The organism is Mucilaginibacter tolerans, assembly GCF_030519375.1.
Taxonomy (GTDB): Bacteria; Bacteroidota; Bacteroidia; order Sphingobacteriales; family Sphingobacteriaceae; genus Mucilaginibacter.
On record NZ_JAUMKB010000005.1, the window covers coordinates 1 to 57,671 of the forward strand.

Consider the following 57,671-nt stretch of genomic DNA (forward strand, 5'->3'; position numbering starts at 1 on the left):
CTGAATTGCTCCATCATCTTTTCTTTCATCTGGAATATAATTATTCCAAAAGTGTCAACCTATACCTGTATAAGACCCACTGTCCTGTTTGATCATTACCGGGTCATGAACAGAAATGTCTGTTCGCAGTTCTTGCGCAACTACAAGCCTGGAAGCAATAGTCAGCAATAAATACAATACTGCTCTTTTCATTTTTCGATTCGATACAGTGTTATTTTGCTATACTGACGCGAATAATGTTAAACGAATAAGGCTTCATCGTTAATTTTATTCGATTGTCCTTAATAACTAATGTATTTTTCTTTGGGCATATGGCAAGTGGTTCGTTTATTGAATTGACGCTATTCAGATCATCACTCTGGAGGACTGTAAGCGTGCCTTCTGATGACATTGTCGTTCCTTTCACTGAGAAGTCAGCTGTTTTTTCTACTTTTCCCGTATTGACGATCTTAATGATCAGTTCGTGTGTATTATTATTATCTAATGTTGCCGAAGCGAAACAACCGTCCTGTCCGGTTACCGCTTCATTATTTAAAGTGAGCGGCACTACGTCTGTTCCTTTGTTCAGTGAATACAATTGTTGTACATAGTAGTTGGGGGTACCAAAGGATTGTAAATTATCGAACCATATAAGGTCCGGCGTCCATTGCCATCCTTGAACATGGGCAAACAGGGGTGCGTAAGACGCCATAGTTACCACGTCGGCATTCCTCTCCAGTCCGGTCATAAAAGCTGCTTCAGACATAGCGCATTGCCAGTTATTTTTATTATCTGGACTCGCGATAGCGACACTTTGGGCTGCATATTCACCTGCAAATATCTTAGGACCTTTACGATCATAATTATCGTAACGTTTTGCGTTCTGCAAAAACCATTCTGGCGCGCGGTAATAATGCTCGTCTAAAATATCCGCAGTTAGCTCGCGGAACGTTTTATCCAGGTAATCAAACACTTCGCCATCAGGATTAGGCCCCAGGCTGCTAACCAATTTGATCTGAGGATATTTTGCATGAATAGCTTTTTCGAATAGCTTATATCTTTCAATATATTGGGGACCCCATTGTTCGTTACCAACCCCCATCATTTTTAAGTTAAACGGTTTCGGGTGCCCAAGCTGTGCGCGTTTTTTGCCCCAGGTCGTATTTACTGATCCATTTGCAAATTCAATCAGGTCGAGCGCATCCTGTACATAAGGGCCAAGCTGATTAACAGGCACCAGTTCGCAGGAGTTAAACTGGCAGGCCATGCCACAATTAATAATCGGCAAAGGCGATGCCCCGATATCTTCTGCCAGTTGAAAATATTCGAAAAAGCCCAAACCAAAGCTTTGGAAATAATCGGGCGACGGTCGATGGGCGAATTCCGTGTTCCATCGATTTACAATCATTCTGCGGTTGGCCACGTCGCCTATGGTTCGTTTCCATTGATAACGGGTATCCAGCTCGCGTCCCTCAACAATACAGCCACCGGGAAATCTTAAAAATCCAGGCTTCATATCTGCCAGCTTTTGTACCAGGTCCGCACGTAAACCACCCGGACGTTGCTTCCAGGTATCCTGCGGAAAGAGCGAGATCATATCCAGATCTACAGAACCCTTACCTTTTACGAGAACTTTTAAAGTCGCCTCGGCTTCGGTTTCCGTCGCGATAAAACTGGCTGAATACTTTTTCCATGCTTTTGATGAAGGCAGAACAGTAGTCTTCCCAATAACTTGGCCTGATTTGTTAACCAGTTCAATTTGAAGACTTAGTTCAGCGGTTTCAGGTTGTTTGGCAAGAATAGAAAAGTGATATCTGTTGTTCTTTTTGATCCCCATTCCATGAAAGCCTTCATTAATCAACCCATAACCGGCGGCGGATTTAGAATTTACCTCTATAAATCTCGGGTTGTATGGATTTTCTTGCCCTCGGTTTAAAACGAGAATACTACCGTCAGCACCCTGCTCTTTGATTTCCTTCCACCCCATTAATGGCGCAGAAAACTCAAACGAACGGTTCTTGACCAATTCGGCGTATACCCCGCCGTCACCCGCCATGTTAATATCTTCAAAAAATATCCCGTACATGGTGGGTTGAATATGTGCTTTTATTTTATCAGCATCAATGGTATAAATTTTCTCAGCGCTATTTGATTGACTATAGCCAAACGTATATGACACTATAGCCCAAAGCATTAAAAGATATCTTTTCATTCTTGGTTATTTTTGACTCATTAATCGGCAATTATCTTTTTTTACCCCAAACCGCAATTCCCGAATTGTTCAGTCCGGTAAAAACAACTGTTGAAGCAGCCTTATTTTCCCAGTCCCTTTCACGTTCTACTTTTACATTATCGGTATTGCCGTTGGCCCATTTGATTTGCAGCCAAGGAGCAGTATAAGTCCATGTGCCGGTTTGGCTTCCGCTAACCATCCCACCGGCGGCAATCGTGATGTCAGATGCCACTTGTAGATCAGGAGATGTTTGCTCTGCTGAATACCCCGGTACCACCTGGTAATCCAGTTGTATTCTTTCCCAGGTACCTGCCAGGTCAGATGCGGCAACAGCTGTTTGGGCAACGTTCGCATACCTTTCGGGCGATACCACTGGCCATCCATCTGGCGTCCAGGACATTTTACGGATATGCAAATCCATAAAATAGGAATTCACACTTGGTCTGCCGTTGTGGGCCATAAAATACTGACCATTACCGTCATCAAATACACCGCAATGTGCTGTACCCTGCCAGCCGCCGTGACCAATAAACTGGTATGGCGCTACGATCATAGGCCCGTGATCAAGATCGGTATTTAGATCAACTCCGTTGTAATCATAAAAAGGTCCTGTCGGGCTATCTGCACGCCCAACTCGTACGTTATATTTAGTTTGCAGCCAGTCGTATGAAATAAAAAGGAAGTATTTATTTTGTGTTGGATTGTAGATCACTTCTGCCCCTTCAATATTACCGTTATATTTTCCTGCAGAATATCCTCTGTTAGCAATTCTGATTCCTTTGTCACCGGGTGAAGAGGCAAGGCCGGTGGAAGGGTCAAGCTTCAGAATGTAGATGCCGTCCCAGGCAGATCCATAGTACATATACTGATCGCCGGCTGTGGTGGTTACGACTGTAGGATCAATAGCATTTGTCTGCCTGGTGTTATCATTTGCGGATGTCACCACAATACCTTTCTCTGTCCAAGGCCCCTCGGGCGAAGACGCCGTAGCCATACCAATTACGCTTAACCGGGCAACTGCCGACGATAAGGAATAGTATAACCGATATTCGCTGCCTGATTTTAATACATAAGGCGCCCATAAAGAATTAAAGGGAGTACCTCCTTTTGATGTTATATATTGCGATCCCTGGGCAGGTAAAGATGAGAATACCCATCCCACAAACTGCCATTGCACCAGATCTTTCGATTTTCTTATCTGTATTCCCGACCGTACATCAATACCGAAACCTACGTCGGTACTGTAACAGTAATAATAATCGCCAAACTTTTTAATTGACGGATCATGCACATTGTAAACCGACCATTTAGGATAATAAATAAATGGCGCGATATCAGCGTAAGTATCCGTGATGCTGTTTATATCAAAAACAGGAGTTGTGGTTTTGGTTGTATCAGCGGGATTATTGCCGGGCGTCACGCCTTTTTTACTGCATGCTGATAGGGTCGCTATCGCAGCGAACATTGTTATTAAATATTTAACTTTTCTCTGGCTCATATGCTCTTTTGTTTCTTCAGTTTATTCAGCTTCCAGTTCAAATATTGTGACACTTAATGCATCTGCGTTTAATGACTGGTCAGCATTTTTGACGACAGATTTGACAATTTTAATATCAGGAGTCACACCAGGATTATTGATCGCTTTAAGATCATGACCTGCTATTGTCCATTTTTCCCCCTCAGAGGGTACATTAATGTTTTTATAGCGAATATTTAATTTTTGTGCTCGTGTGGTGGGATTAACGACTGCTATGGTGATCTTTTTATGATCGCTGGTTAAAGCGGCCATGATATCCAACGGATATGTATTGCTTCCTGAAGTAACCGACGGCCTGTCGGCACCGGTAGTTCCCGCTATAACAGGTTGTTCAGCATCTCCGCTTACAGATATTGGTATTGTTCCGAAATGGTCAGCATACAATTTGATCGTAAGCCCATTCGGTTGTATTGCACTAGATGTTGCTGTATATAACAGCCCGAGTGGTGCGCTTGTCGAAGTATATGCCGACATCTTAATCATATCGGTATGCCGGGCTATTTCATTAAAACCTTCAGCTGTCGCGAGGGCATCTTCCAAGCCCCAGCCATCCTTCATCCGCCATTCATCAAGTGCAATAAAAATATTTTTTTCTTTAACAAAGGGCATTCTTTTTACATACTCGCCATAAGCCTCTGCTGCTCCTTTTATTCTGTTTGGCAATCGCCTTATACGCTGTGGCAATGAATCTTTGACATACTCAAATTTTTGTGTTTTCTCGTTATAAGCGGAATCTGATATCGGATACAGATGCTCGGCGATAAAATTCATATCATCTGCATTTTTCGCCAGTAGGTTACCTGACCAATCCTGTTCGGAATCATAACTATATGGCACCTTTGCTATCTCAGGATGGCTTGTATAAACTGACGTCGATCCCATTTCAAACGGAGACGCGCCTGATGCTACGATCATAATAGAAGGATCGGCCTTCTTCATTTCGCCGGCAAATATTTTATGTTTTATCGTATAATACTTTATAGACATGTGGCCCAATTGCCACTCGCCGTACATCTCATTTCCTATTCCCCACCATTTCACATGATATGGTTTTGGGTGACCATTTCGGGCGCGTAACTTCCCCATAGGTGTAGATACCGGCCCATTGACATATTGTACCCATTGTGCCGCCGAAAATGCATCTCCGAAACCGGCATTTACTCCGATATAAGGTTCCACGTTTAGCAGCTTGCATAAAGTCATATACTCATCTGTACCGACGTCGTTCGACTCCATTGCACCCCAGGCATAGTCATATCGCGGAGCACGTTTATCTCTTTCCCCTACTCCATCACGCCAGTTATAACCGGACGAAGCGTTTCCGCCCCAGCGTATAATTCCTAAATGCATCTCTTTTAAATTGTTCAATATGTCTGCTCTGAACCCGCTGATATTATCTGCGGGCATTAATGACACCGCGCCAATATAAAATACCGCACTCCCTTTCCCGGTTATTTCGAAAACAGCATTACTTGTGGTGGTGGTTGCAATAAATTTAAAAGGGTACTTGTGGTAACCCGCATTATTACCGGCGTTACCAATGCCAATACTACCCTGCTTTATTCCGTCAGCCATTAGGCAGACATTAACAGTTACTCCTGGTTTGGATTTCAGAATAACATAGCCAACATAGGCATGACCACTTTGTAAGTTGATACCCGATTGTTTTATACCATGTTTGGCACCCTGCTCCGATAATATTTTTACTGAATGGGCGCCGGCATAAACATGAACGCTATCCATTTTTACAAATTCATCAGGACCCAGAGGCTTCCAGCGGCCCAAATATTTGCGCGAATTTGCCGGCTGTAAATTTTCATTGGAATTTACCGGATAAAAAAATTTTCTGTCGCCCAGCATTTCCGACCATAGTCCGCCCTCGAAATAGTTAAACAGTAATTCTATAAATTGACCATAGATCAATTTTGATATTGGCGGCTGTTTACTATTAGCGTCTATATTTACATTAACTACCGTATCATGATGAGTTGCAGGTTGACTATTCCCCTTATTGATCATCAACAAGATCAAACAAACTATCATAAATATCTTACGGGCCATCTTGGAGAATCAGTGCTTTATTTAGGCAGACAAGCTGCACCGCCGATAAAGGCGGCGCATTTGTTGCCAGATCTCAAATTGTTAACTATTAGTAGGTTGGATTTTGTTTGTACCCCGGATTGTTGTCGATCTCAGATTGAGGTATCGGGAAGTACTCTCGTCCGGGCTGATAAGTATTAAACTCAGCATCCCTTGATTTTAGCAATGCAAGTTTAACCGGGTCTTGCAACCAGCCCCAGCGACGGATATCGTCAAAGCGATGCCCCTCCAGGCAAAACTCAAGCAGGCGTTCATGAGCAAGCTGATCACGCATTTCCGCTTGTGACATTCCCGGTCTTACAACGGCAAGATCAGGGAGGTTTGCACGGGTTCTCACCTTTTGAATGTAAGGGTAGGCTTGAGCTGTTTGTTCGGTTTCATTCAAACACTCCGCATACATCAGCAATATGTCAGCATATCTCATCAATCTTTCATTGATACCTGAACGCCAGTCGAACTCATCGGCACGGGTGTCGCCATTTTCGTATTTGCGGCAAAAAATATCGTTCAAATCAGCCGGGTTACTGGCGTACCTTTCCGAAAACAAATGTCCATACAATGTTTCACCGGGCTTATTGTAGTAAATAGTTGCATCTATGCGGGGATCTACATTACCATCTACTGTTTTCTCTATCATATACTCATTTAATGCTGAAAAAGTAGGTTGTACGTCTGTCCAGCCAAAGCTACGCGGGGCAAATGTAATGGCCCGAGCAGAAGTGCGTCCCCAGGTTGATGTTGGCGCTCCACCCCAACCGAGGTCGGTACCACCTGCATCACGAGAAAATTGCACCTCGAAGATCGATTCAATGTTGTTTTCGTTAGCTTCGGTGAAATTGTCTTTATAGTTTGGTACAAGATCGTAAACGCCCAGGTCGATCACCGCTTTGAACTGTGCTGCCGCACCGGCAAAATCTTTATTAAACAATAAAGCTTTACCCAGATAGCCCATGGCAGCCCCTTTTGTTGCACGACCTATTTGCCCGGCGTCGGGGCCGTCAGTATTGGTATATGAAACCGGCAGAAGAGGAATTGCCGCAGTAAAATCGGCTTCAATTTGTTTCCAGCCTTCGGCTTCAGATGATTGCGGAACATAATAGTCTGACTTGGTTTTCACGTAGTGGGTAGGTAAAGCCACTCTACCGAAAAAGTTCACCAGGTGAAAGAAGTATAGGCCTCTTAAAAAAAGTGCTTGTCCAAGGATACGTTTTTTTAAGTTAGCATCCATGTTTATGTTTGGAACGTTATCCAAAACCTGGTTGCAACGGGCGATACCTTCATAGTACGCACCAAATGCCCAGCCGTAGCCCGCGCCGTCAGCTGTGCCCAAGGCAAATCGGCCAATGTTATAAAAGGCAGTCCACGGGCTGTTACTTCTCACATCATCGCCTCTTATATCCAGCATGGCCGGAGTAAAGCGCATATACGACCCGTCAATAATCAAACTGCCATATGCGGCATTTAATCCGGCGATAGCATCACTTTGTGTTTTCCAAAATGTTATTGCGGCTTGCTGATTTGGATTGACCTGATCTAATTTCTTATTGCAGGCAGTGAGGCATAAAACAGCCAAAAACGCCCATGATATATATTTGATATTATTAGTTTTCATGATTTTTATTGTTAAAAATGATTTATAAACCAACTTGCACACCCAGCATTACTGTTCTTGGATTCGGGAAAGATCCGTAGTCAAAACCCCGGCTAAATAAACCATCGCTTATAAAATCGGGGTCATATCCTCGATATTTGGAAACAGTTAATAAATTCTGCCCGGAAACATATATTCTGAAACTGCTGAAAACATGGGTTCTGCCTAAAACATTCTTAGGGATAGTATAGCCTATTTGTGCATTTTGGACTTTGACGTAAGAGCCGCTTTCAACAAAACGATCTGAAAAACGTGCGTTGCCATTTGGGTCACCTATGATGGGCCTTGGCACATTCGTATTAGTGTTTGTTGGGGTCCAAAAGTTTAATTCGTCGACAGACGAGTTGCCGTATTGGCCAACCATCAAATCGTGGTAAACACCGTTAAACACTTTATTACCGGCACTACCCTGGAAGAAAACTGATGCATCAAAATTATTATATGACGCATTTAAATTTAACCCGTAGTATATTTTAGGTATTACAGATCCCAGATAAACTCTGTCGGCATCAGTAATCACACCATCTTTATTTACATCTTTGAATTTAACATCACCGGGAGCTGCCAAATTCTGAGTAGCATGGTTAGTTACATCTGCCGCGTTCTGGAATATACCTTCGGTTACAAAACCATACAGTTCACCCACTGAGCGGCCAACTTCTGTCTTGCTTCCGGCACCGTATATCGGGTTGTTGGTACCACCCAATTTTAACACTTTATCTTTGAGTGTGTTGGCATTGCCGGTGATGTCAAGTTTTAATTTCCCTATGTTGGTTTTATAATTCAAGGTAAATTCAACACCCTTGTTTTCTGTGGAGGCTGCATTCGTAGTTACATTTGGAGGCACAGAACCAACCGATAAAGGAAGCGGAATACCAACGATAATGTCACTGGATTTTTTATAAAAATATTCGGCCGTAAATAAAAGTCTCTCGTTAAAAAGGCCTAAATCAAGCGCCGCATTTGCAGTTGTAGTCGATTCCCACTTGATATTAGGATCTGCTACGGCAACCACCGTTGCACCTGGCGCCAGAGTGTTACCAAATACATAACTTGCATTGCCATTAACATAAGCTTGATACATGTAGTCAGGGAAATTCTGATTACCCAAAACGCCATATCCGCTTCTCAATTTCAGGCTACTGATAAATGAAGGTAAATGAAGGGATTTTTCATTACTGACATTCCATGCCGCAGCGATAGAGGGGTAATTACCGGCTTGGTTTAAAGGAGAGAACCGTGAAGAAGCATCTCTTCTAAAATTTGCTGTGATCAAATAACGGTCGTCAAAATTATAGTTTAAACGACCAAAATAGGATAATATGGTATGGGTAAATTGGCCCCCCACCAAACCTTTAGCTGCTGGATTAGCAATGGAGCCAAAAGTGTAAAGTTGAAGGCTTCCCACATCAGATGCGGTACCGAGCATATCCTGACCGCCATCCTGCTCATAAGAAGTACCGGCTAAAAGGTCCAGCTTATGTTTACCTGCTGACAGTCTGTAGGATAATGTATTTTCCGCAAGGCCTGTATGCGCATTACCGCGTTGGTCAGACAGATAATATTTGGTATTCAGATAATAAAAACCCAAATCATATGAAGGCTCATAATGATAGTTTTCAAAATCAGTACGATCATAACTAACATTCACCTTGTATTTTAAATTTTTAAGCACTTCAAGTTCGCCCCAAAAATTACCGAACGCCCTGTTGCGGTTGCTATAGTCAGTCACTAGGCTATTCATACCAATAACGTTGAGCGTTATAGCTCTTTGCGTAACGTTATCGCTGCCGCCGTAGCCCCCCAATCGGTTAGGATCATAAACCGGCATGGTAGGTATGGCCGTTAACATGCTTGTAACCCCGCCCCCAAATACTGCATGAGAACTTGTTATAGCCAGGTTATCTTTATGCGACTGGGTATAAGCAGTCTTTCCGCCAAAGCTGAATATGCCCTTTTTGCCTTGAAAACTGCCAGTATAACTATAACGCTGGTAACTCTGAGGGCCCTTTAGTGTGCTTGTCTGATCAAAATCACCAAGGTTCAGGTTATAGCTCGTTGCGTCGCTGCCACCAGACAAGCTAAAGTTATGGTCCTGGATATGTCCGGTTTGAAACATTTCCTTCTGCCAGTCGGTATTCACATTACTGATAAAGGCTGCATTTGAAGGGTCATTTGCCGGAGCTATGGATAAGCCCGCATTGAGTTCGGCCGCTGTGGTGATTTTTTGATAGCCTATTCTATCGGTTACAGGGATGTGTTTAGCGATGTTCTGCAATCCATAATATCCGTCATAATTAACTTTCAATGGTCCTGATCTGCCCTTTTTGGTGGTAATAATTACTACCCCTGTTGCGGCCTTCGAACCATATATCGCTCCGGCAGAAGCATCTTTTAGTACCTGTATACTTTCAATGTTATCGGTTGGAAAGTCAAACGGTGCGTCTACTGGCACGCCATCGATTACAAATAAGGGGCTGTTGTTACCAAACGTGGCAATACCCCGAACTTTTATCTGTACAAAGCCGCCTGGTTCTCCCGAACCTTGCACGCTCACGCCGGCCGCCTGGCCCTGAAGCAGTTTGGCTACGTCATAGGATGCGGTCTTTTTTGCATTATCTACGTTTACAACGGATACTGATCCCGTAAGGTCCTTCTTTTTAACAGAGCCATACCCAATAACCACCAACTCATTCAGAGAGCTAGGTGCGGCTTTAAGCTGTATATTGACAATAGCGTTTCCATTAATTGGCACCTCTTGGGAGTTGTAGCCCACAAAAGAAAAAATAAGTACAGCATTGTTTGATTTGGCATCCGGAATATCTAATGCGTACTTTCCGTCAATGCCGGTTTGAGTTCCCAATTCCGACCCTTTTAACTTTACGCTTACTCCGGACATCGGCTGACCGTTTTCTTCAGTGACTTTCCCGGTTACTTTGTTAACCACAACCATTGCCCCTTTTTCAGACAGGACCACCAGGTTGTTGTCGTTTAATCTGTATACCAGGTTGGTATTGGCAAGCAAAGCGGTCATTGCTTCGTCAAGCGATGCATTTACCACATTCAGGCTTGCCGGCAGAGAATTTTTATCCAGCACATCGTCATTATATAAGAAACGATAGTCAGACTTTTTTTCAATCTCTTTAAACGCCTTTTTTAAGGGCACATTCTGGAAACTGACATTAATTTTACTCTGACCATACCCCTTTGACATAGCCTGCAGTGAAGAGACCAGTATCAGTACAAGGATAAATTTTAACATAAAAAAGATCTTCAAAAATCGGTTTAACCGCAATTGGTTGGTGCGGTATGTGTTTTTTTTCATAATTTAGCACTAAGGTTGTTTAACTATTTGGTTTCTAAAGGACAGGTAGTTAATTGATACCATTTACACGGGGAAATGCGCCAACATTTTCCCGTTTTTTGGTTTATATGTAAGTTATCTTATCATAGGCCACATCGTTTAGTTAATAAATTATAATTTTGTTGTTATCATTTTTAAAATGGAAATAAGCCGAAGCTTGCAAAGCTCGGAGGGCCCTTTCAATTGATTCGTTCTGAAATCTTCCGGTAAATCTTAGTTTTTGGGTTTCTTCGTTTTTAAAAACGATGGATACATTATACCTGCGCTCCAACCTTTCTGCTAAATTTTCAAAGCTCTCGGCATCAAAGGCGAATTTATCTTCCATCCATAAAGCCTCACTGGGCAATGTATCTTTCTTAGCTTGATGTATCCTGCCCAAGGCTATTAACGGCACCTCTTCAGTTGTTGATTCCGATACTATACCCTTAGCAGCTTCTTGCTCCTTGTTAATGATGGTAAGTTTTTCAGACGCCTTCAGGATAATCTTTTTCTCAGGATTCTTTAAAACGGTGAGCTCTATCCGGCCACGTACAAGGGAGGTTTCCGAGGTTTTATCTTTATTATAAGCACGTACATTAAACGCAGTACCAAGCACCCTAATGCTGATCGTGGATGTAGTTAAAATAAAAGGGTGATGGGCGTCCTTAACAACGTCAAAAAAGGCTTCACCTGCCAGCGAAACTTTTCTAAACTCGACGCCATAATCAGTATTGTAAACTAATTTACTGCCAGAGTTTAACCATACTTTGGTGCCATCGGGTAATTGAACTTTACTAATGCCATTTTTGGGTGCAAGGATTACATTGTTACCATTATTTTCAACTTTCTGGACTTTTGCAATCCATAATATAACCAGCAATGCACTTGCAGCAACCCATACCGAAAACTTAAAAAATTTGATTATTCTTCCTTTTGACGATGTATTTGTGTGAGGCGCTTCCTGCCCGGTTGTTACGATTTCATTTTTTTCGGCAACGTCGAGTTTGGCTTCAAAAGCGCTCCACTTTTGTTCTAAATTACTGCTTGATTTTTCCTGGTATTGATTTTTCCAAATCTCTTCAAGCAACGATATCGAATACATATCAGTTATGCCATCCTCCCGAAGTAACTCTTCAAGCTCAAGCAATTCTTCCGCGGTTGCGTTACCGCTTAACTTTTTACCAATAAGTATCCAGATGTTATTAATCATTATATCAGGCTCTGTATATAGAGACTGGAAATAATGAAAACACCCTAGTCAAAAAAATAATTTATTTTAAAAAGATTTCGCCGGAATGGCATTTATTGGTCTTTGGGAACTTGCAACGGCATTGGCCAGTTGTTTTAGGGCATTTCCCATGTGGTATTCTACTGTTTTAACAGATATATCCAACAGCTCCGCTACTTCCCTGTATTTTAAGCCATCCTCTTTTACAAGCTTAAAAACTAATTTACATTGCTCGGAGAGTTTACTCAAGGAATAATTGATGGTTTTGGCCAGATCTTCATAAACAAGCCGTTGTTCGCCGGTAATTGAGGAATCAACTATTTCAATACTGATATCCTCAATAGGTACCTGTTTTATATCTGATTTCGAAATATGGGTGAACGATTTATTCTTGACAGCCTTATAACAATAAAAAGCGAAGTTATTTATAGAAGTAAGGGTCGTCCGATGCATCCAAAGATTCATAAATACATCGTCAACTATTTCTTCAGCTACTACTTCTTGTTTCACAAGCGATTTAGCCAGGCAAAACAATCTACTATAATAGAGTAAATATAGCCTTTCAAACGATATCCGGCTGCTATTTAAGGCAATATCGTTCAACAAATCCCTTATTTCCGTTTCTGACATATCAATTCAATGGACTTATAGTTTAATCAAAAAGGGCACCAATATACAGACATGCGCTTTTGTCGCTGACGACAAGCAGCTTCTGAACTTTTATAAATTTGGTTGTTTCGGTTTACTCTTAGGCTGGCTGATTGCCTGGCCTAATTAAAAACTAAAGTAAAGTAAAAAAATTTTAATTGTGAAATTAACACTTAAGATTTTTTTAAAATAACTAGTGTATAAATAACGCTTTGGATTGTCAAATATGACCTGCATTATCGGTTTTCGCGCTAAATACTACTTTTAAAAAAATATCTGTCATCGAAAAAAAATACTACCTCCGCAGCTTTCCGGCTATAACAGGTCACTATTTCAGTTAATTGGGTCGTTCCCTCTTGATTTTAAAAAATAGATTGATGGTTTTTATTAACCGGCAGCACGCGTGTGGAAACACATGGGCTTTGACGCAAGTTTAAGGAGAGTAGTAAGACCATTAAACAATGGGTGAACAGGCTTCAGCGCGATCAACCAATCCTGGATTTCTAAAAACATTTTCAAGCACTTACAAACTATTTCAATCGATAAAGCAATCGACTTTAATTTTTTTTAAATGTATTCGTGATAATATCTGCCGCTGTAAAAAATAAGCGTTATTTTGACACTAATTACGAATTCATAATGGCCCTTAAATAGTCTCTTGGTGCATGCAGGTTCCAAAACTCCAGCTATTCCTTACGCTTAACATCTGATTTAATTAGATACAAAAAGACCTTTAAGTCTTTACATGAATAAAATTTAACTCTTCCTCAAAAAGCCGCCACCGTTCTTTAGTTTCTTTGCCATACTCCCAATGGCCGCCTCCTCCATCATCTTTTTTATTCCCGACCGGATGGATTTAAATTTGCTATGCAGTGGGCAAGGTTCCATTTCTGAACACGCTTTGAGCCCAACCCGCATCCTGTAAACAGGTTATCTCCGTCAACTGTGAGAACTACGTCAATAAGCCTTGTGTTATACTGATCGTGATCCAGGAAAAAGCCTCCGTTCACGCCTTTTTGGGAACTGATGATATTGTTGCGGGAAAGAATTTGCAGGATTTTCGCGGTAAAAGGTTGGGGGGCCACAATATGATCACATATTTCAGCTATACCGACCTTAGCGTCTTTATTGCCCTTTGCAGCAATATAGATTGCCGCCCATATCGCGTACTCACTTGATTTTGAAAACATCACAATTGCTCCTCAGCTTCATACTATAGCGTGAAGTTGATATGTAGCCATAGATATTGAAACTAAATTGAATGCAAGTTACCCGACCCTTATCAGTAATGCCATGCTACAACTCACTTAATAATAATATGATTGACGTCATAAAATTATTCACTTAAGGGCGCTATTTGAGATTAATATCAACTTAGCCTTAATTGGACTAAATTCGAAACATTTTACAGAAAGTATGAGAATTCTGTCCACAATTAATCGGTTGGGCAAGTTCTGTATCAGGACATTTCACTCTGGCAAATCGACCAAAGACCACTCAAAAAAAGGCGATGAATTATATTTTCTTATGTTGATTCTTATAATTAACAGGCGAGACGCCCATAACCTTTTTAAATAATCTTGAAAAATAATAGGGATCATCAAAACCCAGCTCTGTACAGATTTCCTTGATATTCCGGTCACTAAAATATAGGTATTGACATGATTTCTGGATTTTGAGCTGGTTGAAATATTGATGTGGGGAACGCCCCGTTTTTTGCATAAATAACCTGCAGAAATGCGCAATAGAAAGGTGCTGACGGTCTGCAAACAGGTCCAGGCTTATCGACCGGTGCAGATTTTGCTTCATATATTCGATTGAATCAGAAACAACATCCCGCTCTTGTAATGATGGGTTTATCTCCTTTTGAAAAATAAATGATGAAATAAAGGCCATCAATTTGATGTTAATAATTTCAATCTCACGGCGTTCAAAACTATTCTCCAGCAGGTCGAATATCTCATTGAATGCATACAAACGCTGTTCATCATAAGGTATGCCGTCGCTTTCCAACCTTTTGTGCTCGTAATGCCGCTCATATAGTAAGTCGGCCTGTTCGCCGCCGAAGTGCACCCAGTAAATACTCCATGGATTGTCGCGGCTGCTTTGATAATGATGAGGCATATTCTTAGGAATAATAAAAAAGGTGTTCGGCTTCATTGCAACTTCCTTCTTCTGAATAAATATTTTTCCGGCACCTTCAACACAGTAGAGCAGAATATATTGCGGACTACCAAATTTCCTTTCCCGGTCATGATTCAGGGCTTTGGGATAATAACCAATATCTGTTAGATAAAACCTTTTGATCAATTCATTTTTCAAAACACCTTTCCTGATATTCGGCGGTAAGACGATCATTCGTTGGCCAACGAACCCCTCTTTTACTTTTTTATCATTTATAAAATTCATGGTGTTATTATTTCTGAAAGTAAATCTAAAATGTTATAAAAATATTAGCTACGCATGTTATTAATATCCATCAGAATGATAATTTAGTCCATCATAAACAGCATAATGAAACATTGCTTTTGCATATTGACTAGTTTTCAATCATTTGAAATTTAAATCATTACGATTTACAAGGCAAGTTGGCTGCATTTTTTGAATCACATCTTCCAGAATCGATTTTACATAAAGCTACGACTCCTCTCTTGTTATTAAAATCCATCTTTTTAAAAATAATGTCCATTTTAAAAAGTTCACGTTTCCGCTAGGTTTACCAAGCCAATTAAGACTGTGCTTTTCCCGATTTAAATACCTTCCAGAAGATAGCTATCTGGGAGCAGTCAATCCTGAAAGAGTTCCGTCACACCAAATTTTAACTTAAAACCAAATAAACCGATTAATTATGCAAAAATTTACTAACCTATTTTTGCGGCGAACAACGTTCATTCTGATGGTTTTTTTCACCATCTGTTTTTCGGCCGCTGCGCAGACAAGCACCGTTACGGGTGTTGTAACCGCCAAAGAAGACAACACACCAATCCCCGGGGTGACGGTAACAATCAAAAACACAAAACAGGGCCTCGCTACTGATGCTAACGGAAAGTTTTCTCTGAACGTACCCGCAGGTGCTGTGCTTGTTTTCAACCTCGTCGGTTACGAACCGACGGAGGTCCCTGTTAATGGGCCGGTGGTAAATGCGAGCCTTACCGCCAGGCAAAATAACCTTAACGAGGTTGTCGTAATAGGTTACGGCACAGTCAAAAAGAAAGATCTTACCGGTGCAGTTGCCAATATTAAAGGTGCCGATATCAAATCACAAGGCGTCAGCGACGTAACCAAAGCCCTTCAGGGCAAACTGCCGGGAGTGACAATTGAGGCTGCAGGGGGTAATCCGGGATCGGGAACCAGGATACTGATACGGGGTGTAGGTTCATTAAATAATGCTACACCGTTATATCTGGTCGATGGCGTCCAGGTTGCCAATATTAATAACCTGAGTCAAAATGACATCCAGTCGATCGATATATTAAAAGATGCATCGGCAGCAGCGATCTATGGTTCACGTGCTGCAAACGGTGTCGTTTTGGTGACAACCAAATCAGGTAAAAGCGGGCAGACGGTCATACAGGCAAATGCGAATTATGGCGTTCAGAATATTGCTCATCGTGTAGATGTGCTGGACGCGGAACAATGGGCCACGGTGAGCAATGCGGCGCACGACGCAGCCGGACTAGCCCGGTTATCCATAGCCCAGAATCCGCAGTCTCTTGGCGCGGGCACCAACTGGCAGGACGCCATCTACCGGAGTGCCCCTATTCAGCAATATGACCTGCTACTAAGCGGAGGAAATCCTTCTACCAATTACAGCGTATCAGGAAGCTTCCTTGACCAGGATGGGATCGTAAAGGTCACCGGCTACAATCGTTATAACCTCCGCGCAAAATCTGAAACAAGTAAAGGGCCTTTCAAATTTGGTGAAACCATTATTCTTACAAGGGAAAAAACGATCTCGATGCCAGGTGGCTGGGGCGGACAAGGCGGCAACCCTGTAGGTTCTGCAGCCAAAATGATACCTGTTTTTGGCATTTATGACCCGACAGCGGTTGGCGGTTTTGCAGGTGCAACGGGGCCGGTTGTAAATGTTGCTAATCCGTTAGCCCAATTGAATCTGGAAGACATCAACCGAATATCATCCAATATTTTAACCAACGCTTATGGACAACTTACTATTTTGCCTGGCCTGACCTATAAACTTAATTTTGGCTATACCAGCAATTTTGGCACCGGGACGGATTATTACAAACGTTATGTAGTGGGCACCTTATTCTCGCACCCCACTAATGATCTGAGTATCAGCAAAGACCAGACGAATCTCTTGCTCGTGGAAAATACGTTGAACTACACAAAGCAGTTCGGAAAACATAGTATACAGGCCCTGGCAGGATATACTTATCAAAAAAATGATTATAGCTATTTGCTTTCGGCCAGGACGGATTTGCCCGATGGACTGGAGAACATTGATGCGGGCGCCGGTACGTCTACAACCGGTGGAAACAGCGTCGAGAGTACTTTACTGTCTGCTTTAGGCCGGGTAATTTACTCTTATGATGACCGTTACCTGATGACAGCCAGTTTCCGCCGGGATGGTTCATCACGTTTTGGCTCAAATAACAGATACGGTAATTTCCCATCCGTCGCCTTAGGCTGGAATACATCCAATGAAAAGTTTTATGGCTCTTCCCTGAAGGATGTTCTTTCTACTTTCAAACTCCGGGCGAGCTATGGCGTGTTAGGTAACCAGGAAATCGGCGACTACCAATACAGTGCAGCAGTTGCGTCAAATATTAATTATGTAACAGGTACAACTCAGCAAAAGTGGTTCGGAGCTATCCAGACCTCATTCGCTGATCCAAATATCAAATGGGAAAATACCAAAACTGTCAATGCCGGGTTTGATGCGGGATTTTTCAGGGACAAGTTATTCCTGACTGCCGACTACTTTATTAAAACCACCGATGATGTGCTGTTGAATGTGCCAATTCCCGGCTCAGCAGGATCAACAAGCAACCCCGTTGTTAATGCAGGCAGCCTGCGCAACAAGGGTATCGAACTGGGAGTCAACTATACGGACCAGATCGGAAAAGTAAAATACAGCATTTTCGGCACCTTCAGTGCAGTTAAAAACAAAGTACTCCAATTGGGTACAGGCACGCAGCAAATTTTCGGCGGACAACCAACCCATCACGGCGCTTCGAGCACCATGACCGAAGCCGGCGGCCCTATCACAGGCTTTTATCTCATCAAAGACATAGGCATTTTCCAGTCCCAGGCGGAAGTTGATGCTTACAAAGACAAGAACGGAAATGTAATCCAGCCAAATGCCCATCCTGGCGACATTAAATTTTTGGACGCGAACGGCGACGGACAGATCACAGCCGAGGATAAAGTTTACCTGGGCAGTCCTTTCCCTAATTTCGAATATGGCTTCGGATTCAATGCATCTTACAGGAATTTTGACATCAATGCCTTTTTCCAGGGAACACATGGCAACAAAATATACAACGGCTTAAGGCAAGACCTGGAAAGCATGAGCCTTGAATTTAATTATTCAGCAACGACACTTAAAGCGTGGACTCCTCAGAATACCAACACCACCGTGCCGCGCGCGGTGACTAATGACCCTAATTTCAACGATCAAACATCATCGCGGTTCCTGGAGAGCGGCAGCTATATGCGGTTAAAAACACTTCAGATCGGGTATACATTAGATGATAATTTGAAACGGAAATTGAAGGTCAGTTCATTACGGATTTATGTGAGCGGCGACAATGTGTTTACTATTACTAAATACACAGGATTTAACCCTGATCTGGGCAGGACAGGAAGCATATTTGATCGCGGTGTCGACTTTGGCCATGTTGCCTACCCGCTGGCGAGAACTTTTAGCGTCGGCTTGCAATTAGGTTTATAAATGAATTAAAAGGAAGAGATATGAAAAAGATATTAATACTTACAATGGCGGCCCTGAGCTTATTTGGCTGCAAAAAAGATGTATTGGAGAAGGTTAACCCTAACCAGATCACGACGGACACCTACTGGAAAACAGAGTCTGATGTGCAGGCAGCGCTTGCGGCAACCTATAGCTTATTCAGAGATGTTAATAGCGGTTACTGGGGAGTTCGCGGCATTGAACTGTCTAACGGGCGGGGTGACGATTTCTTCATCCGCAATGATGTCGCCGACCTCTATCGTCTGTCAACATTTACGAATACGCCTGATGACGGTCCTGTGAACGATTTCTGGAACGGCAGTTACCGGGCAATATTCCGCGCAAATCAAATCATAGAAAATGTGGGAAAGGTGCCGGGCCTGAGTGATGCGTCCAAAGCTGCATATGTATCAGAAGCCAAGTTTTTACGGGGTGTCAATTACTTTAACCTGGTGATCAATTTTGGAGATGTACCACTTCACTTAAAGGTTCCAGTGAGCAAAGATGATTATTTCGTTGCAAAGTCTCCTGAGGCGGATGTTTGGAAACAGGTCATACAGGATTTTACTGATGCAGCCGCAAATCTGCCGGCAAGTTACCCGGCTAATTTTGTTGGACGCGCAACAAAAGGTGCCGCGATTGCCTATATGGGTAAGGCGCAGTTATATACCAAAGATTATGCGGGTGCTGAAACCACCCTTAAGCAATTAACGGCATCGCCGTTCAGTTATTCTTTAATGCCAAATTACCAGGATAATTTCCTGGCCACAACCAAAAATAATGCAGAATCGGTTTTTGAAATTCAGCTTGCTGACGTTGGTGGTACCAACCCCTGGGCAGGCGAAAACGCCAATGAAGCGATCGGCGTAACGACCGCACAGGAGTTCGCCCCCGCGGAAGTTGCCGGATGGTTTGAAGTAAGCCCCACAGATAAGCTATTCAATGAATTTCAGAAGGAAAAAACAGTGGCCAATGATTTTGATCCCAGGATGTATGCCACACTGATATGGAATTATCCGGGCGCGACGTTTTACAATAAACCCTTTACCGATTTCCAATTGTTGTTCGGGTATAGCTCCATGTTTAAGAAATATCAGAATTTTAATCAGAACGGAGAAATTACCGGTGCCAGCGGCGCTTCGGATTACACCTCGAGCAACAATGAAAGGGCCTTGCGATACGCGGATGTGCTATTAATGATCGGCGAAGCGCAGGCGATGCAAGGCAAGACAGCCGAGGCATTTACCTATGTAAAACAGATACGTGACCGCGCAAATTTGCCGGCCATTGCTGTACCAGGCAGCCAGGATGCCATGATGGCCGAAATACGCCACCAGCGCATGATCGAGTTTGCAAGGGAAAATCAGCGGTTTTATGACCTGAAGCGCTGGGGTCTTCTTCAACAGGAGATCGCCAACAGCGATAAGGTCGGAAAGCAATATTTTGTTCCGGGCAAACATGACTATTATCCAATTCCGCAATCAGAGATCAATTCGAACAGCAAGATGGTGCAAAATCCCAAATGGTGAAAAAGATAATCCAGGTAATTTCAAAGAGTGCGCCGGATAGCGCACTCTTTGATACCAGTTTCGATTTTTTTCTTCCGTTCTCTTTAAAAACCAAGTCAGTCGCATAACGAGGTTCGAAAGAATAGTTGACCGTCAAATTAAAGTTACAGCGTTAAAGATTAGAAATCCTTATCTTGATTTTACTGCTACAAACCAATACAATATAAATTATGGAAAGCAAACATCAGCTTATTCTTATTTTAATGGCAAGTCTGCTTACATTTTTTTCCAGTCATGCCGATGCTGGACAAGGTGTTAATACAGTCGACACGATCAGACTTTCCGGCAAATGGAGGTTTCAGACAGATCCCGCAGATGTTGGAGTCAAACAAAAATGGTATAAAAAACAGCTGAAAGGAACGATCAGCCTGCCGGGCTCAATGACCAGCAACCACCTGGGTGACGAAATTACAGTCAATACACCCTGGACAGGAGGAATCGAAGATTCTTCATGGTTCCATAAACCCGAATATGCCAGGTATCGCAAAACGGGGAATATTAAAGTACCATTCTGGCTGCAGCCCGAAAAATATTACAAAGGTGTCGCCTGGTATCAAACGGTGATTAACATCCCGGGCAACTGGCGCGGAAAAGCGGTGGAGTTATTCATTGAGCGCGCGCACTGGACAACCGGAGCATATATTGATGACAAGTTCATAGGAACTGAGAACAGCCTGGGCACACCGCATGATTACCTGTTATTAAATGGCATGGCTCCCGGCCATCACACGCTTTCTGTACGGGTAGATAACCGTATGGGCGAAATCAATGTCGGGAAAAACTCGCACAGTGTTAGTGACCATACCCAGGGTAACTGGAACGGGATGGTAGGTCAGATTTATATGACTGCAAAACCGCGGAGTTTTCTAAAAGATATTCAGCTATACCCGGACATCGACAAGAAGCAAGTTTTGGTCCGGATCGTTCTTGAACAGGACCCCAGGACAGCAAAACAAACCAAATTAACGGTGCAGGCAACTTCGGCTCAAAGCAGCATGTCTTTGCCTGCTATATCAAAGACTAATACCTCAAAAAAATCGTCCGATACGATCAGCATTACATATCCGATGGGCAGCCACCCTGAACTTTGGAGCGAACATCATCCAGGACTATATGTGATGAGGGTCAGTGTGGTCTCGGGTGCAATGCGGGATGTGCGTAAGATCAGCTTTGGAATGCGAAAATTCAGCGCTGCCGGCACCCAATTTCTGATCAATGGTCATCCCACTATGTTACGGGGAACATTAGACTGCGCGGCATTCCCGTTAACGGGCTATCCGCCAACAGATGAGGCCTCATGGCTGCGTATATTAAAAACCTGCAAAGCCTTTGGGTTAAATCATATCCGTTTTCATTCCTGGTGCCCGCCTCAAGCAGCGTTTACTGTAGCTGACAAACTGGGCTTGTATTTCCAGATCGAATGCTCATCGTGGGCAAACCAGGGTGCAGTAATTGGCGATGGTGAACCGCTCGATAAATATATTTATGAGGAAAGCAACAAAATCGTGGAAGCATTTGGAAATCATCCATCTTTCTGCCTGATGGATTACGGGAACGAGCCCGCAGGGGAACACATGACGGAGTATCTTACCCGCTTTGTAAAATATTGGCAGGCGAAAGATCCCAGGCGCCTGTACACGACCGGTTCCGGCTGGCCTATTATTGCCGACGCCGATTATAACAGCACCCCCGATCCGCGTATTCAGCATTGGGGGGAAGGTGTAAACAGCATTCTTAACGGTAAAAAGCCCTCAACTGACTATGACTGGTCCGCAATTATTTCAAAATGGCAGCACCCTACAGTTAGCCATGAGATTGGCCAATGGTGCGTCTATCCGGATTTTAAAGAGATAAGCAAATATAAAGGTGTATTCAAAGCCCATAATTTCGAAATATTCCGTGATAGGCTTGCGGAGAACGGATTAGGCGCTTACGAAGGTCGATTCCTTGACGCTTCAGGCAAATTACAGGCACTTTGCTATAAGGCAGACATCGAGGCAGCATTGCGGACGAAAGGCTTTGGTGGTTTTCAACTGCTGGGACTCGAGGATTTCCCAGGCCAGGGAACGGCGCTGGTAGGTGTGCTTAATGCATTTTACCAGCCCAAGTCGTATATCACAGCGGGAATCTACAACCGGTTTTGTAATGATGTAGTGCCGTTGGCCCGTTTCCCGAAGATGGTTTATATGAATAACGAAAGCCTGGATCTTCCGGTTGAGATTGCGCAATTTTCTGAACATATCCTCAAAGATGTTGCTCCGAATTGGACCATTACAGATGAAACCGGCAAATCAATTTATTCCGGGACATTCGATAAACGCGATATACCCGAAGGCAATGGTATCCCTCTTGGTACAGTAAAGACCGACCTAAATGGTATAAAGCATGCATCGGAATTAACGCTCACAGTGAAAGTAGGAAATTACACTAACGACTGGCGGTTCTTTGTTTATCCAGAACATGTTAAAGAGGCGAATGACCCTGTTATTGTAACAGACAGACTATCTGATGCTGTAATTGCATCGCTTAATCAAGGTGGAAAGGTATTGTTAACCTTTAAAAAAGGAACCCTAAAGGATGAGTTCGGCGGAACGGTAGCTATCGGGTTTTCCAGTATTTTCTGGAATACGGCCTGGACACACGGACAGGCGCCGGAAACGCTCGGCATCCTGTGCGATCCCCATCACCCGGCACTTAAATACTTTCCGACCAGGGGTTATTCTGAATATCAATGGTGGGATGCAATGACACACAGCAGCCCGATTATGCTTGACAGCGTGGCGAAAGGGCTCAACCCGGTTGTACGTGTGATTGATGATTGGGTAAAGGCCAGGTCGCTTTCCCTGTTATTTGAGTGCAGGGTCGGAAAAGGTAAACTTATGGTTTCCGGCATTGATCTTTTGACAGATGTGGCTGGCAGGCCCGAGGCAAGGCAGCTGGCTTACAGCATCGAAAATTATATGAAAAGTGATGAGTTCAATCCAAAAACACAAGTGGATTTAAGCCGGATTATTGCATTATATAAATCAAACTAACTGATAACCGTGGAAGTACTACAAAAAAAGGAAGCTATTAAGTTTAACAACGGTTACATCTTAGGTATATCGTTTATATCAGCCCTGGGGGGCTACCTTTTCGGGTTCGATTTTGCGGTCATCAGCGGGGCTCTGCCATTTTTGAGAACAACCTTTCATCTTTCTTCATGGTGGGAAGGCTTTTTGACGGGCTCGCTTGCGCTTGGCTGCATTGTCGGTTGTCTGGTTGCGGGAAAAATTGCAGACAAATATGGCCGCAGACCAGGGCTTATTTGTTCGGCGGCCATTTTTGCCGTTTCCTCTATGGGGATGGCATTTTCCGCAGAACTCTGGCAATTTATAGCTATGCGTTTCGCGGCCGGTATTGGCGTTGGCATGGCATCTATGCTGAGCCCGCTATATATTGCAGAAATATCCCCAGCCCACACCCGTGGCCGCAATGTGGCGATCAACCAGTTGACAATTGTTCTGGGTATTTTGATCACCAACCTGGTCAATTATTCACTGGCTGACCAGGGTGCCGATAGCTGGCGCGAGATGTTTGGGCTCGGAATTGTTCCGGCGGCACTCTTTTTAGTCGGGTTACTGTTTCTACCCGAAAGTCCCAGATGGTTGTTGAATGCCGGATATACGGAGAGAGCCGCCATAATTCTGTCTAAAATTGGTTCATCTGCTTATGTAGATCAATCCCTCAGGGATATCAATAAAACCGGTATTCATTTTCCAAAGGGTACATACCGTGATGTTTTTGCAAAAAGCGTGCGGCCTGCGGTCATTGTCGGGATAACATTGGCTGTGTTTCAGCAACTCTGCGGGATTAATGTTGTGTTTAATTACACATCGACTATTTTCAAATCAGTCGGCGCTAGTCTTGACCGCCAGTTGTTTGAAACCGTGGCAATAGGATTAGTCAACACGCTATTTACTTTACTGGCAATGTGGCAGGTGGATAAGCTGGGCCGGCGACCATTAATGCTCACGGGATCACTGGGTTTGTCTATTGTGTATATAGCCCTCGCATTTTTGTTAGGACATCATGCAAGTACCGGACTGGTCTCGATATTTGTTTTGGTGGCGATCGGCTTATATGCCACCTCACTGGCACCTGTGACATGGGTCATTATTGCAGAAATATTTCCGAACCAAATACGCGGTGTGGCCTCGTCAGTGGCGATAGTCAGTTTATGGATCGCGTATTTTATATTGGTTTTCACCTTTCCCATTCTCGCGGAATATCTGGGTACCTACGGCCCATTTTACCTGTACGCCGGGATTTGCTTTTGTGGCTTTTTCTTCATCAGGTTTAAAGTAAAAGAAACCAAGGGGCAAACCCTTGAAGAGTTAGAACAAAATTTTATTGGACATTAATTACAATTATATTTTTATATGGAAGTTTCAATATGGCAAGAGGAAGTTTTGTTGCCTACCTATCGCACCGGATCACCTGATAAAAACCCCATGTTCTTTGAGAACCGGGTTTACCAGGGAAGCAGCGGCGTTGTTTACCCGAACCCGGTGATCGAATCCATTGAGGACGAAAAAACCGACCAGCCCTACCAGGCACTTTTTCTTGAAAACAAATATTTGAAGATCATGATACTGCCGGAAATAGGTGGACGGGTCCATATGGCCTTTGATAAGATAGCCAACCGTCATTTCATTTATTATAACCAGGTAATTAAGCCGGCGCTGGTCGGCCTTTGCGGGCCATGGATTTCGGGAGGGATTGAATTCAACTGGCCTCAACATCATCGCCCAAGTACTTTCGAACCAATAGATTATCTGATAGAAGAAAACAACGACGGCAGCAAGACCGTATGGGTAAGCGAGGTCGAAAAAATGTTTCATACCAAAGGTATGGCAGGTTTTACATTATACCCTGACAAGGCTTACCTGGAAATAAAAGCGCAGTTATATAACCGGACCAATCTTCCCCAGACCTTTTTGTGGTGGGCAAACCCGGCCGTCCAGGTGAATGAGTATTATCAATCCATCTTTCCGCCTGACGTGCACGCCGTATTTGACCATGGAAAACGGGATGTTTCATCATTCCCGATTGCAACCGGCACTTACTATAAGGTCGATTACTCACCAGGTACTGATATTTCCCGGTATAAGAACATCCCTGTTCCCACATCGTATATGGCAGTCGGTTCTTCCTATAATTTTGTCGGTGGCTATGAGCATGATAAAAAGGCCGGGATGTTGCACGTAGCAGACCACCATGTATCACCCGGAAAGAAGCAGTGGACATGGGGCAACGGCGATTTCGGCGTCGCCTGGGACAGAAACCTGACCGACGAAGATGGGCCGTATATCGAATTAATGACGGGCGTTTACACGGATAATCAACCAGATTTTACCTGGATAATGCCGAATGAAGAAAAGTCCTTTACGCAATATTTTCTTCCTTACCGCGAAGTCGGCATGGTCAGGAACGCCACGAAAGATATTTTGCTTGGGCTGGACACCGAAGGTGATACCGTTACACTTCGGGTTTTCGCTACTTCAGAACAACGTGCATTGAATATCAGGCTTAAAATGGGTAATGAATTATTATTCGAAGAAACATCTGTTATTTCGCCCGAAAAGATATTTGAAAAGTCATTAAAGATAATCCCTTTGGATCCCGAAAAGTTGCGTGTTTCGGTGTCCGATCACGAAAACAGGGAACTTTTAGCCTATCAACCTGATCCGGGTGACGGAGCACCGGCGATTCCGGATCCGGCGTCGCCTGCTCTCGAGCCAAAAGACATTGAAAGCCTTGAACAGCTTTTTCTTACCGGCCAGCACCTGGAGCAATACAGACATGCAACCTACAGCCCGGTACCCTATTATCAGGAGGCGCTGTCAAGGGAACCAGGCGACATCAGAAACAATAATGCATTGGGCGTTTGGTATCTACGGAGGGGACGATTTGAAATTAGCCAAAGTTATTTCAGGAAAGCAACTGGAACGGCTACCCAACGAAATCCCAATCCATATGATGGTGAGCCTTATTACAACCTCGGAATGTCTCTTCATTATCAACAAAGAACCCATGAGGCTTATGATGCATTTTTCAAGTCAGCATGGAGCAGCGCTTGGCAGGACAGTGCCTATTTCGCACTGGCACGGATCGATATTTCACGGGGTGACCATGAGCTTGCATTAGAACATATTGACTGGTCGATCGATAGGAACGCCAGAAACGGCAGAGCCTATTTGGTAAAGGTACATGCCTTGCGCAAACTCAATAGAATAAAGGAAGCTATAACCGCTGCTGAACAGGCATTAAACCGTGACCATTTTAACTTGAGCGTGCTATTTGAACTGTACTTTTGCTACCTCGAGCAAGGCGATCAAAAGCTCGCTGAAGGAATTATTGATAATTTACTAAAATTGAGCAGAGGCAACGCGCATACGCTGATCGATTTTTCGATTGAGTTTGCCGATCTGGGCCTGTTCAGTCAGGCCATCGAGTTGATCCTTCATACCACACCGACCGAATTAAATTCGCCGTTGATTAATTATTATCTAGCTTATTACTGGCAAAAGGCAGGGAACCCGGACCAAAGCTATATGTACCTGATGAAGGCAGCCGGGTCTGAACTTGGCATTTGTTTTCCGAATCGCCTGGAAGATATTTTGGTCTTGCAGTATGCCATAAAAAATATTGTTTCGGATGCAAAAGCACTTTACTGTTTGGGAAATCTGTGGTACGACAAGAAACAGTATGAGGAAGCAATGAATTGCTGGGAAAAAGCTATTGTGGTCTCACCCTCTTTCCCCACAGCTTACCGAAACCTTGCGATAGCAGTTTACAATAAGCGGAAACAACCCGAGACGGCGCTTAATTTATTTGAAAAGGCATTTCTGTGCGACCCCTCCGACGCAAGGGTACTAATGGAACTGGACCAGCTTTACAAAAGGATCAATAAGCCCGCTTTATGGCGGCTGGACAATTTAAAAAAGTATCCATCACTTGTTGGGCAAAGAGACGATCTGTATCTGGAGATTGTTTCACTGGAAAATTTTTCCGGCAATTTTGAATTGGCTTATAAACTACTGATGAACAGGAAGTTCCACCCATGGGAAGGCGGTGAAGGCAAAGTATCGGGCCAGTATGTTTACAGTCTTACAGAACTTGCCAAACAGGATATTGCCGATGGCTTGTTTGAAAGAGCCATAGGTCGGTTGAACGAGGCACAACACTTTCCCCATAGCCTTGGTGAAGGTAAACTTTATGGCGCCCGGGAAAATGATATTTTTTACTGGTTGGGTAATGCTTATGCCTGCATGGGAGATGTCGTTAATGCCGAGATCAATTGGAAAAAGGCATCCATGGGGCTGACCGAGCCAAACGCTGCCGTATTTTATAATGATCAGCAACCCGATAAGATATTTTACCAGGGTCTTGCCTGGGAGAAACTAGGGGAATCCTCTAAGGCAGAAGGCATCTTCCGCAACCTGGCAGAATACGGCGAACGAAATCAGCATAATGAAGTAAGGATAGATTATTTTGCCGTTTCCCTGCCCGATCTGCTGATCTTTGATGATGACCTGCAAAAAAGAAATTATTTGCATTGCCGGTACATTTCCGGTCTCGGATACCTCGGGTTAAGAAAATACAACATGGCAGAGCAGATACTAAAGGAAGTACTTAACGAAGATGCGATGCATTTCGGCGCAGAAACGCATTTGAAGTCGCTAGCTTACTGGATATTGCGGGAAGCTTGACCAGAGTATTCCGTGCTTTTGGGGACACCAGGTTGTGTTAGCAGTTAAGAAGATCGCAATTAATAATCAATAAATTAATATGTTCAATGTGTCACGGAATTATTGATCACCAATTTCCGAAATTAGCTGGTCAAAGCCTCCGTATCTTCCACTTACCCCCTTGCGCCGGGTTTCAACACGAATCTCGATATAGTGATCACATCACCATTTTGCGGTTTGGTTTCCCAATACGCCGAGGCTTCATCCAAAAGCACAATAAGTGATCCGCTGACCAGGGACGTTGTTACGACCATAATTACAAAATTTAGCCGGCGGTGCTAAAAGCTGGTCTATATCGGTTAAATAACCCAGTTCCCGCCTCTGAGCCTTAAGGATGCGATTGTTGTTTGAAATCCTTACGAAAAATTTAGGGAGTTCGGCTGCGGTAGATAGCGGCTTTAAATTGAAGAATGTGGTAACATTTTGTTTGAGTTTTTCAACTTCAGTATCATTAAGGTCCTGTATTTTTCCAAACAGGCTTCTATAATACTCCAATATCTTTTTGATCTCGGGAAGTGGATTGAGGTTCATCACTTCCCGGTTAGTCAAGTTATTGGCGATCTTCTCAACCAAACCAAATTCATCAAACACCGGAGTTAACTTCATTCGACTTTTATAATGGGTTAAACAAGCTATCCATGGTAACTTCCTGCTGAATAAGACCAGGATATGCAATCCCATTTTTTACCCCATATGTCGTCATCATTGTAAGAAACAGGGTCTTTCTGGTTTTCGTTTGGGCCTGAAACACCTTTTGCTTGCTATCAAGTTCTTTGGCATAAGATTTACTTATTTCAAACACATCTGAGGCAAATTTCATTTCACAAAGATTGATGCATCCATCAGCCCGATCTATCAGCATATCAATTTGAGCCCCCTGTTCACTTGCACTTTTGGGTTGATACCGCCAAACGGAAACTTCGGCATATACATTTTTGATACCGATGGCTTGTTTGATCTGGTCTATATGCTTTATGCAAACGCTTTCAAATGCGGTCCCGCTCCAACTTTTCCAGGATGAGCCCGTGGAAAACATCAACCAGGTACCCGGTCCTTGGGCCCGGCTATTTTCAATAAACTTGATGTAGAACAGTGAATATTCATCTGTAAGCTTATATAGGCTATCCTTTGTCGTTTTGCCAAAGGGTACGTAAGGCGTAATAAATCCGGATTCAGAAAGTTCGTTCAATATTTGGCTGGCATATCCGCCTGAAGTTAATTTACAGGCTTCTATAATTTCATTTCGGCTTAATCCTTTTCCTTTCTGCGCCAGCGCCCTGATTACACTAATATGATTATCGGCGCTGTCAAACAATGAATAATATAGATTTTTGAATTCATCGTTAAGTAATCCATCCTTTGTAAAACACAGCTTATCGATCACTTGGGCGGCACTGTTTCCAGGTTCTACCTCTTTTAAGTATTGGGGAATCCCCCCCATGGCCATATATAGCTGCAATATTTGGTAACGATCAAGTTTAATTTTGCGTGATCGTAAATATTCGGCCGTTTCAGCAATGGTAAAGGGCAATAATCGTATTCTTCGGGTAACCCTATTGTGTAACCCGCCCCGGTTATTGATTACTTTTTTGATCATCCAGGATGCCGCCGAGCCGCAGATCACCACGACCAAATTTTTTTCCTTTGAAGCCCAGCTATTCCAAAAGTATTCAAAAGCGGGCAAAAACCCTGATCTGGGGCTATTAATCCAGGGAAATTCGTCAAAGAATACAATTTGCCGCTCTTTTTTTACCAATGGGGTCAGATACTGTGTGAGCATCAGGAATGCCTGTGTCCAACTATCAGGCTTTGCTAACTTTAAGCCGCCGCTTGCGTTTGTCAACGCAAGCGCAAAGGTTTCTAACGCCTGGCTCAATAGTGCGTTATGTGTACCGCTAAATTCAAAGGCCAGCTTTTTACTGAAGCCATTTCTGATCAAAAATGTTTTGCCAATCCTTCTTCGACCGTAAACTGCCAGCAATTCAGCCTCTCGTGACCTTTCAATTTTTTTTAATAGCAGCTTTTCTTCAGTTCTTCCTATCACAGTTTCCATAGCAAATAAATGAGTTTTGGCGTAATATAGATTTTTATATTACGCCAAAAGTAGTAAAAAAATATGAGTTTTGGCGCGATATAAGTTTTTATATCGCGCCAAAACTCCAAAAAATAATGTATTGACCCATTTAACACAACATTATTTGCTAAATTTACTACGTCAATATTTGCTAAATTTACCACATCAACATTTGCTAAGTTTATTACAGCGTTGTTTGCTAAAATTACCACAACAATGTTTACTAAATTTACCGCGAGGGGGTTTGCTAATTTTGCACTATTGGACTAATACTTAAAAGAAGAACCCTCAACATATTTAATCATGGCAAAGTTACAGGAAAGGTTTGCAGAAGCGTTAAAGGCATTAAAAAGTCTTCAGGACAAAGGAATAGTAGCTATTTATACCGACGATATTCCTTCCAGAATGTATCGCGAAATATTAACCAGGCAAGGCTTCCTAAAGGAAGTGACCAAAGGTTGGTATATTTCGTCCAATCCGGCAGAAAAGCCTGGTGAAACGACTTCATGGTATAGTTCTTACTGGGAGTTCTGTGCCAGGTTTATTGAAAGTAAATATGAGAATGACTGGTGTCTTTCAGCAGATCAGTCATTAGCTATTCATGCGGGTAACTGGGCAGTGCCACAACAATTAGTTGTCCGATCCCCGCAGGCAAATAACCGGCCCACGCCGCTTCCGCATAACACCTCGCTGTTCAATCACAAAGGTGAATTACCACCTGCTGATCAAATGACCACTGAACGCGGATTAAGAATTTATAACCTGCAGGCCGCCCTAATTTATTGCACAGTCAGCGCATTTGGCAATACCGGCCTGAACGCCAGGACGACATTATCACTCATACGCGATGCCTCTGAATTGCTACCCGTTCTTCTTGACAAAGGACACACCACGATCGCGGGGAGGCTGGCAGGGGCTTTCAGAAATATCCAACGGGATAAAATAGCCGATCAAATTATCGAGTCTATGAAGCAAGCAGGATATGACGCCCGCGAAGAAGACCCATTTCAAAGCAAGCTGTCAATTGATCTATCGCAGCGTGAGCGCTCCCCTTTTGTCAACCGGATAAAGCTGATGTGGCAGCAAATGCGTGAAACCGTTATACGCGATTTTCCGGCTGCACCAGGCATTTCAAAAGATCATGAATCGTATTTAAAAGATGTCGACGCCATTTATATTACAGATGCTTATCACTCTCTTTCTATAGAGCGATATAAGGTTACACCTGAATTAATCGAGCGGGTAATGGCCGGTAAATGGGATGCTCAAATAAATGAAGAAGATAAAAAGCAGCAGGATGCGATGGCGGCAAGGGGATATTACCAAGCATTCCAGTTAGTAAAAGAGTCCATCATCAAAATCATGGAGGGCGCCAATCCCGGGAAACAAATTGATGCCGATCACCAGCGATGGTACCGGCAGCTTTTTGACCCCAGTGTTGTTGCCGGGATATTAAAAGCCTCTGATTTAGCAGGCTATCGCAGTCACCAGGTTTATATTGGTAATTCGCAGCATGTGCCTTTAAGCGTCGACGCCATGAGGGATGCGATGCCTGTTTTCTTTGAATTGTTAGCAAACGAGCCTGAAGCATCGGTCAGAGCTGTCCTCGGTCATTTCATTTTTGTATTTATTCATCCCTATATGGACGGCAACGGAAGGATGGGCAGGTTTTTAATGAATGCCATGCTGGCGTCCGGCGGTTACCCCTGGACAGTCATTCCGGTTGAGAAACGTGACGAATATATGAAAGCACTGGAACGCGCAAGTACTGAACAAGACGTCAGTTCATTCTCACAGTTTATAAGTTATTTAGTTAAACAAGGCATGAATGGCACCCCGGTTGCGGCGCTGCCTAAATGAGCGGGTATAGAAATTTGAAAAAGCAGACGGTTTTATCACCGGCATGCGACTGATATGAAATACAGCGATTCCAGTTTATACATGTAAATTTTTGAACAGATAATCGGATAATAACCGATTATCTATTGATTTTTTTTTACAGAAACGGCGGCTGTCCTGGTGGTGAAACCGACAGCCGCCGATGGGGCCCCGGCAATCGCCGGGGCAGCCGGGCAATTTTCCCGCCCGGCGCGTCCTGATGACGATTACTGTTTTATGGCTTGTTGCGCATCTGCCTGCGGATAAATTCGTCAAAAAGCCGTTCCCGGTTGCGCTGTTCTACTTTCCGTTTTGCCCGTTTATGACAGCCCCAAATAAATAATGCCCAGATGCCGAAGGCAACGGCGAACAGCGGATATGGGTTGGGCGCATTTAACGCACCGAACATACAACCTGTGGAAATGCCACAGGTGAATATAAAATAGATGATGGTTTTCATATTAGTTGACTTTAATGGGCTGTGTCCTGAACTCCTGCAGGTTGAGGAAAAAGCCCCAGTTAAACAAAATGCCCTCACGGAACAGTTGCCATAAAAGCGATGCCCCGCAATTGGCTAAAGCGGAATTGATAAATAATTCCTGCTTGGTGAGTGCCTCGGCCAAAGAACAGCTTGGCGTATTGTCGGCTTCGCCTGCCTGTAACAGTTCCTTAAATTCTTCGGTCACCATCTGCAACGTGTCGATGGGCTGGTATTGTTCAGATGCAGGTTGTTTGATTTTATCGAGGGTAGATAATACGACCTGACCGCTTACCCGGCTATTGCCATAGTCCATCCAGTACAATGCCCGGTCACGGCCATGATACTGCCGGGCGATGGTGGTCAATATGTCGGCAATCTCAAAACGTGTGTCTACTTTGTCCACGCAGGAAATGGTGAGGGTAGCCGTAAAATCTGACGATTTGTTAGACAACTGTTTTTCGAATTTGACCGTTTGGGCTTTCCAGCTCGTACCGAAAAAACGGTTAATTCGCGTCATGATGCGATCTCTACGCAGCCATTTCTCATACTGATAAAGCATCGCGGCGTTGATCTCCAGCATTGAAATGCGGTCTTTCCCAAAATAGTCGATCAGGCTGTTTTTAATTTTCGAATGGTTCTTCGCTGTGCCGTCGCGGCCGTCTTCCTTCAGCGCATTGACGTGGTGTGTGCAGAATTTAACAAAGTCAACTTCTTCATCCTTGCCCTCCAAAAAATCTTTGAGATTATCGCAGGTCATGAAATCGAGCTTCGGCCCGAGGTTGGTGATCGTTTTTCGATAATCCGCCAGAGTAATGGAAAGTTCATCGAGGATAAATTTATCCTTGATTTTAAGATACCTGTCCAACTGACGGGCGGACAGGAAATGTTGGGTGTCAATAACCCCTTTTTTCTTTTGATGGTAGACCTTGATCTTTACATTGTAGGTCCCATCTGTTCTTTTGAATTCTTCATAAACAACAGCCTTTACGAGTGCCATAATTTAAAAAATTGGGCACGTAAAAAGAGCATGAGACGCAGGGCTAAAAACTAACCCGACACTTTTCCGACACTTTTTACGTGAAGTTCAACAAAAAATCATGTAAGTCCTGACGTTTTGAAGTTTCTACGGCGTCAGTACCGCCTCGGTGAAAACCGCTCAAATATAACAAAAAAGGGCAGTTTTCGCCAGAAAATGCCCTTTTTAAAAAAGTGCGCCCACCTGGGCTCGAACCAGGGACCAAAAGATTATGAGTCTTTAGGTAAAAATTAAAGAATGGCAGGATGACCCTCTATTTAGTGTATCATCCGCCATTACGCTAAATATGGTGTATTCACCGACACCACAAATGAATTAACTAACTAATAATAAGATAGTTAAAATATGGAACATTAGTTGCGTACCATCAGCATGTCAATTAATAATAGCAAGCAAATGGAACGAAGAATTCGAATCAACTCAAAACCTAAATCAGATAGTCTCCAGACAATAATATTTGCGGGCGTAGTAGCAGGGTTGCTCGACGGTGTGGAGGCATCGGTAATGTTAAATATAAAACTCGGTTTAAATCCTGGCCAGGTTATGCAATATGTGGCAAGCGGGCTTTTTGGTGAAGCGGCCTTTAAGGGTGGTGTCCCAATGATCTTAATTGGCATATTATTGCATTTTGGAATAGCTATTACAACCACAGCTATCTATTTTTTTACATATCCTAAAATTAAAATCCTTCGTTATTCCCCTATTATGTCGGGCCTGCTACTAGGCTTATGTGCCTGGATAGTTATGAATCTAATAGTGGTTCCGCTAAGCAAAACTCCGCCTGCTTCTTTCGGAACAGGCGATGCGATAATCGGAATTATCTGGCACATGATTTTGGTGGGATTGCCTATTTCTTTCATCATCAAAAGACACTTTGATAAATAAAATAATTGTAAGGCCCCAATTATAGTGCTGCCAACTTCTCAGCAACTGGCTTAAAGGTGTTTTCAATTTTAAACTTTATAGTTATGACAACACCTGGGTCATTTTTAATCTCAAAGCTACCACCCAGTTGTTTGCTCAGAGCTCTCATCATTTCCATGCCTAACGACGATGTTGCTGCCAGGTCAAAATCTGCAGGCAACCCTTTACCATTATCAGCAATAATAAGGCTGATCGTTTCAGAGTCAATTAAATGACCTTCTATCATTATCTCCCCGCCATCCTTATCAAAGGCATATTTGATGGAATTCGTAATCGCTTCGTTCAATATCAGGCCCAGCGGTACCGCCTGGGATATATCCAGATTTATCGGATCTATCGCTTCTTTAAACCTGATCTTTAGACGGCTGCAATCGTAACACGCATAGAGATGCCGTACCAGGTCATCAACGTAATCAGACATTACAACAGTCGCTACATTGCTCTTGCTATAAAGCTTTTGATGAATAATAGAGATGGCTTGTACGCGGTTTTGGCTATCCCTGATCGCATCGATAGCATCTGTATTTTGTAAATAGGCAGATTGTGTATACAGCAGGCTCATCACTATTTGCAGGTTATTTTTAACACGATGATGAACTTCTTTGAGCAGCCATTCTTTTTCGGTCACGAGGTCTTCCAGTTGTTCATTTTTGTGAGTAATTAGTTTGTTTTGCAGCGTGACAGTTTGATTATTCTTTTTCCGCAGCCTGCTTTGCCGGTATAATAGCCCTGCTATAATTAAAACTAACACGATGCCCCCAATGGTAACATTCTTCATCAGGTTAGCCCGTTGCAGGTTGCTTTTATCCAATGCGGCCCTTTGACTTAGCAGTTTGATGCTATCTTCTTTTTGCCTGGTTTCAAATTGAACGGCTAGTTTTTTTGCATTATCTTCCTTCGCCTTCCTCAAGTCAAATTCCTGTGCATTATGATAGAAGCTCAAATGCTTGATAGCTGAGAAATAATCACCGGTTGCTGAATCCGCAAGGAAAAGCAAATAATTTAAGTGGCTTTTTACCGACGATGCCAACACATTGTTCTTATGATTAACGACAAAATTTAAAAAAGGCTTGGCTTTCTCATACTGTTTTGATTCAACGTAAAGCTGACCAATATCCTTATAAAGAGACACATATGGATCTGCCTGAGTTTTATTTATCTTTAACGCTGTTAAAAATGCTTCTTCAGCTTTGTTATAGGCTTTCATATCGCGATAAATATTACCGAGTAACATGTCATCCTCAATCTTATCGCTGATGTTTGTTGCGGGGTATTCAGCCTGCATGCGCCGGACATAATTGACTGCCTCAGAATACCTTTTCATTTTTCGTAACGCACGCACGGGCAGAATAAAAACTAAGCGTTGATTTAAGCAAAACATGCCCGCATGTATTTTCAGATAATCTATAGCTAACTTCCCAAGATCAAGGCCCTTTTGGTAGTTTCCGTTATTGAAAGAGACCATTCCATATATAAAATAGATGTCGCCAGCAATGAGCGTGTCTCTCGTAGCCTTCATCGTTTTTATTGCTTCCTGACTGTAGTATTCTGCCTTGTCGGGATGACCGGTATAAAAATAATAACCTGCCAGGACATTAAATGTGTACTGTAAAGAAGGATATTTCAAAGCGCGGTATCTCTTCAATGCTTCGAGAAATTCGTTCTCAGGATCTCCTTTTGATTGAACCATGTCGATGTAGGCTTTATCCTTAAGCGCGAGTATTTCATACAATGGCAAATGAAATTGAGTACTTAGGCGTCGCGCTTCGCCGGCAAAATAGAGCCCTTTTTCCCATGCGGCTTTCTGGTCAGAAGCGTCCATTATACCATATTTATAGCTTAAGTTCAGATATAATGCAGCTTTGGCTATGTCTTTTAACGCGGGGAGAATGTTTTCCGCAGCCTGCATATTATTCTGGTAAGTATAAATGTCAGCTATAAACAATAAAGCCTCATCGGTACTTTTTTTATCATGGTATTTAATACTTGAATCACGCGCTGCCGTCCCAAAACTCAGTGCACGTTTCAAATCTGCATCGCGACGCAACGGCTTATTCAGATAAAGATTTGTTAGCCTAAGAAGTATATTTATTTTATTCTTGCCATAAACACTTCCAAGTTGTGTTAACAGGACTTGTTCATTTGCAGGATTCTCAGGTTGCGGAGAGGGATAGTACTGACCCAGTGCTGCTAACGGGAGTAATAATAAGATGACTAAAGCCCGTGCACTATTGCGATCGACTAAAAGATTTTTTAGATAGAATAATAACGATTGCATATGCATGTCATATTTGTATTTAATAAGATTGTTCTTAAAAACAATAGAGCATTACAGAAAAAGAAAAAAAGAATGATTTATTTTCAGATATCAGCGATCCGATCTTCTAATAGGATATTAAAGTCGAAATTTCCGACCGACTCTGCAACCGTTATCCTGTTACAGAATTTCCCCAGGTAAATCCCATCAAAAGTAAATAAAAATAAACGAATGCTAACCGTTAAGCACCGCTACATCACCCCTCGAAGGCTTTAATGTTAAGCCATTTTTAATTCACTTTCGATCTTAAATAGTACAGTTATGACCACACCCCGATTCCCGCTGATCTCAAAACTGCCGCCTAGTTGCTTGCTGAGTGTTTTCATCATTTCCATCCCTAACGATGAAGTATCGGTTATATTAAAATCGTAGGGCAACCCTTTGCCATTGTCGGCAATTGTAAGTTTAACGGTATCCGCACTCAAAATACGGCCTTCGATAATTATTTCTCCACCGTCTGACCTAAAAGCGTACTTAATGGCATTTGTTATCGCTTCGTTTAGTATTAGACCCATTGGCACCGCCTGTGAAATATCCAGGCTCACCGGCTCTACAATCTCTCTTAATATGATGTTCCTATAAGTACAATCGTAACAGGCGCAAAGATGCCTCACCAGGTCGCTAACATAATCATTCATTAAAATTGTTGCTACGTTGGTCTTACTATAAAGCTTCTGATGAATTATTGAGATCGCTTGCACCCTGTTCTGACTATTCCTTATTGCATCGATCGCATCGGTGTTTTGCAAATACGCAGCTTGCGTATATAGCAGACTCATGACCATTTGCAAGTTATTCTTTACACGATGATGAACTTCTCTGAGCAACCACTCCTTTTCAACTATTAGACTCTCCTGCTGTTTTAGTAGCACCTCATTATCTTTTAACAATCTCTCTTCTTCCTTCGCTAGTTCCAACAGCTCCTCGTTCTGACGGTTAATTTGATCCTGCTTGGTCTGAAGACGAAAATTAGTCCGCTGTTTATTACGGTAAGTGGTGTAAAACAAAACGGCAAGTATAATAGTGACCAGGATACCTGCAATTGTCATGTTTCCCCGATTTGTATTTTGACCGGTCTTATTAAGTTTAAAAAGCAGGACGTCAGGATTTTGAGCGCTGGCTGTTGCGCAAAAGGTCAATAAACAAAAGTAAATAATGAGCCTTTTAATCATGGTTAAAGTTCAGTTAACTCTTATTGTTCCATTGCGGATATTTTTATAATTCTCCATTATTAAATTATCCCATCAGTATGCTTTACTGCTAACCTTAATACTGTGGCAATTAAAAGGCCGAAAAGGTTTCCGGTTATATAAGCGAAGTCAGTGCCATTTATATAAATATTTATAAATCAGCAAAATAAAATACAAATAGATAATTTAGGGACGATATTTCGGACGATTTTTGTAGTTACAGACGATATTTAGCCGGCTTCATTCTGTTAAACCAGGTTAACCCTAAAACAATTATGGCTATCCAAAACTATTTGATACCTAGTTTCTTCATTTTCGAATGCAATGTTGTAGGTGGAAGACCCGTCACTTCGGCGGCACCCCCCGAGCCCCTTATACGACCATTGCATTTTTTTAGTACACTAATAATGTAGTCCCTTTCGTTTTCTTCAATGGTTTTGATCCTGTTGTCGATGGAATGATCTGGATTTACCTTATTTGCTGTACGCTTCTGCAATTTGACTTCTGTTATCACCGTTCCTTTGGTCATTAATATTGAGCGTTCTATAAAATGCTCTAACTCTCTGACGTTCCCTGGCCATGGATAGTCCATCATTTGTTCCAAGACATCTGAAGATACTCCTGCTATAGGTTTATTATATTTCTTACCATAATACCTGATAAAGTGATCTGCCAGAGCAGGTATATCATCCTTTCTTTCACGCAATGATGGAATTTCAACAGGAAATACAAAAAGCCGATAATATAAATCCAAGCGAAACCGCCCTTCTTCCATTTCCTGTTCCAAATCGCGGTTTGTTGCGGCAATGACCCGGACATCAATTTTAATAGGCCCCTTCCCCCCCACACGCTCAATCTCGCGCTCCTGTAAAACACGGAGTAATTTTATTTGCAGGTCAACTGTTAATTCGCCAATCTCGTCCAGGAAAATAGTGCCGCTATCGGCTTGTTCAAATTTACCTATTCTTCTCTCCGATGCTCCCGTGTACGAACCTTTTTCGTGCCCAAAAAGTTCGCTTTCTATCAAATTGGCCGGAAGCGATGCACAGTTCACAACAATCAGCGGTTTTTCTTTACGGTTTGATAATAAATGAATACTTTTTGCCACCCTTTCCTTGCCTGTACCACTTTCTCCTAATATAAGTACCGAAGTATCTAATGGCGATACGGTGGCGATTTGGTCCAGCACGGACAACATTGAATGACTTTGTCCTATAATACCGTAAAAATCATCAAGCCTTTCTTTAGTTGTTACCGGAAGTATTGCGGTATCGGAGAATGGTTGGGCAAAACTATTATTGACAACAAATTCGTGTTGATTATTGCCCAGTACATCACCTAAGGCATTTATTAAACGGCTTAATAAAGTGACGTGTAGTTGAGTATAAGTATTGCCTTTCCTGTTATAAAATTCGTACCTGATCAAATCCGAACTGCCCGGCAAAACCGGAAACAGCAATGCAGACTCGAAATCGTAGGTATCGGCAATTGTTTTACTCAACGGATTCTGATCACACAACCTATCAAAATCGTCAGCATTAAAAAAATTGGCTTTTTTAACAATCGGCATTGATTCGGAAATGTCGAGAAGTTTTCTTGGCTCTATCCCTGTAATAGTTAGAAATTCCTGACTTCCTAAAACCTGGTACTCGTCAAATCCTACTCTTACAAACCCAATGTTTTGACAAAGCTCCGTCGTTGTCTCTCTTATAATTACGTTTAAATAATCAAAAGGAATATGCGCCTGTAGATAGTTAGCTACTTGCAATAATTTTTGTGTTGTATTACCGCGGTAATTTATGACATCTTTCAATTTTTGGTTAAGCTCCTGTTCTTGTTGATTGCGAGCCTCCAGGCTATTTTGAAGCCGATAAAGCGCAACATCTAACGTCGTAAGGAGATCAGCTTCTCTAAACGGTTTAACAATAAAGCCAAATGGCATGGTTGATTTGGCTTCTTCAAGCAGTGCCCCCTGAAAATTCGCTGTGAGATACACAAAAGCTATGTTACTTTCCGTGAGCTTTCTGGCCAGGTCTATGCCATTCAGTTCACCTTTAAGGTGAATGTCGAGCAAAACTAAATCTGGTCTTTGTGCTTCAATCATTGATAGAGCCTCCGGAACAGATTCAGATATTCCCGATATTTTATATCCAGCCCCCATCAATACTAATTTAAGATGGTGAGCTACAAGAGATTCGTCTTCAACGATCAATATTTTCTTCATAGACATATATGCTACAAGCAAAAGTAAAGGAAACAGTAATTCGAACTACAATAAAAAGGCCAGAAATATATTCGCTTTCCTATATATCTTTAAATACATTTCTAAGGTCACGACACTTTGCAAGAGTATAGGCTATTGGGGTTGGCATACAATTCATCAAGCCGACGATATATAATTCAAATGACAACAAAAGAGTCGAAATATCGTCGTCCTTAGCGTCATTCTTTGTTGCTTTAACCCACTATTGAAATGGCATAAAATTCGAAGCTCCGGAGTTTATAAAACACCCAAAGCTAAATAAAATGGAAACCAACAGAGTAATAGTGAAGCCGGGACCCTTTGTACACGATTTATCAAACCCCAACAAAGAAGAACAATTTTTGAGAAGGGTACGGATGAGCCCCGAAATGAATTCCGAAATTGAAAATGAACCGCCAAAACCAGTTTATAACTTCCCCGGTATGATTGGCAACTGCCCGGAAATACAAAAAGTGTATTCCTTGATAACAATGGTCGCACCGAGCAATTCAACGGTGCTGTTACTGGGCGAAACCGGCACCGGTAAAGAAGTTATAGCTCGTTCAATACATAACTTGTCCCCCCGAAAAATAAAGCAAATGGTAGCTGTAAACTGCGCTGCTTTGCCCGCCAATCTTATAGAAAGTGAGCTTTTCGGCCATGAGCGGGGAAGTTTCACCGGCGCAACGGAACGTCGGTTAGGAAAATTCGAGTTGGCAAATGGTGGGACCTTGTTCCTGGACGAGATTGGCGAGTTGGGTATTGACCTGCAGGTTAAGCTTCTTCGGGCGCTACAGGAGAAGGAAATTGAACGTGTAGGCGGCAAGGGGCCTATTAAAGTCAATGTGCGGATCATCGCGGCAACTAATAAAAATTTAGAAAAGGAAATGGCTGAGGGCCGGTTTAGAAGCGATCTGTATTATCGCCTGAATATTTTCCCTATTTCTTTGCCACCGCTGAGAGAGCGGAAAAATGATATTCCGCTCTTGGCGATGCATTTCGTTAAACATTATAGCCGGGAATGCGCCAAAAACATCAATTCTATTTGTAGCCGGGTGATGCAGAGCCTGGTGAATTATCCCTGGCCCGGAAACGTTAGGGAACTTGAGCATCTGATTGAACGGAGTGTATTGCTTGCTGACAGTAACGTGATCAAGAACATACTTCTCCCCTCACTAAAGGACGGAGGTGTTCAGGATGACGAAGCGCGGTCTACTCACAAAACGATAGATCAAAACGAAAGAGAACATATTTACAAAGTTCTAAAGTATTGCGATGGCAGGATTGCAGGTGCCAGTGGTGCAGCTAGTATTTTAGGCGTTCCAACAACCACCCTGCATTCCAAGATGAAACGTTTAGGCATTAAAAGAAATCACTCGATACAGTAATTGAACTAACGAAAAGCCCCACCTGGTTTATTAAAACACAGGTGGGGCTTTTTTGAGTTAATAGCATATTAACAATATTCCTGATGAGATGTAGAGTCTTGTTTAAGTAACTCGTGGCATTCAGTGATATTATTTGTTTTCAGGTATTAAAACAGGTTTCCCTTTGTCACCAACTATAAAGGCAAGCAACTTAGCAGGTTTATCTTTACTCATATTCCTTGTTCCTGCGTGCAATCCGTGTGGCCTTTCATAAAAAGCATCGCCCGCTTTATAGTGATAAACATGGCCATCAAAAGTGGATTCCAGCTCGCCCTCAAGAACATAGCCAAAAGTTGGATTCGGATGCCGGTGTGGTGTGGAAACCTCGCCAGGAGCAAAATTCACAATAATCATCCTTACCTCCTGCTCTTTAAGGCCAGAAGATTGGATAAGTTGGTTAAAAATAACACGTGGAGGAACATCGGTAACAGATGATTTGTTAGAATCCTGTGCCTTTACGTTTAATGTAAAGGCAACGCAAAGCGTTAAAAATGAGATCGCTGATTTTTTCATTTGGTAATTTTTCATTTTAATGAATATTGATGTTTGTATTTAATTGATTACTTGGGATTCCGTTGAGGACTGCAACTCGTCTTTTTTGTGGCTTCTTCTAAAGACCCGTAAAATTCGTTTGATTTCATTGATTTGCACTTTTGCAACTAGCATGCCAACGATGGTACAATCTTATATTCAGCCACTTATATAATTTCTCATTTTTGTTCTTCCCCTGTATTTAGCGTTATCGCGACGTCTGCACGAAATAAGGAACCTATTTTTCTATGGTCAGTGACGTTGACCTATCAGACCTAAGTTGCCAAAGTTTATCGCTCTACAGCTGATAATAAACACGGTCTGAGTTTTTGAAACGGGGGATAAATCAATTAAAAAGTACTTAATATCGTGTATGTAGTCGCCGAGGCGCTGTATAAAGTCTAAAACACCACTTCGATAATCTATCAAGTATCATATTATCAACCGTTTAAACAATTGGCACAACCGTTGCAATCTGACGCCGAGACTGATGTCTGCACCAATGTGCATTTATATCTGTTTCATTAATCGCAAACATAAAATATCATCAGAAATGGAAACAAGAATCAATGCCTATGCAAAAGGGCCAAATGCAATGAAAACGCTGTTTAACATCGGGAGCTATCTTAAGACATCACCTGTTGAAAAACGCCTGCTTGAACTGGTCGATTTCAGAGTATCACAGATTAATGGTTGCGCATATTGTTTAGATATGCATTCTAAAGATGCACGTGCGGGTGGCGAAACAGAACAACGTTTATATGGAATCAGCGCTTGGCGGGAAACTCCATACTACACCGACCGCGAACGCGCTGCGTTGGCCTGGGCTGAGGCTGTTACGAAATGTGAGGTCCCTGACGCAGTTTATGAAAAAGTAAAACCATTATTCACTGATGAGGAATTAGTCGACCTGACACTTGCAATTACTGCCATCAATTCGTGGAACCGTTTTAACCTGGCTTTCCCTGTAGCGCCTGGTTCATACACAGTCGGCCAGTTCGGTTAATTAACACCGGGACGGAAAAGTATTTGATCTTCAAAAAAGTATATAGTACGTCGTAATTTTCCAGCAAGCCTGTCTTTTGGCGGGTTTGCTGGAATAAAAACCAAATCGGACAGGTCGAATTGTTTATTCAATAGGAAGTAGCACCTGGAGAAATCCAGGAGACACAAGTAAATATCTTGCTTTATTGTACCGTACCCGCATGGCCTTAATTTAAAAGAAGGCATATCTAATGATTTACTGAAGTATGCAGCCGCCCGTCGGCTCCTCGCGTTGGTGACCGGTTTTCACAGGGACACTGTGCCGGCGTGGGTTTGTCCCGCACACGAACGGGTGGAAAGTGGGCGCCCCTTACAACATCCTCAAGGAACTGACACCCGTCATCTTCGTTACGACGGGCAGCAAGCAAACTTCTGATGATCACACGATCGGTTAACGCTAATTATATCCGATGAGCATTTGCAATGACAATGCCAATAGATAAAGATCTAAAAGTCAACCACATGAGGCATTTACCGCGATTACAGGATTACTTTATTCAGTGAAAGCACTTTCAGGAAAGCGATATAAAGAGTTGTTTAAAATTGCCCGCGCCCACCTTTCAACAGCGAATGACCCACTGAGGGATGCTGTTTTCACTTCATAGACTTTCACGATCCATTTTCAGACACTGTTAGGTTAGGTGCAGTATATGAACGAGCCGTTTTTCCCACGCTATGAAGCACTCCAATTATGGTTGCCGCCACCTTATTTCGTTTTGGTTACGGCCAATTGGCGAAATAAGGTAATGAACCACCGGAATTCAGTAACATAAATATCTAAAAATAAGACAGTTACACCATTGGCATAAGTTTGGCATATCTCCGGCAATAGACTTACTGAATAAAATAACTACAAGCATATTAATCTAAAAGGCCATGGAAATCGTATTCGTTCTCACACATGCCGTTATGATCATCTGTTTGATCGGCATTATCAGTGTTTCAATCTCCGGCACAAACGACCACGCTGGAATTGAAAAGTCGCATTTCATCTCAGCTCTGGTGATGAGGTTTAAAACAATGCAAATAAATACAGGTCACATTGCGCGCACAGCTACGGCATTGCTGAGCTTGTTTCTAAGATAGCATCTAGTTAATTGTTTAACATAATATCAAAAATCATGAAAAAATCGATCAAAATTTGTGTTGGCGCCATTGCGTTGTTTACCTTCTTCAGTTTACACTCCAGCGCGCAAACTTCTGTTGCAAAAACTGAATCTTACGGTTCAGGAATCAGATTGAGTTTAGGTGCCGATGGTGGTATTCCTGTGGGCTCATTGAATACTGGCTACAACTGGAACGCGGGCGGATCAGTCCAGGCAGATTTTCCTATTCTGAAAGATCAGTTGTACGCTACTCTGAACTCCGGCTATAACGCCATTTTTGCCAGCAGTCAGTATAATATACCCGACATCCATTTAATCCCGGTTAAAGCTGGCCTCAAATATTTCATTATTAAGCAAGTCTATATCCAGGGCGAAGCGGGCGTGTCTTTTCTTACAAACAAGAATGACATGGGGGCTGATAAGTCCGCAGTGTTTGTTTATGCGCCGCAGGCGGGTGTGTTGTTAAACATTGGCGGAAAAAACTATATCGATGCCGGCTTCAGGTTCGAAAGCAATCAAAAATTCTTTAACGGCGGCAATACAGCCAATTTTTTGGCAATACGTATCGCTTATGCCTTTAATCTTTAATCTATCTGTTCCGGGACGGGCGATAGTTGGCGAAGTTAGGCAGGCTGTATATCGGTAGCCTGCCTTTATAAAAAAATGAGATGAAAAATCGGGAGCAATCTAACAAAGTACAAGAAACCGATAACGGTTTCATCAGTTATAGAGCCTTTCGGAATATTCTTATCGCCCTGGCGCTGTGTTTATCATACTTAATGGGCAAATTTTTCCGGGAGCAGAATATTAAGATTTCCAACAGAGCCAGGGTTCATTATACGATAAATAAATAATCAACATTTATCTGTCTTCAATCAAATTGCTATGAGACAATTAATTATTTCAAAAAGCATCACGCAGCGGGATTATAAATCGTTGGACAAATATTTTAATGAAATCGATAAAATCGAGCTTATATCTACCCAGGAAGAAGTGATGCTCGCCCGCCGGATACGGGAAGGCGATAAGGCTGCGCTGGAGCGCCTTACCAAAACCAATCTTCGTTTTGTGGTGTCGGTCGCCAAACAATATCAACACATGGGGCTTACGCTGGGCGACCTGATCAATGAGGGAAATATGGGACTTATCATCGCGGCAAAACGCTATGACGAAACCAGGGGATTCAAATTCATTTCTTATGCCGTCTGGTGGATAAGACAATCCATTAGCAACGCCCTTGCCGAACATGCCCGGATGGTGCGCCTGCCCTATAACCAGCTCATCCTTTTGAATAAACTACACAAAGCACAATCAACACTGGAACAGGAACACGGTCGAAATCCATCAGAAGATGAATTGGCCGGATGTATGGAACTACCAGTTGAAAAGGTAAAGGACATGATGAATAAATCCGGCGCTAGCATATCCATTGACGAACCCTTTCAGGGCGAGGATAACTATACTTTATTAGATGTTTTACCTAGTAATGAGGCATCCACTGATTTTCTGGTGGAGCAGAAAGCCATCACAAGAGAAATTCATTATTCGATGAAAGTCTTAAGCAAACGCGACCGGGAGTTACTGGTGATGTTTTTTGGGTTGGGTAGTTTTTCGCCGCAATCCCTTGAAGAGATTGGCAAACGATTTAACATCAGCAAAGAACATGTTTCGAGATTAAAAGAAAAAGCATTGCGCAAGCTTCGCAATTGCTCAAACGCGCAGGTTCTGATGTCCTGCCTCAGCTGATAATTACGAAGTATTAAGTTCCGAAAGACTGAAAAGATACCTATTGATAAAATAGCGCCCGTTATGAAAAAAACAATCACCACCAGGAAAATACAACGAATAATACATACAATGAGGGGTATCTGGGCCATGATTTTCCTATTATTTGTAGCAAATCCGGAATCTTTCGGGCAACAGAATAATGTGCTGCCTCATCAGCTTACTTTACAGGAAGCGATAGCTCTTTCTAAGGCGCAGAACAAGCAGGTACGTGCAGTTAGAAGTGAAGAAAACGCCACCATAGCTGATCTTAAAGATGCTAAAAATGCCGCACTGCCAGGTTTAGAGTTTACCGGGGATTACCAGCGTTTTACCAAGCTTACGCTGTATAATGATTTTCTTGCCGATTCCAAATCTATCCCAAAACGCCCGGGTCCCAACGGGGCTGACCTGAGCGTATCAGCGGCATTTAATCTTTACTCCGGTGGTCGGCAGCGATCTTACGAGTCCGAACAGAATTTAAAAAAGGACATTGCCGGCATCAATGTTCAGGATCAGAGCGGGAACATCAGTTTGCAGGTAGCTGCGCAATATCTGAATATGGTTAATCTGACCAATCAGAAGAGATTTATTGAAGAGCAAATTGTGAGAGCCGAAACACGTCTGAAAAACATAAACGCCCTGTACAAAAATGAAAAAGTGACCCGTAGTGATGTGCTGCGTGCCGAGCTAAATTTATCAGCAGTAAAACTTAACCTCGAGCAGGCAGAGAATGACATCCGCATCAGCAATCAGAAGCTGGATGTATTGATCGATATTCCAGATACTACCCGGATAGTTCCAACCGACTCTGCCAATATGTTGCGTCCGGCAACGGAGAATCTGTTGCCCTTGATTGGCAATTCAGCTACTGATGCTTACTCTATCCGCCGTGCTAACGAGAATGTCAAATTGCAAAATGAAAGGATAAAGAGCCTGAAAACGAATTATGCGCCATCCTTATTTCTTTATTCTGCCTATTTGATGAGCTATCCGAATACTATCTTTTACCCCCCTGTTGATCAAGCCTATTCCATCGGTTTTGTAGGGATAAAGGTTAAATACAATATTTCAGCCCTTTACCAAAACAAGCAAAAAGTATCAGCAGGAAAGATCCGACTGGAAGAGTTACAGCTACAACAGCAGTCTATCAACGATAATACGTTGCAGCAAGCCAGCAGCCTGCTTATCAAATACCAGGAAGCTTTGGACAGGATCGCGGTTAATGAAAAATCGATAGAACAAGCCCGCGTTAATTACAAGATTGTAAATGCCAAGTATCTGAATCAACTGGCCCTGCTGACCGACCTGCTGGATGCTGATAATTTGTACCAGGAAACACGATATAATTTAGTGCAGGCCCAAACCGGTGCACAGCTCATTTACTTTAGTTTACTCTATACTTCAGGAAAACTATAATCAATGCAAAATATTAACGAAATGGAAAATACAGCAAAAAAAAGGATGCACCCCGGGAATATAGCTCTTTTGATTGCAGCGATGCTGGTTGTCATTATTGCCATATTTTATTTTACCAATTATTTTATCAGGCAGGCGCATTATGAAGAGACGAATGACGCGCAGGTTGATTCTTATATCAACCCGGTTTCTGCGCGGGTAAGCGGCTATATCAAAGCCGTAAAGTTTGAAGAGCATGAACTAGTAAAACAAGGCGATACGCTGGTGCTGATAGATGACAAAGAGTACCGGCAAAAAGTAGATGAAGCCGAAGCGGCTGTGGAAGACTCCCGCGCACAGGTAGAGGTTTTAAATGCCGGCATCGAATCGGCTGAAGTAGCAACCCTTGTAAATAAGGACCAGATCGATGGCGCAAAAGCGCGCCTGGTACAGCAAACGCAGGACATTAAACGATATAAAAATCTGATAAAAGAAGAAGCGGCTACCGGCTCTGACCTTGATCTCGTTCAATCGCATTATGATGTATCGGTGAGTGATTATAGCGCCGCACAAAATAACCTGAAAACCAGCTATGCAAAGATTAAAGAACTGAAATCTCGCAAGGCATTGCTGGCCGCCGACCTGAAACGGAAAACTGCAGAACTGGAACTCGCACGAATTAATTTAGGATATGCAGTAATACGTGCGCCATATTCCGGCAGGCTTGGACGGAAAACCATACTGGAAGGACAACAAGTGCAGATAGGCCAGCCATTGGTGTCGATCGTAAATGAAAAAGATAAATGGGTTACTGCGAATTTTAAAGAAACGCAGGTTTACGGTATGTACATTGGTCAACCTGTGGACATTGAAGTGGACGCCATTGATGACAAGGTATATCATGGCACTATTGAAGCCATTTCCGCATCAACAGGCGCCAAGTTTTCTCTCCTGCCACCAGATAACGCCACTGGGAACTTTGTGAAAATTATACAACGTATTCCGGTGAAAATCAAATTTACAACTACAGATATTAACCCGGTACGTGCAGGAATGAATGTTTTTGTTTCGGTTAAAAAGAAAGAAATATGAATCCACAACTACATCTTAAGCCATGGCTGGCCAATTGGAGCCTGGGACTTCGTATTGCGCTTTTTCTGATATTGCTTTCGGGTATCGTACAGTTTGTAGCATTTTCGTTGAACCAGGCTTATATACTCTCCTATTTTGGCGCACAGCCAGAGGATATTACTTTCTCCATCCAGCTTACTTATGTGGGCATTTTAGCTATGCTCCCTATTCTTTTTCGTTTCGTGCGGTATTTCGAAATGAAAGCGATTTTAGTATCCATGCTTATCCTTTCTATCGTGCTTTGCATAGCATCATTAATGACAACTGATCTTATTGTTTTCTACATCATCAGGTTTTTTCAGGGGATAGTGGTTTGTGGGATCGCAGGCTGCGTGCTGCTGGAAATCCCCGTCTATATAGATACCCCAGAATTTAAACAAGCTTTCTCTTCATCCGTTTTTTACGGCACAGTCTTGAGTAGCAGTGTCCTGATCGGTCTTGTAGCAGCCAATGTTGAATTGAGTACCAACATCATAGAGGTTTATAGTTATCTGGCACTTTTTCTTGCTTTTATTTTGCTATTAGTTTTACTTGGTTTCCGGAATCGGACCAACATGCGACGATACCCATTATATCAAATAGATTGGATAGGCACCTGCTTTTTTGTGCTGGCTGCCGTATGCCTGGCATATACGATTATTTATGGGTCTAAATACTATTGGTTCAGCGATCCGCGAATCAGGGTATCAGCTCTGTTATTTATTGTAGGCGCCCTGCTGTTTGTTTGGCGTGAACTTACTATTAAACGGCCGGGACTTGACTTAAGCGTATTTAAATACCCTAAATTCTGGGCCGGTATATTATTGCTGGCATCCTATTACGGCATGAAGGAAAGCATTAATCTGATATTTGGATATACAACCAACATATTGCAGTGGAGCCCGGTTGATGTGATGTACCTTGGACTGGCCAATGTACTTGGCATTGTCTTTTTTATGGTTGTGACTGCTGAATTGCTGGCGCGCCGGATAGTTACTGTACCCGGATTTCTCATTGCCGGCTTTTGTATGATGCTGCTTTACCATCTATGGATGTATTTTATATTTACTCCTGATCTGGCCTATGGGGACCTGATGCTTCCGATGTTTTTCCAGGGAGCGTCCTCCGGGATACTTTTTGTGCCTATTATGCTACTTATGCTTTCATCTGTTCCATCAACAACAGGTATAGCCGGCTTAGTGATAGCTGCCGATGTACGCTTTGTTTCATTACTTAATGCAAGTGCAGGTTTTTATAACCTGCAGCTTAGATACAATCAATTATATAAAGAAGGTTTCCTGCGGCATCTGACCAATACTGACGAGCAAACCACAGAACGTTTGGACGTTTTCAGACAGCTTTATCGGTCAAAAGGGTTCTCGCCAGATCAGGCCAATGCGCTTGCCAACTCTTCTTTGGCAAGATCGCTAAGCATACAAAGCCAGCTCCTTACAAACAGAGCGGTTTTTCTATATATTTCATTGATAATAATAATTATATTATCAGTTCTAATGATAGTTTATTGCATTGGTTTGTATAGGAAACACAGAATGGGGCATCTGCAAGCTGCAGCAGTATAATTAACTATAAATCTTTTATTTTCTTGCATAAACGTTAAGGGCAAATTAATGGGTTGTTGATACTGATACAGTTGCCATAATTATTTTTTAGCAGGCAAAACCACTGTTACAGTCTGGTTACAGTTTTGCGTGGAGTTAAACAAAAAATTATGTAAATCCTGACAGGTTTTGCCAGTGCTGCAGATTGTCCAAAATCTGCGTTTGGAAATCGAAAAAGCCGTAAATTATGTAAATCTACGGCTTTCTTGACTTGTGCGCCCACCTGGGCTCGAACCAGGGACCAAAAGATTATGAGTCTTCTACTCTAACCGACTGAGCTATAGGCGCTGAAATCGTGTTGAAATTTCGGCTGCAATATTACGGAATCACAGCCGAATTTCAAAAACGTTTTTTAGTTATACTTATAAGGGGCTTATTGTTAGGGTTGTAAAATATTGTTGGCTAGAAAAGTTGCAACAGGAATAAACCTTTTCAACCACTACAATTTTTATAAGCCTTTCAACCTCACTTCCCCACCTCAATTACATGGAATGTCCCTGGTACCATTTTGGGTCGTGGGTGAGTATTCTCTGCAGTTGGCGCTACGGGTTCCATTTTTGCAGTTGGCAAAAAGAGGTGATGTGTTACCAGGTCGATACCTATGGTGCGTGCGCCCGGCTCTGTAGTGATATCTTCAATCAACTCAAATTTATTAGCGTTAATCTCCCGTACTGCTGTTATAGTACCTTCACCATTTGAAGCGTATGCTATTTTCAACGCAGGATCAAACACTAGTCCATCGCTTCTGCCTATTGGGAATTTCCCAACGGTTTTCCCATTTGAGGCATCCATTACAATCATGGTCTTACTATCACCACATGCAATGAACAAACGGTTTGTTTTACGGTCAATATCCAACCCTGAAGGTGAATCGCCACCATTGATTTTATAGGTTGTAATTTTCTTCAATGTGGTTGCATCCACAACATGAACATCGCTGTTATCTTCCCCGTTCACAAATATCTTACCTTTACCGTCGGATACAGCGGTTTCTAATTTTTCACCCAATTGTACCGTACCCACAACTTTTTCGGTTACCGGGTCAATAAAGCACAAGTCGTGGCTACCGCCGTCACAGGTAATGATCTTCTTTGAGAAATCGTCATAAAAAATGGCATCCGGATTTTTCACAGGTAAAGCTATTTCGCCTGTTGCTTTAAGAGTTTTCAAATCAAATACGGTAACCGAATTCCCCCTGCCGTTGCTGGTAAAACCTTTATTTAGTGAATGTACCAGCGCGATGCCGTGTACACCGTTTGTTTTGGGAATATACCCCAGGGAGTCGCCGGTAGTACTTATGATATTCACTTGGGTGCTATGCGATACATATACACGTTTGTTAGCACCATCAACTAAAATATAATCCCAGCCACCAGGGCTGGAAATTTTATAATCATTCAATACTTTAAAGCCTGTCTTTTGAGCCGATGATCTGCCGGGAGCAGCAATAACGGCAGCAAACAATAACAAAGGCGTAATTTTTCTCAAAGCGTTCATGTCGTAGGTTTTTCATGCTATTTACACACAGATTTTGTAATAATACTGGAGAAAAAAGGTAGCTTTTTGACTTATTGAATTTTTATATAACAGACTATTTTGACATTTTTACGGCAAACAACCATCTCATGCAAAACATCAAAAACATCATATTCGATTACGGCAACGTTATCTTCCTTCTCGATTTTCAGAAACTAAAACAAGGCTGGAAAAGCCTGGCTATCGAAGATCCGGACAAATTTTTCAGTCACGGTGTGCAGGAGCCTATTTTTGATAAGTTTGACCGTGGGCTCGTTACTGAAACCGAATTCAGGGATTTTCTCCGGAATAAGATCGGCAACCCTAATCTAACCGACGAGGATATTGATGCTGCATGGAACAGTTTGCTTTTGGGAGTTGACGAAGGTACTCACGAGCTTTTAGCCGGGCTGAATAAGAAATATCGTACCTTTTTACTGAGCAATATCAACCCGATACATTACAACTATATAATGAACTACCTGAAAGATGAGTTCGGGTTTGACAGTAACGATCATTTGTTTGAGAAAACCTACTACTCTCACCTGATAGGCATTAGAAAACCAGATAAAGCCATCTTTGAAAAAGTTTTGAGTGAGAATGGTTTGGTTCCTGAGGAAACTTTATTTATTGATGATATCGCTGCCAATCTGGAACCAGCAAAAGAATTGGGCATCCAAACGTTTATGATGGCTGCACCCGATACGATTCAGGATTTTATTAAGCGTGAAGAACTACTTTAATGAAAGAATTACTATCAACTCAATATGAACTAGTTAAAAGCTCACGCGGCATCTTATTTGCGTATTGTGCAACAACTGGTGAGGATTTCATTTAATCAGTACCAACCTTTAATAATAATTCAATTAGGGACTTACTGGTGCACATCGTTAATACCTATATCAACTGGCTTGATAACTTTGGTTTAGACGGAGCCCGCACATTTTATAACAATGATGATGTGCATACGATTCATGAAATCAAATCAATATTTGACAATATAGACTTGATTGCCAATAACTTCCTGGAGAAATACAGAAACGATTATAAATCACCCATAACTAAACATATTGCACGAAAAGGCATTACTTTAACGCTTTCCCCCTTACAATTATTTACCCATGTAATCACACACGAGTTCCATCACAAAGGACAGATATTGACCATGAGCAGACTCTTAGGCTATACGCCCGTTGATACCGACGTGATCCGGACTTAGAGTTTCCTGCGCTTTCTTTCTTTAATAATCAAGCTTAGCTCACGGCTCATTTGTCCCGCAATGGCCGTATTTTCCTGAGCACGCCGAAACAGATATGGTAAAACCGCTTTAACAGGGCCATAAGGTACGTACTTAGCTACATTATAACCTGCATCCGCCAGGTTAAAGCTCAGGTTATCGCTCATACCCAGCAATTGCGAGAAATATACATGCGGATGATTATGCGACACCTGCTTTTCATTTAACAGGTCGGCTAATAAACGGCAACTGTTCTCGTTATGTGTTCCGGCTACAAACGCCAAATTTTCCAGGTTATCCATACAGAAATGCAGCGCTGCATCATAGTCACGGTCGGTTGAGGCTTTATCAGGTTGTATCAGACACTCGTAGCTCTTCTCAGCAGCACGTTTACGTTCTTTTTCCATGTAGGCGCCACGTACCAGTTTAGCTCCCAGAATAAAACCTTCCTTAACCGCTATGAGGTGATCATGCTTTAATGAAGCCAATTTATCATGACGGTAGAGCTGATACGTATTATAAACAATGATCTTTTCCTTATTGAACTTGCGCATCATTTCGAGTGCCAGCATATCGATAGTATCCTGAATCCAGGTTTCTTCCGCGTCGATCATTACCGGCACATCACTTTCGTGAGCTTTGCTGCAGATAGCTAATACTCTCGCCTGCACTTTTTCCCATTCGGTAACTTCCTGTGGCGATAACTGATCTTTAGCATCCAGTTTTTCCAGCAGGCCAAATCGACCTACGCCTGTTACTTTAAATACTGTGATCGGCACTGCCTTATCCCCTGCTGCGCGCTTGATGGTTTTGATGATCTCATTCCGGGTAGCATCAAAAATGCGCTCTTCTTCTTCGCCTTCGACAGAATAATCCAGAATGGTTCCTACCCCACCGTTGTATAGTTTTTTTATAGTCGCGTCACATTCTTCGATGGTTTCACCGCCGCAAAAATGTTTAAATATGGTACCTTTGATAATGGATTTGATAGGTAAACCGATTCTCATAGCGAAGTTCGTTACCGGTGGACCTATTTTAACAAAGAAATTAATATTGATCATCCTGAACAGCCAGTAGGCGCGTTTCAGGTCGGCGTTTGTAGAATTGCGAAAAGCTATTTCGGTATTTTCAAAAGACAGCGAGCCCTTGCCGGGATCAGCAACAGTTTCATTATTGAGCATGATGCAAAATTAGAAAATGCAAAGCAAATAACTCATTATCCTTTGAATAGTTTATTTTTGCTGCCCCATGATAACGTTTAAAGTAGAAGGCGACTATATCCCGATGATTCAATTGCTGAAAGCCACCAACCTGGTTGAAACCGGCGGAGAAGCGCAAATAGTTGTTGCTGAGGGCGAAGTAAAGTATAATGGAGAGGTAGATTATCGCAAAAGATTAAAAGTAAAAAAGGGCGATCTCGTTGAATTTCGTGGGACGAAGATCAAGGTTATATAGGTTATGAAAGCACTTAATAGCATCAGCTATCCAATTTATTTTGAAAATACACTGACCGAGCTGGTCAATTTTATCAATCAAGGGAACTACTCCCGCTTTTTTGTTCTGACCGACGAGAACACAGGTAAACACTGCCTGCCACTGATCAGAAAATATATTGACAAACTGGACAATTTCGACATCATCGAGATTAATGCGGGTGAAGAGAACAAGAATATCGATTTCTGTGTAGGTGTTTGGAAAATGTTGATCGATTTCAGCGCAGACCGTCAAAGCTTATTAATTAACCTGGGCGGCGGTGTAATTAGTGATTTGGGGGGATTTGCGGCCTCAACCTACAAAAGAGGTATTGACTTTGTACATATACCCACCACCTTGCTTTCGCAGGTAGACGCTTCTGTAGGCGGCAAAACAGGCATCGACCTGGATAACATCAAAAACATTATCGGTACATTCACTCAACCTAAGGCTGTTTTTATTGAACATTCTTTTTTGAATACCCTTCCTGCAAGGCAAATCCTTTCGGGCCTGGCTGAAATGTTAAAGCATGGTTTAATATTCGACGCCGCATATTGGAGGGCATTAAAGGTCAGCGACTTGCACCATCCATCCGCGGAATTGGTTTATAAATCTGTTGAGATAAAAAACAAAGTGGTAATCGAAGACCCGCACGAAAAAGGGATCCGAAAGAGCCTAAACTTCGGCCATACCATAGGACATGCTGTTGAAACTTATTCGTTAATGCACGATGAAGATCCGCTTACTCATGGGGAGGCTATTGCCATTGGCATGATCTGCGAAGCAAAGCTGTCAAATATGAAAGTTGGCATGAGCGATGCTGACCTTGCAGAAATTGTTGAAGTGATCGGTGGTTTGTACCCACGCTATACTATTTCTGAATCATGCTATAAAGAGCTCTACAGCATTATGCAGAAGGATAAGAAAAACCAATCGGGCAGGATCAACTGTACGTTATTGACAAGTATCGGACAATGCCGTATTGACAATATCTGCACAGAAGACGAACTTTATGCTGGATTGAACTATTATTCCACATTAAACAATGTATTCTCTTGATAAACGAAGCGAAGCAGTAGTGGTGTTGATCACTGCATTGGCAGTGCTTACGCTTGTCGAGATGGGACTCAGTTATTGGGAAAACCGCAAATACTACGAAAAGCGAGACACTTTTACCAATATCTATCTCACGCTGCTGGCCTTCATACTAAACCTGGTTGTAAAAACATCCACTTTCTTTATATTGGATTATACCTGGCATTTCCGTCTGTTCGAGATAAAGAATGCTATTGCTTATTGGGTGATATTGGTTGTGGTGCAGGACTTTTTATACTGGGTATTGCATTACGTGGGCCATTATTGCAGACTGTTCTGGGCCATGCACGTTACGCATCACTCGTCCGAGCATTTCAATTTGACTACGGGTTTCCGTTCTACTGTTTTTGAACCATTGTACCGTGTGTTTTTCTATTTACCACTGGCACTGATGGGGTTCAATGCGATAGATATTCTTTACGCTTACCTGATAACACAGCTATACGGCAATATTGTGCATACACAATACCATGTGAATCTGCCCAAATGGTACGGCTGGATATTTGTGACGCCATCACATCACCGTGTGCATCATGCGTCTAATATCCCCTACCTGGATAAAAATATGGGGATGATGTTTATCATCTGGGACCGCCTTTTCAGTACTTTCCAGGAAGAAAACGCTCCGGAACCGATCAAATACGGCCTGACCAAGCAACCGGAAGATACCGGGCCTGTAAACGTTCTTTTCCACGAATGGAAAGCATTATTCCGGGATATGAGAAAGGCGCCATCCTTTAAAGTCAAACTGCAATACCTGTTCAATCCACCCGGATGGAGCCACGATGGCAGCACGCAAACAGCAAGGGCGATGCAAAGAGAATATCGTTCTGCCGGACAAAGCCAGGAAATTTTATAATCTTTGGATGATTAATTCATCCAATTATCATGCTTTACTCTGCATTAGTTTGCCGCCTGAAAACCCAGCACCTCGCCGTAGCCGAGCTCGTAAAAAACATAGATGACCAACGCCTAAACCAACATCCCGAACCCGGAAAATGGAGTATTAAAGATAACATAGCCCACCTGGTAAGTTATCAGCCCGTGTTTATCAGCCGCGTGCATCAAATGCTAAAAGGCGATACACCGGCATTCAACGCTTATCGCGCCGACAATGAACCGGATTTTAATGAAGCACAGGCATGGCCGCCAACCGATCTGCTCAATAAACTCAACGGCAACCGTCGCCAAATACTGGAACTGATCACCAATTTGTCTGACGGGGAGCTTTCATTGAAAGGCACCCACCCCAAATATAGCACAATGACGATCACAGAATGGACAGAATTTTTCCTATTGCATGAGGCGCATCATCTGTTTACGATATTTAGGTTGGCGAAGGGATAAATTTTACAAGGCTGAATATTTTTTGGGTTTGACACCCATATGCTGCTCAAAAACCCTTGCGAAATGGCTCAGGTTGGTAAAACCCACTTTATAACCTGCAACTGCAACGGACAACTTTTCTTCCTTCAACAGGCGGGCGGCTTCTTTTATCCTGAAGCCCTGATAGTAGCTAAAAATGCTGCTCCCGAAAATCTGACTGAACAAGCGTTTAAGCTTGGTTGGACTCATACCAGCACGAACGGCTAACTCCTGGATAACTGGTGGTGTATCCAAATGTCTAAGCATTTGCTCTTTTAGCTTATAAATGATCTGTATATCATGGCTATTTAAAGGATATAGCTTTTTCTCTTCCCGCTTTTCCAACTCCATCAACAACCTGCAGATCAGCTCCTCTGCTTTTACTCTCAGAAAAAATAATCGAAAAATATCGTCCACCTGTTCGGTGATCATTTCATCCGTAATGTTTTGCAATGAAGGGTAGATCATTTCCTCGAACAATAGTGGTCGTGTATTCTGCAACAAACTTTGCAAAACAGGCGACCTTTCTGACAGATTGAAAAGCCCACTCAAATAATTTGCATCTATTTCTATATTAACAGTAGCCGTATTTGTGTGGATTGAGATAAGCTCATCGGTATTTAGACGGCTCGTCCCGATCAAAACGGAAGGTGTCCCCGTTAAATGTTTTCCGGTTGCGCCCAGTTCCGCTTTGGGGAAGATCTTTTGAAACTTAAAAAATATCATTCTCCGGGCAGTATCGATATCCGAATTATCAATGGTCATGTCATTGTGCAATTCATAATTGCTGATGAGCAATCGGATGTGATCATTAAAAACATAACCGGCAC

General features: G+C 42.5%; 40 protein-coding genes, 1 tRNA gene and 1 pseudogene (1 of these 42 running past the window's edge). 20 read left to right on the forward strand and 22 right to left on the reverse strand.

Translation table 11 applies throughout. The annotated features are described in order from the left end of the window. Nucleotides 1-54: 54 nt before the first annotated feature. The 10 genes from Q3A68_RS08305 to Q3A68_RS08350 all read right to left on the reverse strand — a co-directional run bounded on the left by Q3A68_RS08305 (nucleotide 55) and on the right by Q3A68_RS08350 (nucleotide 15,128). Nucleotides 55-192, reverse strand: a complete 138-nt coding sequence (locus tag Q3A68_RS08305) for a hypothetical protein (RefSeq protein WP_302900601.1) — start codon at nucleotides 190-192, stop codon at nucleotides 55-57. Between the two features lie 19 nt (nucleotides 193-211). Continuing rightward, a complete protein-coding gene (locus Q3A68_RS08310; RefSeq protein WP_302900602.1) occupies nucleotides 212-2,191 on the reverse strand; it encodes an alpha-L-arabinofuranosidase C-terminal domain-containing protein in 1,980 nt (659 codons plus the stop codon). Between the two features lie 31 nt (nucleotides 2,192-2,222). Beyond that, complete coding sequence (locus Q3A68_RS08315) at nucleotides 2,223-3,677, reverse strand: arabinan endo-1,5-alpha-L-arabinosidase (RefSeq protein ID WP_302900603.1); 1,455 nt, start codon at nucleotides 3,675-3,677, stop codon at nucleotides 2,223-2,225. 54 nt (nucleotides 3,678-3,731) lie between these two features. Further along, nucleotides 3,732-5,810, reverse strand: coding sequence for an alpha-L-arabinofuranosidase C-terminal domain-containing protein (locus Q3A68_RS08320; RefSeq protein ID WP_302900604.1), 2,079 nt, complete (start codon nucleotides 5,808-5,810; stop codon nucleotides 3,732-3,734). 88 nt (nucleotides 5,811-5,898) lie between these two features. Then, nucleotides 5,899-7,461 carry a RagB/SusD family nutrient uptake outer membrane protein gene (locus tag Q3A68_RS08325; RefSeq protein ID WP_302900605.1) on the reverse strand — a complete coding sequence of 521 codons (1,563 nt, stop codon included), beginning with the start codon at nucleotides 7,459-7,461 and terminating at the stop codon, nucleotides 5,899-5,901. A 22-nt stretch (nucleotides 7,462-7,483) separates the two neighbouring features. Beyond that, the gene (locus Q3A68_RS08330; protein ID WP_302900606.1) at nucleotides 7,484-10,762 is read right to left on the reverse strand and encodes a TonB-dependent receptor; all 3,279 of its coding nucleotides are present in this window, start codon (nucleotides 10,760-10,762) and stop codon (nucleotides 7,484-7,486) included. Between the two features lie 205 nt (nucleotides 10,763-10,967). Further along, entirely contained in the window at nucleotides 10,968-12,053 is a 1,086-nt protein-coding gene (locus Q3A68_RS08335; protein WP_302900607.1) for a FecR family protein, read from the reverse strand. Between the two features lie 66 nt (nucleotides 12,054-12,119). Then, nucleotides 12,120-12,701, reverse strand: coding sequence for an RNA polymerase sigma-70 factor (locus Q3A68_RS08340; RefSeq protein ID WP_302900608.1), 582 nt, complete (start codon nucleotides 12,699-12,701; stop codon nucleotides 12,120-12,122). 854 nt (nucleotides 12,702-13,555) lie between these two features. Continuing rightward, complete coding sequence (locus tag Q3A68_RS08345) at nucleotides 13,556-13,909, reverse strand: RrF2 family transcriptional regulator (protein ID WP_302900609.1); 354 nt, start codon at nucleotides 13,907-13,909, stop codon at nucleotides 13,556-13,558. Between the two features lie 325 nt (nucleotides 13,910-14,234). After that, nucleotides 14,235-15,128 carry an AraC family transcriptional regulator gene (locus Q3A68_RS08350; RefSeq protein WP_302900610.1) on the reverse strand — a complete coding sequence of 298 codons (894 nt, stop codon included), beginning with the start codon at nucleotides 15,126-15,128 and terminating at the stop codon, nucleotides 14,235-14,237. A gap of 439 nt (nucleotides 15,129-15,567) precedes the next feature. Here Q3A68_RS08350 and Q3A68_RS08355 point away from each other — a divergent pair, with 439 nt between their 5' ends. The 5 genes from Q3A68_RS08355 (at nucleotide 15,568) to Q3A68_RS08375 (ending at nucleotide 27,976) form a co-directional block, all read left to right on the forward strand. Further along, nucleotides 15,568-18,636, forward strand: coding sequence for a SusC/RagA family TonB-linked outer membrane protein (locus Q3A68_RS08355; protein ID WP_302900611.1), 3,069 nt, complete (start codon nucleotides 15,568-15,570; stop codon nucleotides 18,634-18,636). A gap of 20 nt (nucleotides 18,637-18,656) precedes the next feature. Further along, nucleotides 18,657-20,183, forward strand: coding sequence for a RagB/SusD family nutrient uptake outer membrane protein (locus Q3A68_RS08360; protein WP_302900612.1), 1,527 nt, complete (start codon nucleotides 18,657-18,659; stop codon nucleotides 20,181-20,183). Between the two features lie 209 nt (nucleotides 20,184-20,392). Further along, on the forward strand, nucleotides 20,393-23,257 hold the full coding sequence (locus tag Q3A68_RS08365; protein ID WP_302900613.1) for a DUF8487 domain-containing protein: 2,865 nt from the start codon (nucleotides 20,393-20,395) through the stop codon (nucleotides 23,255-23,257). Between the two features lie 9 nt (nucleotides 23,258-23,266). Then, nucleotides 23,267-24,625, forward strand: coding sequence for a sugar porter family MFS transporter (locus Q3A68_RS08370; RefSeq protein WP_302900614.1), 1,359 nt, complete (start codon nucleotides 23,267-23,269; stop codon nucleotides 24,623-24,625). Nucleotides 24,626-24,643: 18 nt separating this feature from the next. Then, the gene (locus Q3A68_RS08375; RefSeq protein WP_302900615.1) at nucleotides 24,644-27,976 is read left to right on the forward strand and encodes a tetratricopeptide repeat protein; all 3,333 of its coding nucleotides are present in this window, start codon (nucleotides 24,644-24,646) and stop codon (nucleotides 27,974-27,976) included. Nucleotides 27,977-28,216: 240 nt separating this feature from the next. On the opposite strand, the gene Q3A68_RS08380 is transcribed toward Q3A68_RS08375, so the two are convergent. Then, nucleotides 28,217-28,621, reverse strand: coding sequence for a hypothetical protein (locus tag Q3A68_RS08380; RefSeq protein ID WP_302900616.1), 405 nt, complete (start codon nucleotides 28,619-28,621; stop codon nucleotides 28,217-28,219). 7 nt (nucleotides 28,622-28,628) lie between these two features. Next, nucleotides 28,629-30,068 carry an AAA family ATPase gene (locus tag Q3A68_RS08385; protein WP_302900617.1) on the reverse strand — a complete coding sequence of 480 codons (1,440 nt, stop codon included), beginning with the start codon at nucleotides 30,066-30,068 and terminating at the stop codon, nucleotides 28,629-28,631. A gap of 324 nt (nucleotides 30,069-30,392) precedes the next feature. Here Q3A68_RS08385 and Q3A68_RS08390 point away from each other — a divergent pair, with 324 nt between their 5' ends. Next, nucleotides 30,393-31,949: a Fic family protein gene (locus Q3A68_RS08390; RefSeq protein ID WP_302900618.1), complete on the forward strand. Its 1,557-nt coding sequence runs from the start codon at nucleotides 30,393-30,395 to the stop codon at nucleotides 31,947-31,949. Between the two features lie 253 nt (nucleotides 31,950-32,202). Here the strand turns inward: Q3A68_RS08390 and Q3A68_RS08395 are convergent, their stop codons facing one another. Together Q3A68_RS08395 and Q3A68_RS08400 are read right to left on the reverse strand one after the other, a co-directional pair. Further along, nucleotides 32,203-32,427: a hypothetical protein gene (locus Q3A68_RS08395; protein ID WP_302900619.1), complete on the reverse strand. Its 225-nt coding sequence runs from the start codon at nucleotides 32,425-32,427 to the stop codon at nucleotides 32,203-32,205. Between the two features lies 1 nt (nucleotide 32,428). Beyond that, on the reverse strand, nucleotides 32,429-33,445 hold the full coding sequence (locus Q3A68_RS08400; protein WP_302900620.1) for a phage integrase SAM-like domain-containing protein: 1,017 nt from the start codon (nucleotides 33,443-33,445) through the stop codon (nucleotides 32,429-32,431). A gap of 435 nt (nucleotides 33,446-33,880) precedes the next feature. Here Q3A68_RS08400 and Q3A68_RS08405 point away from each other — a divergent pair, with 435 nt between their 5' ends. Further along, complete coding sequence (locus tag Q3A68_RS08405) at nucleotides 33,881-34,369, forward strand: hypothetical protein (RefSeq protein WP_302900621.1); 489 nt, start codon at nucleotides 33,881-33,883, stop codon at nucleotides 34,367-34,369. A 19-nt stretch (nucleotides 34,370-34,388) separates the two neighbouring features. Here Q3A68_RS08405 and Q3A68_RS08410 read toward each other — a convergent pair whose 3' ends face one another. The 3 genes from Q3A68_RS08410 to Q3A68_RS08420 form a co-directional block, all read right to left on the reverse strand. Continuing rightward, nucleotides 34,389-36,686 (reverse strand): tetratricopeptide repeat-containing sensor histidine kinase, encoded by a 2,298-nt coding sequence (locus Q3A68_RS08410; RefSeq protein ID WP_302900622.1) that lies wholly within the window; start codon nucleotides 36,684-36,686, stop codon nucleotides 34,389-34,391. A 257-nt stretch (nucleotides 36,687-36,943) separates the two neighbouring features. Then, nucleotides 36,944-37,774, reverse strand: coding sequence for a sensor histidine kinase (locus Q3A68_RS08415; protein ID WP_302900623.1), 831 nt, complete (start codon nucleotides 37,772-37,774; stop codon nucleotides 36,944-36,946). Nucleotides 37,775-38,204: 430 nt separating this feature from the next. Beyond that, a complete protein-coding gene (locus Q3A68_RS08420) occupies nucleotides 38,205-40,139 on the reverse strand; it encodes a sigma 54-interacting response regulator (protein ID WP_302900624.1) in 1,935 nt (644 codons plus the stop codon). Between the two features lie 302 nt (nucleotides 40,140-40,441). On the opposite strand from Q3A68_RS08420, the gene Q3A68_RS08425 reads away from it, so the two are divergent. Next, nucleotides 40,442-41,545, forward strand: coding sequence for a sigma-54 interaction domain-containing protein (locus Q3A68_RS08425; RefSeq protein WP_302900625.1), 1,104 nt, complete (start codon nucleotides 40,442-40,444; stop codon nucleotides 41,543-41,545). A 129-nt stretch (nucleotides 41,546-41,674) separates the two neighbouring features. Here the strand turns inward: Q3A68_RS08425 and Q3A68_RS08430 are convergent, their stop codons facing one another. Beyond that, the gene (locus tag Q3A68_RS08430; protein ID WP_302900626.1) at nucleotides 41,675-42,097 is read right to left on the reverse strand and encodes a cupin domain-containing protein; all 423 of its coding nucleotides are present in this window, start codon (nucleotides 42,095-42,097) and stop codon (nucleotides 41,675-41,677) included. Between the two features lie 571 nt (nucleotides 42,098-42,668). Between Q3A68_RS08430 and Q3A68_RS08435 the strand changes: the two genes are divergently transcribed. The 6 genes from Q3A68_RS08435 (at nucleotide 42,669) to Q3A68_RS08460 (ending at nucleotide 50,117) form a co-directional block, all read left to right on the forward strand. Beyond that, entirely contained in the window at nucleotides 42,669-43,121 is a 453-nt protein-coding gene (locus tag Q3A68_RS08435) for a carboxymuconolactone decarboxylase family protein (protein ID WP_302900627.1), read from the forward strand. A gap of 1,159 nt (nucleotides 43,122-44,280) precedes the next feature. Continuing rightward, a complete protein-coding gene (locus Q3A68_RS08440; protein WP_302900628.1) occupies nucleotides 44,281-44,853 on the forward strand; it encodes a hypothetical protein in 573 nt (190 codons plus the stop codon). Between the two features lie 297 nt (nucleotides 44,854-45,150). After that, a complete protein-coding gene (locus tag Q3A68_RS08445; RefSeq protein WP_302900629.1) occupies nucleotides 45,151-46,011 on the forward strand; it encodes a sigma-70 family RNA polymerase sigma factor in 861 nt (286 codons plus the stop codon). A gap of 63 nt (nucleotides 46,012-46,074) precedes the next feature. Further along, on the forward strand, nucleotides 46,075-47,448 hold the full coding sequence (locus tag Q3A68_RS08450) for a TolC family protein (RefSeq protein ID WP_302900630.1): 1,374 nt from the start codon (nucleotides 46,075-46,077) through the stop codon (nucleotides 47,446-47,448). A 21-nt stretch (nucleotides 47,449-47,469) separates the two neighbouring features. Beyond that, a complete protein-coding gene (locus tag Q3A68_RS08455) occupies nucleotides 47,470-48,519 on the forward strand; it encodes an HlyD family secretion protein (protein ID WP_302900631.1) in 1,050 nt (349 codons plus the stop codon). After that, nucleotides 48,516-50,117 (forward strand): efflux MFS transporter permease, encoded by a 1,602-nt coding sequence (locus Q3A68_RS08460; RefSeq protein WP_302900632.1) that lies wholly within the window; start codon nucleotides 48,516-48,518, stop codon nucleotides 50,115-50,117. The genes Q3A68_RS08455 and Q3A68_RS08460 overlap by 4 nt, the downstream gene beginning before the upstream one ends. A gap of 253 nt (nucleotides 50,118-50,370) precedes the next feature. Here Q3A68_RS08460 and Q3A68_RS08465 read toward each other — a convergent pair. Beyond that, a tRNA-Ile gene (locus Q3A68_RS08465) sits at nucleotides 50,371-50,444 on the reverse strand. A gap of 177 nt (nucleotides 50,445-50,621) precedes the next feature. Further along, nucleotides 50,622-51,653, reverse strand: a complete 1,032-nt coding sequence (locus Q3A68_RS08470; protein WP_302900633.1) for a YncE family protein — start codon at nucleotides 51,651-51,653, stop codon at nucleotides 50,622-50,624. 128 nt (nucleotides 51,654-51,781) lie between these two features. On the opposite strand from Q3A68_RS08470, the gene Q3A68_RS08475 reads away from it, so the two are divergent. Further along, nucleotides 51,782-52,414 (forward strand): HAD family hydrolase, encoded by a 633-nt coding sequence (locus tag Q3A68_RS08475; RefSeq protein WP_302900634.1) that lies wholly within the window; start codon nucleotides 51,782-51,784, stop codon nucleotides 52,412-52,414. A 113-nt stretch (nucleotides 52,415-52,527) separates the two neighbouring features. Further along, nucleotides 52,528-52,890, forward strand: a pseudogene (locus Q3A68_RS08480) (DinB family protein); the annotation flags it as partial. On the opposite strand, the gene Q3A68_RS08485 reads toward Q3A68_RS08480, so the two are convergent. Then, entirely contained in the window at nucleotides 52,887-54,089 is a 1,203-nt protein-coding gene (locus tag Q3A68_RS08485; protein ID WP_302900635.1) for a proline dehydrogenase family protein, read from the reverse strand. The pseudogene Q3A68_RS08480 and the gene Q3A68_RS08485 sit on opposite strands and share 4 nt — an antisense overlap. A gap of 67 nt (nucleotides 54,090-54,156) precedes the next feature. Here Q3A68_RS08485 and Q3A68_RS08490 point away from each other — a divergent pair, with 67 nt between their 5' ends. The 4 genes from Q3A68_RS08490 to Q3A68_RS08505 are packed head-to-tail and all read left to right on the forward strand — an operon-like array spanning nucleotide 54,157 to nucleotide 56,823. Next, nucleotides 54,157-54,363, forward strand: a complete 207-nt coding sequence (locus Q3A68_RS08490; protein WP_302900636.1) for an RNA-binding S4 domain-containing protein — start codon at nucleotides 54,157-54,159, stop codon at nucleotides 54,361-54,363. A 3-nt stretch (nucleotides 54,364-54,366) separates the two neighbouring features. Beyond that, on the forward strand, nucleotides 54,367-55,440 hold the full coding sequence (gene aroB / locus Q3A68_RS08495) for a 3-dehydroquinate synthase (RefSeq protein WP_302900637.1): 1,074 nt from the start codon (nucleotides 54,367-54,369) through the stop codon (nucleotides 55,438-55,440). Further along, nucleotides 55,427-56,335 (forward strand): sterol desaturase family protein, encoded by a 909-nt coding sequence (locus Q3A68_RS08500; RefSeq protein ID WP_302900638.1) that lies wholly within the window; start codon nucleotides 55,427-55,429, stop codon nucleotides 56,333-56,335. Before aroB ends, Q3A68_RS08500 begins: the two co-directional genes overlap by 14 nt. Before the next feature lie 29 nt (nucleotides 56,336-56,364). Continuing rightward, a complete protein-coding gene (locus Q3A68_RS08505; RefSeq protein ID WP_302900639.1) occupies nucleotides 56,365-56,823 on the forward strand; it encodes a DinB family protein in 459 nt (152 codons plus the stop codon). Between the two features lie 3 nt (nucleotides 56,824-56,826). Here the strand turns inward: Q3A68_RS08505 and Q3A68_RS08510 are convergent, their stop codons facing one another. Further along, nucleotides 56,827-57,671, reverse strand: the 3' portion of a protein-coding gene (locus Q3A68_RS08510; protein ID WP_302900640.1) for a helix-turn-helix domain-containing protein. It continues 115 nt past the right edge of the window; 845 of the gene's 960 nt are visible here — the last part of the coding sequence; its start codon lies beyond the right edge, outside the window; it ends in the stop codon at nucleotides 56,827-56,829.

Excerpts from the sequence above, each read along its gene's own strand:
- Q3A68_RS08305 (WP_302900601.1), bottom strand. The coding sequence starts at position 192 with ATGAAAAGAGCAGTATTGTATTTATTGCTGACTATTGCTTCCAGGCTT.
- Q3A68_RS08310 (WP_302900602.1), bottom strand. The coding sequence starts at position 2,191 with ATGAAAAGATATCTTTTAATGCTTTGGGCTATAGTGTCATATACGTTT.
- Q3A68_RS08315 (WP_302900603.1), bottom strand. The coding sequence starts at position 3,677 with ATGTTCGCTGCGATAGCGACCCTATCAGCATGCAGTAAAAAAGGCGTG.
- Q3A68_RS08320 (WP_302900604.1), bottom strand. The coding sequence starts at position 5,810 with ATGGCCCGTAAGATATTTATGATAGTTTGTTTGATCTTGTTGATGATC.
- Q3A68_RS08325 (WP_302900605.1), bottom strand. The coding sequence starts at position 7,461 with ATGAAAACTAATAATATCAAATATATATCATGGGCGTTTTTGGCTGTT.
- Q3A68_RS08330 (WP_302900606.1), bottom strand. The coding sequence starts at position 10,762 with ATGTTAAAATTTATCCTTGTACTGATACTGGTCTCTTCACTGCAGGCT.
- Q3A68_RS08335 (WP_302900607.1), bottom strand. The coding sequence starts at position 12,053 with ATGATTAATAACATCTGGATACTTATTGGTAAAAAGTTAAGCGGTAAC.
- Q3A68_RS08340 (WP_302900608.1), bottom strand. The coding sequence starts at position 12,701 with ATGTCAGAAACGGAAATAAGGGATTTGTTGAACGATATTGCCTTAAAT.
- Q3A68_RS08345 (WP_302900609.1), bottom strand. The coding sequence starts at position 13,909 with ATGTTTTCAAAATCAAGTGAGTACGCGATATGGGCGGCAATCTATATT.
- Q3A68_RS08350 (WP_302900610.1), bottom strand. The coding sequence starts at position 15,128 with ATGAATTTTATAAATGATAAAAAAGTAAAAGAGGGGTTCGTTGGCCAA.
- Q3A68_RS08355 (WP_302900611.1), top strand. The coding sequence starts at position 15,568 with ATGCAAAAATTTACTAACCTATTTTTGCGGCGAACAACGTTCATTCTG.
- Q3A68_RS08360 (WP_302900612.1), top strand. The coding sequence starts at position 18,657 with ATGAAAAAGATATTAATACTTACAATGGCGGCCCTGAGCTTATTTGGC.
- Q3A68_RS08365 (WP_302900613.1), top strand. The coding sequence starts at position 20,393 with ATGGAAAGCAAACATCAGCTTATTCTTATTTTAATGGCAAGTCTGCTT.
- Q3A68_RS08375 (WP_302900615.1), top strand. The coding sequence starts at position 24,644 with ATGGAAGTTTCAATATGGCAAGAGGAAGTTTTGTTGCCTACCTATCGC.
- Q3A68_RS08380 (WP_302900616.1), bottom strand. The coding sequence starts at position 28,621 with ATGAAGTTAACTCCGGTGTTTGATGAATTTGGTTTGGTTGAGAAGATC.
- Q3A68_RS08385 (WP_302900617.1), bottom strand. The coding sequence starts at position 30,068 with ATGGAAACTGTGATAGGAAGAACTGAAGAAAAGCTGCTATTAAAAAAA.
- Q3A68_RS08390 (WP_302900618.1), top strand. The coding sequence starts at position 30,393 with ATGGCAAAGTTACAGGAAAGGTTTGCAGAAGCGTTAAAGGCATTAAAA.
- Q3A68_RS08395 (WP_302900619.1), bottom strand. The coding sequence starts at position 32,427 with ATGAAAACCATCATCTATTTTATATTCACCTGTGGCATTTCCACAGGT.
- Q3A68_RS08400 (WP_302900620.1), bottom strand. The coding sequence starts at position 33,445 with ATGGCACTCGTAAAGGCTGTTGTTTATGAAGAATTCAAAAGAACAGAT.
- Q3A68_RS08405 (WP_302900621.1), top strand. The coding sequence starts at position 33,881 with ATGGAACGAAGAATTCGAATCAACTCAAAACCTAAATCAGATAGTCTC.
- Q3A68_RS08410 (WP_302900622.1), bottom strand. The coding sequence starts at position 36,686 with ATGCAATCGTTATTATTCTATCTAAAAAATCTTTTAGTCGATCGCAAT.
- Q3A68_RS08415 (WP_302900623.1), bottom strand. The coding sequence starts at position 37,774 with ATGACAATTGCAGGTATCCTGGTCACTATTATACTTGCCGTTTTGTTT.
- Q3A68_RS08420 (WP_302900624.1), bottom strand. The coding sequence starts at position 40,139 with ATGAAGAAAATATTGATCGTTGAAGACGAATCTCTTGTAGCTCACCAT.
- Q3A68_RS08425 (WP_302900625.1), top strand. The coding sequence starts at position 40,442 with ATGGAAACCAACAGAGTAATAGTGAAGCCGGGACCCTTTGTACACGAT.
- Q3A68_RS08430 (WP_302900626.1), bottom strand. The coding sequence starts at position 42,097 with ATGAAAAAATCAGCGATCTCATTTTTAACGCTTTGCGTTGCCTTTACA.
- Q3A68_RS08435 (WP_302900627.1), top strand. The coding sequence starts at position 42,669 with ATGGAAACAAGAATCAATGCCTATGCAAAAGGGCCAAATGCAATGAAA.
- Q3A68_RS08440 (WP_302900628.1), top strand. The coding sequence starts at position 44,281 with ATGAAAAAATCGATCAAAATTTGTGTTGGCGCCATTGCGTTGTTTACC.
- Q3A68_RS08445 (WP_302900629.1), top strand. The coding sequence starts at position 45,151 with ATGAGACAATTAATTATTTCAAAAAGCATCACGCAGCGGGATTATAAA.
- Q3A68_RS08450 (WP_302900630.1), top strand. The coding sequence starts at position 46,075 with ATGAAAAAAACAATCACCACCAGGAAAATACAACGAATAATACATACA.
- Q3A68_RS08455 (WP_302900631.1), top strand. The coding sequence starts at position 47,470 with ATGGAAAATACAGCAAAAAAAAGGATGCACCCCGGGAATATAGCTCTT.
- Q3A68_RS08460 (WP_302900632.1), top strand. The coding sequence starts at position 48,516 with ATGAATCCACAACTACATCTTAAGCCATGGCTGGCCAATTGGAGCCTG.
- Q3A68_RS08470 (WP_302900633.1), bottom strand. The coding sequence starts at position 51,653 with ATGAACGCTTTGAGAAAAATTACGCCTTTGTTATTGTTTGCTGCCGTT.
- Q3A68_RS08475 (WP_302900634.1), top strand. The coding sequence starts at position 51,782 with ATGCAAAACATCAAAAACATCATATTCGATTACGGCAACGTTATCTTC.
- Q3A68_RS08485 (WP_302900635.1), bottom strand. The coding sequence starts at position 54,089 with ATGCTCAATAATGAAACTGTTGCTGATCCCGGCAAGGGCTCGCTGTCT.
- Q3A68_RS08490 (WP_302900636.1), top strand. The coding sequence starts at position 54,157 with ATGATAACGTTTAAAGTAGAAGGCGACTATATCCCGATGATTCAATTG.
- aroB (WP_302900637.1), top strand. The coding sequence starts at position 54,367 with ATGAAAGCACTTAATAGCATCAGCTATCCAATTTATTTTGAAAATACA.
- Q3A68_RS08500 (WP_302900638.1), top strand. The coding sequence starts at position 55,427 with ATGTATTCTCTTGATAAACGAAGCGAAGCAGTAGTGGTGTTGATCACT.
- Q3A68_RS08505 (WP_302900639.1), top strand. The coding sequence starts at position 56,365 with ATGCTTTACTCTGCATTAGTTTGCCGCCTGAAAACCCAGCACCTCGCC.